General features: G+C 74.6%; 51 protein-coding genes, 1 tRNA gene and 1 pseudogene (1 of these 53 cut by a window edge). 18 read left to right on the top strand and 35 right to left on the bottom strand.

From position 1 onward, the window contains the following. The 3 genes in view from ACLQ2X_RS02280 to ACLQ2X_RS02270 are tightly spaced (each overlapping or abutting the next) and all read left to right on the top strand, a layout consistent with a single transcriptional unit that may run on beyond the window. A protein-coding gene (locus tag ACLQ2X_RS02280) for a DUF2975 domain-containing protein (protein WP_425679217.1) crosses the window boundary here: on the top strand, positions 1-394 show its 3' portion. It extends 86 nt beyond the left edge of the window; the window shows 394 of its 480 coding nt (coding positions 87-480); its start codon lies beyond the left edge, outside the window; it ends in the stop codon at positions 392-394. Further along, positions 394-612: a helix-turn-helix domain-containing protein gene (locus ACLQ2X_RS02275; protein WP_425679216.1), complete on the top strand. Its 219-nt coding sequence runs from the start codon at positions 394-396 to the stop codon at positions 610-612. The genes ACLQ2X_RS02280 and ACLQ2X_RS02275 overlap by 1 nt, the downstream gene beginning before the upstream one ends. Then, positions 609-773, top strand: coding sequence for a hypothetical protein (locus ACLQ2X_RS02270; protein WP_425679215.1), 165 nt, complete (start codon positions 609-611; stop codon positions 771-773). Before ACLQ2X_RS02275 ends, ACLQ2X_RS02270 begins: the two co-directional genes overlap by 4 nt. A gap of 32 nt (positions 774-805) precedes the next feature. Here the strand turns inward: ACLQ2X_RS02270 and ACLQ2X_RS02265 are convergent, their stop codons facing one another. From ACLQ2X_RS02265 to ACLQ2X_RS02255, 3 genes are all read right to left on the bottom strand, one after another. After that, entirely contained in the window at positions 806-2005 is a 1200-nt protein-coding gene (locus ACLQ2X_RS02265; RefSeq protein WP_425679214.1) for an RtcB family protein, read from the bottom strand. A gap of 30 nt (positions 2006-2035) precedes the next feature. After that, positions 2036-2108 (bottom strand) — tRNA-Glu (locus ACLQ2X_RS02260). 321 nt (positions 2109-2429) lie between these two features. Continuing rightward, entirely contained in the window at positions 2430-2822 is a 393-nt protein-coding gene (locus ACLQ2X_RS02255; protein ID WP_425679213.1) for a hypothetical protein, read from the bottom strand. A gap of 170 nt (positions 2823-2992) precedes the next feature. On the opposite strand from ACLQ2X_RS02255, the gene ACLQ2X_RS02250 reads away from it, so the two are divergent. After that, a complete protein-coding gene (locus tag ACLQ2X_RS02250) occupies positions 2993-3766 on the top strand; it encodes an alpha/beta hydrolase (protein WP_425679212.1) in 774 nt (257 codons plus the stop codon). Between the two features lie 10 nt (positions 3767-3776). Here ACLQ2X_RS02250 and ACLQ2X_RS02245 read toward each other — a convergent pair whose 3' ends face one another. The 3 genes from ACLQ2X_RS02245 to ACLQ2X_RS02235 form a co-directional block, all read right to left on the bottom strand. Further along, on the bottom strand, positions 3777-4283 hold the full coding sequence (locus ACLQ2X_RS02245) for a DinB family protein (RefSeq protein WP_425679211.1): 507 nt from the start codon (positions 4281-4283) through the stop codon (positions 3777-3779). 61 nt (positions 4284-4344) lie between these two features. Then, positions 4345-5211, bottom strand: a complete 867-nt coding sequence (locus ACLQ2X_RS02240; protein WP_425679210.1) for a M15 family metallopeptidase — start codon at positions 5209-5211, stop codon at positions 4345-4347. A 15-nt stretch (positions 5212-5226) separates the two neighbouring features. Then, on the bottom strand, positions 5227-6192 hold the full coding sequence (locus ACLQ2X_RS02235; protein ID WP_425679209.1) for an acetylxylan esterase: 966 nt from the start codon (positions 6190-6192) through the stop codon (positions 5227-5229). Between the two features lie 200 nt (positions 6193-6392). On the opposite strand from ACLQ2X_RS02235, the gene ACLQ2X_RS02230 reads away from it, so the two are divergent. Continuing rightward, positions 6393-7418 (top strand): LacI family DNA-binding transcriptional regulator, encoded by a 1026-nt coding sequence (locus ACLQ2X_RS02230; RefSeq protein WP_425679208.1) that lies wholly within the window; start codon positions 6393-6395, stop codon positions 7416-7418. A gap of 10 nt (positions 7419-7428) precedes the next feature. Here the strand turns inward: ACLQ2X_RS02230 and ACLQ2X_RS02225 are convergent, their stop codons facing one another. The 6 genes from ACLQ2X_RS02225 to ACLQ2X_RS02200 all read right to left on the bottom strand — a co-directional run bounded on the left by ACLQ2X_RS02225 (position 7429) and on the right by ACLQ2X_RS02200 (position 14519). Continuing rightward, positions 7429-8715, bottom strand: coding sequence for a D-alanyl-D-alanine carboxypeptidase family protein (locus ACLQ2X_RS02225; protein ID WP_425679207.1), 1287 nt, complete (start codon positions 8713-8715; stop codon positions 7429-7431). A 90-nt stretch (positions 8716-8805) separates the two neighbouring features. Continuing rightward, positions 8806-10092, bottom strand: coding sequence for a D-alanyl-D-alanine carboxypeptidase family protein (locus tag ACLQ2X_RS02220; protein ID WP_425679529.1), 1287 nt, complete (start codon positions 10090-10092; stop codon positions 8806-8808). Positions 10093-10259: 167 nt separating this feature from the next. After that, positions 10260-10676 carry a protein-tyrosine phosphatase family protein gene (locus tag ACLQ2X_RS02215; protein WP_425679206.1) on the bottom strand — a complete coding sequence of 139 codons (417 nt, stop codon included), beginning with the start codon at positions 10674-10676 and terminating at the stop codon, positions 10260-10262. A gap of 95 nt (positions 10677-10771) precedes the next feature. After that, a complete protein-coding gene (locus tag ACLQ2X_RS02210; protein ID WP_425679205.1) occupies positions 10772-11395 on the bottom strand; it encodes a hypothetical protein in 624 nt (207 codons plus the stop codon). A gap of 13 nt (positions 11396-11408) precedes the next feature. Next, on the bottom strand, positions 11409-13193 hold the full coding sequence (locus ACLQ2X_RS02205) for a DUF4012 domain-containing protein (RefSeq protein ID WP_425679204.1): 1785 nt from the start codon (positions 13191-13193) through the stop codon (positions 11409-11411). An 87-nt stretch (positions 13194-13280) separates the two neighbouring features. Continuing rightward, entirely contained in the window at positions 13281-14519 is a 1239-nt protein-coding gene (locus ACLQ2X_RS02200; protein ID WP_425679203.1) for a glycosyltransferase family 4 protein, read from the bottom strand. A 144-nt stretch (positions 14520-14663) separates the two neighbouring features. Here ACLQ2X_RS02200 and ACLQ2X_RS02195 point away from each other — a divergent pair, with 144 nt between their 5' ends. Beyond that, positions 14664-15218, top strand: coding sequence for a low molecular weight phosphatase family protein (locus ACLQ2X_RS02195; protein ID WP_425679528.1), 555 nt, complete (start codon positions 14664-14666; stop codon positions 15216-15218). On the opposite strand, the gene ACLQ2X_RS02190 is transcribed toward ACLQ2X_RS02195, so the two are convergent. Then, positions 15199-16650: a polysaccharide biosynthesis tyrosine autokinase gene (locus tag ACLQ2X_RS02190; protein WP_425679202.1), complete on the bottom strand. Its 1452-nt coding sequence runs from the start codon at positions 16648-16650 to the stop codon at positions 15199-15201. The two genes, ACLQ2X_RS02195 and ACLQ2X_RS02190, sit on opposite strands and share 20 nt — an antisense overlap. 184 nt (positions 16651-16834) lie before the next feature. Between ACLQ2X_RS02190 and ACLQ2X_RS02185 the strand changes: the two genes are divergently transcribed. After that, complete coding sequence (locus tag ACLQ2X_RS02185) at positions 16835-18682, top strand: polysaccharide biosynthesis protein (RefSeq protein ID WP_425679201.1); 1848 nt, start codon at positions 16835-16837, stop codon at positions 18680-18682. A gap of 112 nt (positions 18683-18794) precedes the next feature. After that, positions 18795-20096, top strand: a complete 1302-nt coding sequence (nhaA, locus tag ACLQ2X_RS02180) for a Na+/H+ antiporter NhaA (protein WP_425679200.1) — start codon at positions 18795-18797, stop codon at positions 20094-20096. Positions 20097-20115: 19 nt separating this feature from the next. On the opposite strand, the gene ACLQ2X_RS02175 is transcribed toward nhaA, so the two are convergent. The 7 genes from ACLQ2X_RS02175 to ACLQ2X_RS02145 form a co-directional block, all read right to left on the bottom strand. Next, the gene (locus ACLQ2X_RS02175) at positions 20116-20703 is read right to left on the bottom strand and encodes a TMEM165/GDT1 family protein (RefSeq protein ID WP_425679199.1); all 588 of its coding nucleotides are present in this window, start codon (positions 20701-20703) and stop codon (positions 20116-20118) included. A 211-nt stretch (positions 20704-20914) separates the two neighbouring features. Then, positions 20915-21880, bottom strand: a complete 966-nt coding sequence (gene egtD / locus ACLQ2X_RS02170; protein ID WP_425679198.1) for an L-histidine N(alpha)-methyltransferase — start codon at positions 21878-21880, stop codon at positions 20915-20917. A 38-nt stretch (positions 21881-21918) separates the two neighbouring features. After that, positions 21919-22665, bottom strand: coding sequence for an ergothioneine biosynthesis protein EgtC (gene egtC, locus ACLQ2X_RS02165; RefSeq protein ID WP_425679197.1), 747 nt, complete (start codon positions 22663-22665; stop codon positions 21919-21921). After that, positions 22665-24002 carry an ergothioneine biosynthesis protein EgtB gene (gene egtB / locus ACLQ2X_RS02160; protein ID WP_425679196.1) on the bottom strand — a complete coding sequence of 446 codons (1338 nt, stop codon included), beginning with the start codon at positions 24000-24002 and terminating at the stop codon, positions 22665-22667. The genes egtC and egtB overlap by 1 nt, the downstream gene beginning before the upstream one ends. Then, a complete protein-coding gene (egtA, locus tag ACLQ2X_RS02155) occupies positions 23999-25234 on the bottom strand; it encodes an ergothioneine biosynthesis glutamate--cysteine ligase EgtA (RefSeq protein WP_425679195.1) in 1236 nt (411 codons plus the stop codon). Before egtA ends, egtB begins: the two co-directional genes overlap by 4 nt. A 156-nt stretch (positions 25235-25390) precedes the next feature. Next, entirely contained in the window at positions 25391-26080 is a 690-nt protein-coding gene (locus ACLQ2X_RS02150; RefSeq protein ID WP_425679194.1) for a hypothetical protein, read from the bottom strand. A gap of 19 nt (positions 26081-26099) precedes the next feature. Beyond that, entirely contained in the window at positions 26100-26735 is a 636-nt protein-coding gene (locus ACLQ2X_RS02145; protein WP_425679193.1) for an RNA polymerase sigma factor, read from the bottom strand. Between the two features lie 503 nt (positions 26736-27238). Here ACLQ2X_RS02145 and ACLQ2X_RS02140 point away from each other — a divergent pair. Beyond that, positions 27239-28627, top strand: coding sequence for a protein kinase domain-containing protein (locus ACLQ2X_RS02140; RefSeq protein WP_425679192.1), 1389 nt, complete (start codon positions 27239-27241; stop codon positions 28625-28627). A gap of 32 nt (positions 28628-28659) precedes the next feature. Here the strand turns inward: ACLQ2X_RS02140 and ACLQ2X_RS02135 are convergent, their stop codons facing one another. After that, positions 28660-29355 (bottom strand): DUF305 domain-containing protein, encoded by a 696-nt coding sequence (locus ACLQ2X_RS02135; RefSeq protein WP_425679191.1) that lies wholly within the window; start codon positions 29353-29355, stop codon positions 28660-28662. Positions 29356-29494: 139 nt separating this feature from the next. Between ACLQ2X_RS02135 and ACLQ2X_RS02130 the strand changes: the two genes are divergently transcribed. Together ACLQ2X_RS02130 and ACLQ2X_RS02125 are read left to right on the top strand one after the other, a co-directional pair. Beyond that, complete coding sequence (locus ACLQ2X_RS02130) at positions 29495-30952, top strand: LVIVD repeat-containing protein (protein WP_425679190.1); 1458 nt, start codon at positions 29495-29497, stop codon at positions 30950-30952. 83 nt (positions 30953-31035) lie between these two features. Then, positions 31036-31650 (top strand): HD domain-containing protein, encoded by a 615-nt coding sequence (locus tag ACLQ2X_RS02125; protein ID WP_425679189.1) that lies wholly within the window; start codon positions 31036-31038, stop codon positions 31648-31650. 39 nt (positions 31651-31689) lie between these two features. Here the strand turns inward: ACLQ2X_RS02125 and ACLQ2X_RS02120 are convergent, their stop codons facing one another. Next, positions 31690-32682: a linear amide C-N hydrolase gene (locus ACLQ2X_RS02120; RefSeq protein ID WP_425679188.1), complete on the bottom strand. Its 993-nt coding sequence runs from the start codon at positions 32680-32682 to the stop codon at positions 31690-31692. Positions 32683-32730: 48 nt separating this feature from the next. Beyond that, positions 32731-32865 carry a DUF1203 domain-containing protein gene (locus ACLQ2X_RS02115; RefSeq protein WP_425679187.1) on the bottom strand — a complete coding sequence of 45 codons (135 nt, stop codon included), beginning with the start codon at positions 32863-32865 and terminating at the stop codon, positions 32731-32733. 276 nt (positions 32866-33141) lie between these two features. On the opposite strand from ACLQ2X_RS02115, the gene ACLQ2X_RS02110 reads away from it, so the two are divergent. Continuing rightward, positions 33142-34017 carry a transglutaminase domain-containing protein gene (locus tag ACLQ2X_RS02110; protein WP_425679186.1) on the top strand — a complete coding sequence of 292 codons (876 nt, stop codon included), beginning with the start codon at positions 33142-33144 and terminating at the stop codon, positions 34015-34017. Positions 34018-34023: 6 nt separating this feature from the next. Here ACLQ2X_RS02110 and ACLQ2X_RS02105 read toward each other — a convergent pair whose 3' ends face one another. From ACLQ2X_RS02105 to ACLQ2X_RS02085, 5 genes are all read right to left on the bottom strand, one after another. Further along, entirely contained in the window at positions 34024-35634 is a 1611-nt protein-coding gene (locus ACLQ2X_RS02105) for an asparagine synthetase B family protein (RefSeq protein ID WP_425679185.1), read from the bottom strand. A gap of 4 nt (positions 35635-35638) precedes the next feature. Continuing rightward, positions 35639-36589, bottom strand: coding sequence for a hypothetical protein (locus ACLQ2X_RS02100; RefSeq protein WP_425679184.1), 951 nt, complete (start codon positions 36587-36589; stop codon positions 35639-35641). Positions 36590-36691: 102 nt separating this feature from the next. Next, positions 36692-37486, bottom strand: coding sequence for an isocitrate lyase/PEP mutase family protein (locus ACLQ2X_RS02095; protein WP_425679183.1), 795 nt, complete (start codon positions 37484-37486; stop codon positions 36692-36694). Continuing rightward, positions 37483-38544, bottom strand: coding sequence for a cytochrome P450 (locus tag ACLQ2X_RS02090; RefSeq protein ID WP_425679182.1), 1062 nt, complete (start codon positions 38542-38544; stop codon positions 37483-37485). Before ACLQ2X_RS02090 ends, ACLQ2X_RS02095 begins: the two co-directional genes overlap by 4 nt. A gap of 127 nt (positions 38545-38671) precedes the next feature. Beyond that, positions 38672-39415 (bottom strand): ArsR/SmtB family transcription factor, encoded by a 744-nt coding sequence (locus tag ACLQ2X_RS02085; protein ID WP_425679181.1) that lies wholly within the window; start codon positions 39413-39415, stop codon positions 38672-38674. Between the two features lie 107 nt (positions 39416-39522). Here ACLQ2X_RS02085 and ACLQ2X_RS02080 point away from each other — a divergent pair, with 107 nt between their 5' ends. Continuing rightward, positions 39523-41718 carry a family 43 glycosylhydrolase gene (locus tag ACLQ2X_RS02080; RefSeq protein ID WP_425679180.1) on the top strand — a complete coding sequence of 732 codons (2196 nt, stop codon included), beginning with the start codon at positions 39523-39525 and terminating at the stop codon, positions 41716-41718. Between the two features lie 524 nt (positions 41719-42242). Here ACLQ2X_RS02080 and ACLQ2X_RS02075 read toward each other — a convergent pair. From ACLQ2X_RS02075 to ACLQ2X_RS02065, 3 genes are read right to left on the bottom strand one after another with little or no spacing between them, the layout of a single operon-like run. Beyond that, positions 42243-42776: a 2'-5' RNA ligase family protein gene (locus ACLQ2X_RS02075; protein WP_425679179.1), complete on the bottom strand. Its 534-nt coding sequence runs from the start codon at positions 42774-42776 to the stop codon at positions 42243-42245. Positions 42777-42820: 44 nt separating this feature from the next. Continuing rightward, entirely contained in the window at positions 42821-43426 is a 606-nt protein-coding gene (locus ACLQ2X_RS02070) for a response regulator (RefSeq protein WP_425679178.1), read from the bottom strand. Continuing rightward, the gene (locus ACLQ2X_RS02065) at positions 43423-44568 is read right to left on the bottom strand and encodes a sensor histidine kinase (protein ID WP_425679177.1); all 1146 of its coding nucleotides are present in this window, start codon (positions 44566-44568) and stop codon (positions 43423-43425) included. Before ACLQ2X_RS02065 ends, ACLQ2X_RS02070 begins: the two co-directional genes overlap by 4 nt. 132 nt (positions 44569-44700) lie before the next feature. Between ACLQ2X_RS02065 and ACLQ2X_RS02060 the strand changes: the two genes are divergently transcribed. Beyond that, positions 44701-45528, top strand: coding sequence for a hypothetical protein (locus ACLQ2X_RS02060; protein WP_425679176.1), 828 nt, complete (start codon positions 44701-44703; stop codon positions 45526-45528). A gap of 116 nt (positions 45529-45644) precedes the next feature. Further along, positions 45645-47396: a DEAD/DEAH box helicase gene (locus tag ACLQ2X_RS02055; RefSeq protein WP_425679175.1), complete on the top strand. Its 1752-nt coding sequence runs from the start codon at positions 45645-45647 to the stop codon at positions 47394-47396. Positions 47397-47447: 51 nt separating this feature from the next. Here the strand turns inward: ACLQ2X_RS02055 and ACLQ2X_RS02050 are convergent, their stop codons facing one another. Beyond that, positions 47448-47978 carry a hypothetical protein gene (locus ACLQ2X_RS02050; protein WP_425679174.1) on the bottom strand — a complete coding sequence of 177 codons (531 nt, stop codon included), beginning with the start codon at positions 47976-47978 and terminating at the stop codon, positions 47448-47450. 243 nt (positions 47979-48221) lie between these two features. After that, complete coding sequence (lon, locus tag ACLQ2X_RS02045; RefSeq protein ID WP_425679173.1) at positions 48222-50552, bottom strand: endopeptidase La; 2331 nt, start codon at positions 50550-50552, stop codon at positions 48222-48224. 233 nt (positions 50553-50785) lie between these two features. On the opposite strand from lon, the gene ACLQ2X_RS02040 reads away from it, so the two are divergent. After that, positions 50786-51133 carry a histone-like nucleoid-structuring protein Lsr2 gene (locus ACLQ2X_RS02040; RefSeq protein ID WP_425679527.1) on the top strand — a complete coding sequence of 116 codons (348 nt, stop codon included), beginning with the start codon at positions 50786-50788 and terminating at the stop codon, positions 51131-51133. A 228-nt stretch (positions 51134-51361) separates the two neighbouring features. On the opposite strand, the gene ACLQ2X_RS02035 is transcribed toward ACLQ2X_RS02040, so the two are convergent. Beyond that, positions 51362-52606 carry a hypothetical protein gene (locus tag ACLQ2X_RS02035; RefSeq protein WP_425679172.1) on the bottom strand — a complete coding sequence of 415 codons (1245 nt, stop codon included), beginning with the start codon at positions 52604-52606 and terminating at the stop codon, positions 51362-51364. A gap of 233 nt (positions 52607-52839) precedes the next feature. Beyond that, positions 52840-53703: a hypothetical protein gene (locus tag ACLQ2X_RS02030; RefSeq protein WP_425679171.1), complete on the bottom strand. Its 864-nt coding sequence runs from the start codon at positions 53701-53703 to the stop codon at positions 52840-52842. A gap of 126 nt (positions 53704-53829) precedes the next feature. Here ACLQ2X_RS02030 and ACLQ2X_RS02025 point away from each other — a divergent pair, with 126 nt between their 5' ends. After that, a complete protein-coding gene (locus ACLQ2X_RS02025) occupies positions 53830-54918 on the top strand; it encodes a DICT sensory domain-containing protein (protein ID WP_425679170.1) in 1089 nt (362 codons plus the stop codon). A 38-nt stretch (positions 54919-54956) separates the two neighbouring features. Then, a pseudogene (locus tag ACLQ2X_RS02020) lies at positions 54957-55670 on the top strand (helical backbone metal receptor); the annotation flags it as partial. Positions 55671-55756: the final 86 nt, after the last annotated feature.

The following is a 55756-nucleotide window of genomic DNA, read 5'->3' as shown; positions in this document are numbered from 1 at the left end:
GCTGCCCGGGCAGTTCGCGCACATGGCGCGGGAGAACCCGGACATGGCATACCTGCGCTGGCCGGCCACCGCGGTCACCGTCTTCTGGGTGCTGTGCGTCCAGGTGGTGATCGTCTGCACCTGGCAGCTGCTCACCCTGGTCAAACGCGACCGCATCTTCACCGAGGCGTCCCTGGGCTGGGTCGACGGGATCGTCTGGGCGATCACCGCCGCCTGGGTGGCGCTGGTAGGCGTGTTTCTCTACGTGGGCTTCAACGCCGACGACCCGGGGCTGCCACTGCTGCTGTTCCTGCTGGTCACCGGCGTCAGCGTGCTCGGCCTGCTGATGGTCGTGATGCGCGCGTTGCTGCGCCAGGCCACCACGCTGCGCACCGACATGGAAGCGGTGATCTGATGCCGATCGTGGTGCGCATCGACGTTGAGCTGGCCAAACGCAAGATGAGCGTCGGCGAGTTCGCCGAGCGCGTCGGGCTCACCCCGGCCAACGTCGCGGTCCTCAAGAACGGCCGCGCCAAGGCTGTCCGGTTCAGCACGCTGGAGGCCATCTGCCGGGTGCTCGACTGCCAACCCGGCGACCTGCTCGAATGGGTCCCCGACGAGGAGGAACGATGAGATACCTGCTCGCCGCCGGGGCGTTGCTCGCCGCCGTGCTCGGCGTCGCCGGCTTCGTGTACGGCGAGGCAGACGACTCCCCCGGCCTGCAACTGCTGTCCGCCCTGTTCGTCATCGGCGCGGTCGCGGTCGGCGTCCGCGTCGTGCGCCGTACCCGGTAGGGCCGGCGCCCCCTCGACGCCGGCCCCACCGCTCAGCCCTTCACGCAGACGACCTGTTTGAGGTGGGCGACCACCTCGACCAGGTCCTCCTGCTGGGCCATCACCTCGGTGATGTCCTTGTACGCGCCGGGGATCTCGTCCACCACCCCGGCGTCCTTGCGGCACTCCACCCCGGCGGTCTGCGCGGCCAGGTCCGCGGTGCTGTACGTCCGCTTCGCCTGCCCCCGCGACATCCGCCGCCCGGCCCCGTGCGACGCCGAGCAGTACGCGTCGGGGTTGCCCCTGCCGCGCACGATGTACGACCCGGTGCCCATCGAGCCGGGGATGATGCCCAGGTCCCCCTTGCCGGCCCGGATCGCGCCCTTGCGGGTCACCAGCACGTCCACCCCGTCGTAGCTCTCCTCCGCCACGTAGTTGTGGTGGCAGGAGATCGGCTCGTCGTAGCCGGCGTGCGGGAACGCGTCCCGCACCACCTGGCTCAGCAGCGCGAGCATGACCGCCCGGTTGCGGCGGGCGTACTCCTGCGCCCACCACAGGTCCCGCCGGTACGCCTCCATCTCGGGCGTGCCGGCGAGGAACACCGCGAGGTCCCGGTCCGGCAGGTCGGTGTTGTGCGGCAGCCCGCGCGCCACCGCCATGTGCCGCTCGGCCAGTTCCTTGCCGATGTTGCGGGAACCGGAGTGCAGCATCAGCCAGACCCGGCCGTCGTCCGGGCCGCCCTGCTCCAGGCAGACCTCGATGAAGTGGTTGCCGCCGCCGAGCGTGCCGAGCTGACGCTGCGCCCGGGTCTGGAGCTGCGCGACCTTCCGGTCCAGCGTGGCGAACCGCCGCCAGAAGTCGTCCCAGCCGGCCTGCTCCAGCCCGCGGACCCGGCGCGGGTCCACCGCGTCGTCGCGCATCGCGAAGCCGACCGGGATCGCCGCCTCGATCGCCGAACGCAGCGGCGCGAGGTCGTCGGGCAGGTCGGCGGCGGTCAGCGAGGTACGCACCGCGGACATGCCGCAGCCGATGTCCACGCCGACCGCAGCCGGCGACACGGCCTGCCGCATCGCGATCACCGAGCCGACGGTGGCGCCCTTGCCGAAGTGCACGTCCGGCATCACCGCGACGCCCTGTACCCAGGGCAGCGCGCCGATGTTGCGCAGTTGCCGGGCCGCCTGCGCCTCGATCGTGTACGGGTCGGTCCAGACCCGGACCGGCGCCCGGGTACCGGCCAGCGGGGTGAAACCCATCGTCGCCTCCTTGGTCGTGTCCGTCTGACGTAGGCCGTACGGGACTCGAACCCGTAGCCTCCCGGATGAGAGCCGGGTGAGCTGCCAGTTGCTCCAACGGCCCCTGACGGCGTGCCGCCGTCGGTAGGTCCACCCCGGACACGGAGAACCGCCCAGCTCCGGTGTCGGGGCGGGCGGTTCGCGCGGATCGTCACGCCGGCGCTAGACGCGCCACCACCCTGGTTGCCACTGACGTCGCCGGCCCGCACCCGGTTCGGGCAGCAGGGCACCGGCGCGCGGCGCTCGCCGCTCGGCGCCTGCGCGGTTCTGCTGCGACACGGTGGGCTCCCTGCTGGACAGATCGACGTTGCCCGGTCACGGTACGGCCGCCCCGGACGGGACGGCAACACGATATTCGTACGGTCGCCGAGGGGCGGCCGGGCTCCTAGCCGGCGTGTGCCACCGGGTGGCGTCTCATCTGCTCCATGAACGGGTAGCGGACGGTCAGCTCCGCCAGCGTGGTGCCGGTCCGCCAGGCGGCGGCGACCTGGGCGACCTGGAGCAGGTCGGTGGCGTCACCCCGGGCCTGGACCTCGCCGTCGATCCGCAGATCGATCATGAAGTAGCGGGCCTGGGCGCCGAGGCTGACGCAGACCACACCCCTGGGCGAGGTCAGCTCGGCGCTGGTGAACCGGCCGCGCCCCTGCTCGGGGGCGCACACCTCGCCGATGTCGAGCTGGTGTGCGGCGGCGGTCTGCCCGAGCGCGGGGGCCAGACCTCCGGGCTCGACCAGGTCCGGGTAGAGGCGCACACCCAGTGCGACCGACACGTCGCTCATGACGACTCCCACTTCCTTGTGACAGGGACCAGCAGGTGGTGACAGAGACCAGCGGCGCGCAGGTTACGAACACGTTTCCGGCACGCATGGCCATCCTGTCCCGCCGGGCCGGTGGCGGCAACAGGAACGGTTGATCCGGACGCCATCGGTGCCGGGTACGCTGCCCTCCCATGGCCCGCATCCGGTGTGACTTCTTCTCCGAGGCGCTCGGCATGGGCACCTCGATGACGGTGCTGCTGCCCGACCGGGGCGGGGACGGGATCGGGATGGCCGGTGCCGCCGGTGACGGCGAACCACCGGTGCTCTACCTGCTGCACGGCCTCACCGACGACGACACGGTCTGGACCCGGCGCACCTCGATCGAGCGCTATGCCGCGCCGCTCGGGTTGGCCGTGGTGATGCCGCAGGTGCAGCGCAGCTTCTACTGCGACGAGGCGCACGGCAACCGGTACTGGACGTTCCTCAGCGAGGAGCTGCCACAGGTGTGCCGGTCGCTGTTCCGCCTGTCGCACCGCCGGGAGGACACGTTCGTCGCAGGCCTGTCGATGGGCGGCTACGGCGCGATCAAGTGGGCGTTGCGCCACCCGGACCGCTTCGCCGCGGCGGCCAGCCTGTCCGGGGCGCTGGACGCGACCCGTCGGCGGCACCACCCCACCAGGCCGCTCGACCCGGCGGTGTGGCACACGGTCTGGGGTGACGGCCCGATCCCGGCCGACGACGACCCGATCGGGCTGCTGGAACGCGCCGCTGACGACCTGCCGGCCCTCTACCTGGCCTGCGGCACCGAGGACTTCCTGTACGAGGACACCGTCCGGTTCGTCGAGACGGCCCGGAGGCGCGACCTGCCGGTCACCGTCGACCTCGGTCCGGGCGACCACGACTGGCCCTACTGGGACGCGCGCATCCAGGACGTGCTGGCCTGGCTGCCGTTGCGCAGGCCCTGACCGCGGGACGTCAGACGCCCACGGTGCCGTCCACGGCCTCACGCAGCAGGTCGGCGTGGCCGTTGTGCCGGGCGTACTCGTGCAGCATGTGCAGCATCACCAGGCGCAGCGAGACGTCCTCGCCCCAGCGGGCCTGGTGGCCGGTGACGTCCAGCGACTCGGCCTCCCGCTCGATGCGCCGGGCGTGCTCGACCTCGCGTCGCCACGCCTCGAACGCCTCCGCGACATCAGCGTCGCGGGCGTCGTACGCCTCCTGGAAGTCGCCGGCCTCCGACCACACCAGCGGCACGTCCTCGGCGTCGATGACGCGGCGGAACCAGGTGCGTTCCACCTCCGCCATGTGCCGGACCAGGCCGAGCAGGGACAGCGTGGACGGCGGGGACGCCCTCCGGCGCAACTGTTCGTCGGTCAGCCCTTCGCACTTGAGGGCGAGCGTGGCGCGGTGGAAGTCGAGGAACGCGCGCAGCGACTCCCGCTCCCCGGCCAGCAGCGGCGGGCCGATCCGTTCGGTCTGCACAAGGGTTCCTTCCGGGTGTTGGTGGTTCCCGGGCAGCCTAGAGGATCATGACCCGGCCGCGTCACCGCAGTGACGAGCCGGCCACCGGGAAGTCGAACCAGGTGTCCGGGTACGGCTCGTCGACATACCGGTAGTGCCACCACTCCAGCCGATAGTTCTCGAAGCCCTGCGCGGACATCAGCTCCCGCAGCAGTTCCCGGTTGCGTCGCGCGGTGCCGCTGACCCGCGCGTCGGCGGTGTGGGCGCGCGGGTCGAAGCAGTCGAACCCGGCGCCCATGTCGATCGAGTCGTCGGCGAAGCGACGGCCGGCAGGCGCGGTGCAGGGCACCAGCGGCTGGCCCGGCGTGTACGCGGCCTGCGTGGGGCCGGACACCGGGACCAGGGTCAGGTCGACGGTGCTGCCCCGGCTGTGCGCGGTGGGCGCGCCGATGTAGCCGTCGGCGAACAGCCGGTCCTTCGGTACGCCGGGGTAGAACTCCCCCTTCATCCGCTGGTCGCCCGGGATCTTCGCCCAGGCGACGAAGTCGTCCGCCGCGCGCTGCGGGCGGTAGCAGTCGTACACCTTCAGGCTGTGCCCGCCGGCGAGCGCGGCGGTCTGCACCCGGTGCAGCGCGTCGGCCGCGCGGCGGGTGAGCAGGCAGCGCGGCTCGGCGTACCCGTCGATCGGCCGGCCGACGAAGTTGTGCGCGCCCGCGTAGCGGATGTCGGTGCGCACCGTCGGGTCGACGCTGGACAGGTCGACCACGTCCGCCGGCGCGCGCAGACCGGTGGGGTCGGGGGTGGGAATGGCCGACGGCGACGGGCCCGGCGCGGGCCGCTCGCAGGCCCCGACGGCGAGCGCGGCCGCCACCGCCAGGACCGCCGTCACGCGTCTGCCGGTGCCCACCCTGCCGTGTCTACCAGCCGCGACCGCCCGCCGGGGGCGCATCGTCGCAACCTGCGCTCAGCCGCCCAGCACGGTGTGCAGGAAGTCGACCGCGGCGGCGTCGTCGTCGATGCCGCCCGCCTCGTGCCCGTTGAACCGCCACACGGTCAGGTCCTTGTCGCCGCGGTAGTCGTGGTAGGCGGCGAAGACGGTGGACGGCGGCACGATGTCGTCCATCAGCGCCACCGAGAAGCGGGCCGGGGCGGTGGCCCGCCGGGCGAAGGCCACACCGTCGACGTAAGCGAGGGTGCGCAGCGCCTGTTCCTCCCGGTCCCGGTGCACGGCCAGGTAGTCGCGGATCTCCCGGAACGGCGCCGAGTCGGTGACCGTCACGGCGCGCGGGATGTCGCACAGGAACGGCACGTGCGCCACCGCCGCGCGTACCCGCGGGGCCAGCGCGGCGGCGGCCAGCGCGGCCGCGCCGCCCTGGCTGTGGCCGAGCACCGCGATCCGGTCCGGGTCGACACCCGGCAGGTCACCCACCGCGTCGACCGCGCGCACCGCGTCGGTGAGGAACCGGCGGTAGTAGTAGCGGCGCGGGTCCTCGATGCCCCGGGTGGCCATGCCCGGCGCCTGCGGCCCGGCGGCGGCGACGTCCGGGGTGTCGCCCCGGCTCCACCCCGAACCCTGCCCCCGGGTGTCCATCTGGAAATGGGCGAAGCCGGCGGCGGACCAGAGCAGATTGTCCAGCGGATGGCCGCGGCCACCGCCGTAGCCGACGTACTGCACGACGGTGGGCAGCGGCGCGGACACGTCCCGGGGCACCCGCAGCCACCCCCGCACCGGCTGGCCGGCGAACCCCGGGAAGGTCACGTCGAACACGTCCAGCCCGACGAGCGGTGTGGTCACCGGGATCGCCTCGACCGGGTCGCCGCAGGAGCGGGCCTCGGCCAGGGTGTCGGCCCAGAAGGCGTCGAAGTCCGGCGGTTCGCGCAGGTCACTGCGGTAGCGACGGAGTTCCGGCTCGGGCAGGTCGGTGAACACGCCTCGGTCACCTCGTCGGTCGTCGGTGGGGGCGACGGCGTGCCGTCGAAAGGCGGCGCACGGATTTCCGAAAGGTTTCCGCAACTCGTGCGAACGCTAGGCCCGGTCCAACCTGTCGTCAAGCCCGGGGCGTACGGCAAGATGTGCGTGGGGCGGCACGGTTTTCCGGTCGGTTCCGGCAGCCGGCGAAGGGAACACGGGTGAGCGGGGACGACGAGCGCAGGGTGACCATCACCGCGATCGCACGGGAGGCCGGTGTCTCGGTGCCCACCGTGTCGCGGGTGCTCAACGGGCGTTCGGACGTCGCACCGGGCACCCGGGAACGCGTCGAGGAACTGCTGCGCCACCACGGCTACCGGCGCCGGGGCAGCCGTACGGTCCGCCGGGCGGACCTGGTCGACCTGGTCTTCAACGACCTGGACAGCCCCTGGGCCGTGGAGATCATCCGGGGGGTGGAGGACGTGAGCCACGCCGCCGGGGTCGGCACCGTCGTCTCCGCCATCCATCGGGAGTCCAGCTCCACCCGGCAGTGGCTGCACAACCTGCGGGCCCGCGCCTCCGACGGGGTGATCGTGGTGACCTCGCACCTGACTCCCCCGGTGCAGGCTCAACTGCGCCGGCTCAACGTGCCGGTGGTGGTGGTCGACCCGGCCGCCGGGGTGGCCGGGACGGACGTGCCGGCGATCGGCGCCACCAACTGGACCGGCGGCCTCGCCGCCACCGAGCACCTGCTGAAACTCGGCCACCGGCGAATCGGTTTCGTCGCCGGCCCGCCGCACCTGCTGTGCAGCCGGGCCCGGCTGGACGGCTACCGGGCCGCGCTGGCCGCCGCCGGGGTGCCCGCCGACGACCGACTGGTCCGCCCCGGCGACTTCTACCACGCCTCCGGTTTCACCGCGGGCGGGGAACTGCTCGACCTCGACGACCCGCCCACGGCCGTCTTCGCCGCCAGCGACCAGATGGCCTTCGGCGTGTACGAGGCGATCCGCCGCCGTGGGCTTCGGGTCTGCGACGACGTGAGCGTGGTGGGCTTCGACGACCTGCCCGAGGCGCGGTGGGCCTCACCGCCGCTGACCACCGTCCGCCAGCCGCTCGTCGAGATGGGCCGGCTCGCCGCGCGTACCGTGCTGCGGCTGGCGCAGGGCGAGGAGATCGACTCGCCCCGGGTCGAGCTGGCCACCGAACTGGTGGTGCGGGACAGCACCGCCGCGCCCGTCGGCGGCTGACCGGGCCGGCTCAGTGCCCACCGGGGATCTTCGGCTCACGCAGCGCCGCCGCGGTCGACAGCGCGTGCCGACGGCGCCGGGCCAGCAACACCGATCCCCCGGCCACCAGCAGCGCGCCCACCGCCACCGTCACCCCGGCGCCGGGCCGTCCTCCGGGCGACGCCGCCCCGCCGCCCGGCCCGCCCGGACCGGCCAGGGCGGAGGCCGGGCCGGCCGTCGGTGACGCGCTCCGGTCCGCCTCGCCCGGTTCGACGAGCCGGCCGACCGAGGCGCCCCGGGGTTGACCGAACCCCCAGTCCAGCAACGCGGCGCCCTGCTGCCAGCCGCGCTGGCTGCGTACCTCCGCACCGAGCAGCGTGACCACCAGCCGCCGACCGTCACGCTCGGCCGCCCCCACGTACGTGTGCCGGGCGAGGTCGGTGAAGCCGGTCTTGCCGCCGAGCGCCCCCGGGTAGTGGTCCAGCAGCATGTTGTCGTTGACGATCGGGAACGCCTTCGCCCGCCGCGCCGGCTGGGCCGGCACCTGCGCGCCGCGGGTCGCCGCGTACCGCCGGAAGGCCGGGTCGGCGAAACACGCCCGGGCGATCAACGCCAGGTCGTACGCGCTGGTGAACTGCCCCGGACCGTCCAGGCCGGACGGGGTCACCGCGTGGGTCTGCCGGGCGCCGAGCCGGTGTGCCTCCTCGTTCATCGCCCGCACGCCGCCGGGCAGCCCGTCCGGTCCGCCGCCGAGGCGGGCCAGCGCGTTGGCCGCCTCGTTGCCGGAGCGCAGCAGCAGACCCAGCCAGATCGTCTCGATCCGGTAGCGTCCCCCCTCGACCAGCCCGACCGTGGAGCTACCCGGCTCGACCGCCAGGTCCCCGGCGGTCACGGTGACCTCCTGCCGCGCGTCCAGCCGGGGCAGCATGGTGGCGGCCAGCAGCAACTTCTGCACGCTCGCCGGGGCGGCGTACTCATGCGGCCCGCAGCCGCCGAGCACCGCGCCGCTGTTCAGGTCGGCGACCACCCACGAGGTCGCGGTCACCGGCGGGGGCGCGGTCGCCGCGGCCGGAACCGCCAGGCCGGTGGTGTCCAGCGCGGCCCCGCCGACCGCCCGCGCGGCCGGGTCGGGCGGGGGCGGCGGCTGCGCGGGCCGGATGCCCGCGGCCGGCACGTTCGGGCAGTGCGGCGCCCCGACCGGCAGGCGGCGGCCCGGCGCGCCGGCGGCGCGGCCTGCCGCCACGGCGGGTGTCACAGGCGTCGGCAGCGGCAGCAGGAGGGCGGCCGCCAGCGCCACGAAGGGTCCCCAGGTCCTCATGACCCGGACGCTAGCCACGCCGACCCGAACGGGTCGCCGGCTCCGGGATTCGGGTCCCGCCGGCCGGGTCGCCGGGTAGGGTGCGCCGGCTCAGGCCCGTCGACGACCCCGCGCCCGGCCACGCCGGGCGGTGAGCACCGCCGCCGTCGCGCCCACCGCGAGGGCGAGCACGCCGGCCAGTGGCACGATCACCCGCCAGTCGCCGTCGCCGATGCGGCGCACCGCCGTCCCGGCCGGCCCCCGCCACGGGGTCGAGGACGGGGTGGGTGGCGGTACGACGGCCGGCTCATCGCCCGGACCCGCCGTGTCGGGATCCGGCTCCCCCGGCTCGACGAGCCGCCCGACCGAGGCGTCGCGGGGCAGCGTGAACCCCCAGTCGAGCAGTTGGGCGCCCTGCTGCCAGCCGCGTACCGGACGGGCCTCGGCACCGAGCAGGGTCACCACCAGCCGCCGTCCGCCCCGCTGGGCGGCCCCGACGTAGCTGTGCCGGGCCAACTCGGTGAAGCCGGTCTTGCCGCCGAGCGCCCCCGGATAGCGGTAGATGAGCTGGTTCTCGTTCTGGATCTGGAAACCGCCCTTCTTCAACGCCGGCTGCGCCGGGATCTGGGCGCGTTCGGTGCGCGCGTACCGCTGGAAGGTGGCGTCGGCGAAGCAGGCCCGGGCGATCAGCGCCAGGTCGTACGCGCTGGTGAACTGTCCCGGTCCGTCCAGACCGGACGGGGTGACGGCGTGGGTCTGCCGGGCGCCCAGGCGGCCCGCGTACGCGTTCATCTCCGCGACCCCGGCCTGGGCGCTGCCCGCGCCGAGGCGCGCCAGCATGTTGGCCGCGTCGTTGCCGGACTGCAGCAGCAGGCCGAGCCAGAGCGTCTCCACCTGGTAGCGCCCGCCGACGAGCAGGCCGACGGCCGAGCTGCCCGGCTCGATGTCCAGGTCGGCAGCGGTGGCGACGGCCACCTGTTTCGGGTTGAGCCGGCCGAGCATGGTGGCGGCCAGCAGCAGCTTCTGGGTGCTCGCCGGGGTGGCCTGGACGTGCGCCCCGCACGCGCCGAGCACGGCGCCGCTGTCCAGGTCCGCGACGAGCCAGGTGGTGGCGGTGACCGCGGGCGGGGCGGGGACTCCCGGCGGCGTGACCAGTCCGCCGGTGGCCAGCGCCGCGCCGCCGACCACCTGCTGTCCTGGTCGCGGCGGCGGGGTGGGCCGCGGCGGGCGGCTGACCTTCGGGGCCGGCAACCGGGGGCAGGGCACCGTGGCCGCGGGAGCCGCCGGGGCGGCGAGGGCCGCGGGAGCCGCGGGAGCCGCGGGAGCCGCGGGAGCCGCGGGGACGGTGCGCGCCGCGAGGGCGGCGGAAGCGGCGGGGGCCGCCGGGGCGGGGCGCACCGGTGTGTGCGCACCGGTGAGGAGCAGGGTGACGGCGGAGGCGGCGGCCAGGACCCGGGCTGTCATGAGAAGGCACCCTACCGAGGACAGCGATCATGCCGTGGAGCCTCACCCGGTCGGTGACGGTGCGTCGAACCGGTCACGCCTGCCGGTGGCCGGTCGGGCGGTCACCGCACCCCGCGCAGCCAGCGACGCTGCCAGGGGGTCTCCACCGCCCGCGGGTGGTAGCGCGCGCGGACCCAGGTCACCGCCGGGCCGGGCGGCAGCCCGTCGAGCACCGCGAGCGCGGCGAGCGCGGTGCCGGTCCGTCCGACGCCGCCGTGGCAGGCCACCTCGACCCGCTCCCCCGCGTACGCGCGCCGCCGGGCCTCGCGCAGCGCGTCGAGGGCGTCGGCCCGGTCCAGCGGGATCCAGAAGTCGGGCCAGCGGACGTGCCGTGCCGGCCAGTCCGGTTCCGGCCCGGGGGCCAACAGCAGGGCGAAGTCGGCGGGCGGGCCCGGCACGGCGATCCGTCGGCCCCGCACCACGGCGCCACCGGGCAGGGTGAACAGGCCGGTGGGGTCGGTCCACGGTGTCGCGTCCACCGCCTCATTGTGCGCGACGCACGCGCGGGTGCCCGCCGGCCGAGGTCCGGCGGGCACCCGCGTTCCGGCCGGGACAGGTCCCGGCGCGTCCCGGTTCAGCCGAGGCGACGGCGACGCCAGGCCAACGAGCCCAGCAGCAGCACCGCACCGGCGGCGGCGAGACCGCCACCGAGCTTCAGCGGCGTACCGATGTTGTCACCGGTGACCGGCAGCCCGCCGTGGTGCGGCGGGCGGGTCGGCCGCACCGGCAGCACGATGCCGGTGGCGCTGGCGGTCCGGCCCGACGTCAGGCCGGTGGCCGTGAACGTGTAACGGCCGATCCGGGTCGGCCGGTAGGGGACGGTGAAGTTGCCGTTGGCGTCGGCCGTCACGGTGAACGTGGTCGGCGCGGGCTGCGGCTGGGCGCGGTTCGGCGTGTACGCGACCGGGACCATCGCCACCGTGTCGGCGTCGCCGCGCCGCGCCGTGTCCCCGGCGGGTGCGGCGGCGGGCAGGCCCGAGATGGCCACGTCGATGCGGACCGTCTCGTTCGGCGCGAAGTTCCGGCCCCGCAGGGTGAACGTCTCGCCGAGCCGGATCGCCGGCGGCGACACGGTCAGCGTCGCGACGTCGTTGGGCGGGTAGACCGGTGGCTGCGGCTGGGCCGCCCCGGCCGCGGTCGGCACGGCCACGACGGCCACGCCCACCGTGAGCGCCATGATGATGCGGGATAGCCGCATGGTGGATTCCCTCCTACTGTTCACAGTTGGGTGCGTTGACCACCTGGGTGGTCCATGGGGTGGCGGTGGGTGTGAGCACCAGCTCGGCCGTGCCTGCTCCGGTCCGGCCGGTCAGCACGGTGACGTCGAGCGTCCGGGTCTGCCCGGGGCCGGTCTCCACCTTCGCCACCGCCACCTGGCGGCGGCCGTCGAGCCCGCTGCCCATCGCGGTGTCCCGCCCGTCGAGCCGGCCGGTGAGGACCGCGCCGGCGGTGGGCGTGTGCACCGAGACGAAGGTGCGTGCTGTGTACTTGTCACCGGCCAGCGCGAGCCCGGTAACCGATCGGGTCAGCCCCGACCGGGGGGCGGTGGAGTGCACCCGGACCCGCAGCCGCAGCTCGCGGCGCCCGTCCGGCTGGCAGTCGCCGACCGTCAGGGTGGCCGTGAACCTGAGGTAGTAGCCGAGCTTCGCGCCGCTGCCGTCGTTGAGGAACACCCCGACCGTCGGCACCGTGTCCTTCTCCGGAAGGTGCCCGGCCAGCCGGGTACCGGCCAGCGCGCGCTGCTCCTCGGATCGGACACTCCAGAACAATATCCGACGTTCCCCTATTGACCGGCCGAAAACGGCCAAAAACGCTCGCGGGTCTGCGGGCTTGGTGAACAACGCCTCGAACACGCGCGCGGCGGCCCGGGCGAAGAACTCGTCCTGATCCTTCGCGCCCAGGTCCCGGTACGAGTCGCTGAGCAACGTCCGGACCGCGGTGTCGGCCGTCAGCACCGGGCCGCCGGGCACCGCCACCGGGCCGATGGCGCCGAGCAGGTACGACAGCACCACCGGGTCGACCGCGAGGACACCGTCCACTGTGGTGCCAGTGCGCCGGCGCACCATCTCCCGGTAGAGCGCGGCCGCGGCCGGGAAGTCCGGCGCCAGGTTCACGTCGGCGGGAAACATGCCCGGCAGGTCACCCCAGATCCGGCTCGCCTGCGGGTCGACCGGCAGCGGCGGGTCGAAGCTCGCCAGGCTCGACGAGCTGCCCTGGTCGAGCAGCCGGATGCGCCCGTCCTGCGCACGCAGCACCGCGTACGCGCCGAACATGCCGCCGGTGGCACGCAGCTCCGCCGGGTTCTGCGACACCAGCAGGTAGGTGCGGGGCCCGTCGCCGCCGAGCAGCGGCGGCAGCAGCCGGGCACCCCGGTCGGCGGCCGAGGTGAGGTGACCCAACCGGTCCAGCTCCGCCCGCAGCGCGGTGACCGCCTCGCGCACCTGCGTCACCAGCCGCTCGGTCGGCACCTGCGCGAGCCGGGCGGCGGTGCGCCGGACCGCCTCGTCGGCAGCGGTCACCTCGGCGGACACGGCACGCAAACGGCCCAGGTCGAGCCGGCCCTGCTTCGGCACCAGGGAGGCGAGGTCGACCCGCAGCAGGGTGGGGAAGGCGAGGCGGGCCAGGTCGTCCACCGCCACCGAGACCTCCCGGACGGCGGTCAGGTCGTCGCCGGCGTACGGCATCCGCCGACCGAGCCGCCAGGCCGGGCCCTCGGTGGCATCCCGGGCCGCGACGGCCTGCTCCTGCAACGCGGACAGGGTGCGCTGGGCGCGGGCCATGTCCCCGTCGAGCACCTGGACGCTGAGTTCCTCGGCGAGCCCGGCGGCGTTCACCAGGTGGGCGCGGGCCTGCCAACCCCGGAAGGCCACCCAGCCACCGGCGGTGAGCAGCACCGACACGACGACCAGCCCGGTCAGCAGAATCCGGCGGATCCGGGCCCGGCGGCGTCGCCGGGCGCCTCGCCGCCGGCCGGGCGGAGCCCCGCCTCCCGTCACGAATCCCCCTCGATGGTCGGTTGAGACCTTTGAGTGCTTTCTAGCAGGATGAAGCGCCTTTAGTGTCTGTTTCACCATTTGCGACGCTCACCGTGCCGCGGCGCGGCTCGCGCTCCCGGTCGCCCGCATCGCCGCCGCCTCGTGCAGCAGCGCCTCGATCCGGTCGACGCCGGCCCGCGAGGACATCTCCCGCAGGTAGACCTCCCGTCCGCGGCGACCCATGTCGACCCGGGCCGCCGCGGGAATGGCCGCGGCCAGCCAGAAGCGGTCGGCCAGCGCGGCCCAGTCGTCCGGCGGGCAGGACAGCCCGGCCCGGGACCGCTCGACCAGCTCCGCCGTGTCGCCGCCCGTGGAGGCCACCACCGGTGCGGCGCAGGAGAGCGCGGCCTGCAGCTTGCCCGGCACCGTGCCCCGCAGCTCCGGCAGGCCGCGCTGCACGACCAGCTGGTAGTCGGCGGCCGCGTAGAGCTGGGGCATGTCCGTCGGGACCCGCCGGTCGACGAACCGGACGTTCTCCGCGCCGAGGTCGGCGGCGAGCCCTCGCACCCGCCGCTCCTGCGGACCGGAACCCACCAGCACCAGGTCCATCCGGTCGCCCAGCGCAGCCGCCGCCCGGACCGCCGTCTCCAGGCCCTGCCGCGCACCGATCGTGCCGGCGTGCATCACCACGCACCGGCCGTCCCGGCGGACCAGCCGGCGCGCCGCAGGTCCCGGCTCGGCCGGCTGGAAGATCCGCTCGTCGGTCCAGTTGAGCACCGTGTGCACCCGCGCCGGGTCGACACCGGCGGCGACCACGAGGTCCCGCATGGAGGGAGCGCTGACCGCCACCACCGCCGCCTCCCGCCACAGGCGGCGGGCCGCGTCCCACCTGCCGGGTCCGCGGTCCGCCGCCGGCTGCCGGTCCCGCTCGGCCCACACGTCCTGCACGTGCAGCACGGTCGGCACCCGGCCGAGCACCCGCAGCAGCCCCGCCGCGGCGAAGGTGACCGCCGGATGCTGGTGGACGTAGAGCGCGTCGACGTCGCGGAAGTAGCCGCGGCCCGCGAGCCCGACGCTGCCGGCGAAGGAGAGCCAGCTCGCGGCACGCGCCCGCGCGGACGCGTCGCCGCCGGCGAACCGGGGCACCCGGCGCACGGTCAACCGCTCGCTGTGCGTCCGGTGCCCCCAGCGCTGCCGCCAGCCCGGATAGACGTGGCCGCCGGGATAGTCCGGGAAGCCGGTGAGCACCCGTACCTCGTGGCCACGGCCGGCCAGTTCCTCGGCCAGACTGCCGGGGACGAACGCCGGCTCCGGCGGGAAGTGGTACGACAGGATGCCGATCCTCATGGCCGCGCCCCTGGCGCGGCCTGCCGGACGCCCGGCGCCCGGCCCGCGTACGATGCCGGCAACCCCTCCGCCTCCGGCCGCGACCGCCGGGCAAACGCCGGCGCGGCACCACCCGCCGCGACCGCGTCGAGGAGAGGGGTGCGGATGGTCGACGAGGTGCTCTTCGTCTGCCACGCGAACATGTGCCGGTCGCCGATGGCGGAGTTCATCGCCCGCCGGCTGCTCGCCGGCCTGCCGCTGGCGGTGGCCAGCGCCGGCACCGACGCGATCGACGGCGCGGCCATGCATCCGTACGCCGTCGAGGTGGCCGCCGGAACCGGCGCGGACCCGGCGGCGTTCCGCACCCGCCGGCTGCGCCCGGAGCACCTGGGCGCGGCGACGCTGGTGCTGACCGCGACCCGGCGGCAGCGCTCGGCCTGCACCGCGCTCGCCCCGAACGCGTTGCCCCGCACGTTCACGCTGCGCCAGTTCGCCCGGCTGGCCGCCGCGGCCCGGCCGGCCGAGGCGGTGGCGGACACACCGCTGCGGGCCGCGGTGGTCGCCGCCGTCCGAGCCCGGGGGCGACTGCAACCCCCCGCCCCCGGCGCGGATGACCTGGGCGACCCGATCGGCGGCTCCCCCGCGGACTTCCGGCACTGCGCGCGGGAGATCGAGCGGTCGATCCGGCCCGTGCTGGCGCTCATCGGGACAGCCGGGTGAGTTCCTGCGTCCGGTCGCCCACGTCGGCCCGCGCGCCCCGGTGGGTGCCGACCCGGTCGGCCGGCACGGACGCACCGGCGGGCGGCACGACCACCCGGTACGCCTCGTACTGGTAGGCGTCCTCCTTGGCCACCCGGGCCATGTTGAGCACGCAGCCGAGCAGGCGCACCGAGACCGAGCTGAGCGCGTTCGCCGCCGCGGCCACCTGGCTGCGTGAGGTCCGCCCCTGCTGGGTGACCAGGAGCGCGCCGTCGGCCTGCACGGCCACCACCACGCCGTCGGTGACCGCCAGCAGCGGGGCGGTGTCGATGACCACGATGTCCGCCGAGTCGCGCAGCGCCACCAGCAGGTCCGCCATCGACTTGGAGCCGAGCAGCTCGCTCGGGTTGGGCGGGGTGGCGCCGCTGGGCAGCACCAACAGGGACTTCTCGCCCCAGGGCTGCACCACGTCACCGACCTGTACGTCGCCGACGAGCACGTCGGTGAGGCCGACGCCGTCGTCGAGCCCGAGATAGTCGGCGACCTTGGGGCGGCGCAGGTCGGCGTCGATGAGCAGGACCCGCCAGCCGGCCTCGGCCAGCGCGATCGCGGTGTTGCAGGCCATCGTGGTCTTGCCCTCGCCCTGCAACGCGCTGGTGACCGCGATGACGCGGGCGGGCTCGTGCACGTCCACGAACCGCAGGTTGGTGCGCAGCTTGCGCACCGCCTCGGCGCGGGGCGACCCGGCCGCCTCACCGACGATCAGCGGCGCCGACTTCGCGGAGGCGTCGAACGGGACCTCGCCGAGCAGCGGGCTGCCGGTCACCCGTTGCAGCGCGGCGCCGTCTCGCATCCGCACGTCGGCCAGCCCGCGCAGGACCGCCAGGCCGGCGCCGAGCAGCAGACCGATCAGCCCACCCAGGACGAGGTTGCGGGTCGGCTGCGGGGTGACCGGGTCGGCGGTGACGCGGGGCCCGCTGACCAGCTCGATCTTGATCGGGGGCGCGTTGCCGTCCGGCGGTGTCTCCACCTTCTGGACCAGCTCGGTGAACTTCGTCGCGAGCGTCTCGGTGGTCTTCAGCGCCCGGTTCTGGTCGGTGTCGGTGACGGTCGCCTCCAGCAGGACCGTGCCGGTCGTGGTGGCGGTGCTGATCCGGCCGCGCAACTGGTCGGCGGTGAGGCCGAGCGGCGTCTCGGCGACAACGCTCTGTGCCAGCCGGTCACTGGTGAGCAGGTCGCCGTAGGACTTGACCCGCTGTTGGAGGAAGAGGCTGCCCTGGTAGGCGTCGGTGACCCCCTGGCTGGGCGTGGTGACGAAGAACGTCACCGAGGCCTGGTAGCGGGGCACCGTCCGCACCGTCACCAGCGCGGCGCTGCCCAGGGCGAGCATCACCGCCACCAGCACGATCCACCAGTGGCGTCGGACCAGTCGCAGGTAGCCGAACAGGTTCATCACGCTCCCCCTCGCGACACGCCGGTCTGCCCATCCAACTGCACGAAAGCCCCCTAAAAGCACCAGTAGCTGTGCCAGGATCGAATCGCCTAAACAACACGTTACGTGACTCGATGAATGTAAACGACCGAACCGGGACAGACGGTCTAATCCTTTCAATCCGGATAGGACGCTGAAGCAGCCCATGGATCGTGCAGCCACCGCCGCCGTGCAGACCCACGGCCGGATCACCCACCGCGCCGCCACCCTTTCCCTGTTAACGCTGGACACGGCCGCGTGGTGCGGCGGATTTCTCGGCGCCGCGTGGACCCGCTTCGAGTTCGAGCTGACCGCCGGCACCAGCGGCCGTACCCTCGCCGTCGCGTTGGCCTGCGCCGCGCTCTACGCGGCGCTGACCCTGCTGCGCTCCCGGGTCTACGGCCGCTACCCGATCGGCAGCGCCGGCGACGCCCGCGGCCTGGCCGTCACGGTCGCGCTCGTGGCGACCGTCGCGGTCGTCGGCGTGCTGCCGTGGACGCACCGGCCGGTGCCGGCGAGCACGCCGCTGGTCGGCGGCGCCGTCGCGCTGGTGGCGATGGCCACCGCCCGCGGCCTGTGGCGGGTGTACGCCGACCGGCAGCGCCCGGAGACCCGGCACGCCGAACGGTGCCTGGTCTACGGGGTGGACGCGGCCAGCGAACGCCTCGTCCGCGCGCTGCTGCACGACCCGGCCGGCGGATACCGCCCGGTCGGCCTGCTCGACGACGCCCCGGACAGTCGCGGACTGCGCCTGGAAGGGCTGCGCGTGCTGGGCGGCCGGGAACAGGTCGGCACCGCCGTGCGGGCGACCCGGGCCACCACCGTGATCTTCTCGATGAGCGGCTCCGAGCCGTCGCTGCTGCGCGACGTGCGTACCCGCACGCTGGAGGCCGGCGCCGCGTTCAAGGTGCTGCCCCCGGTGCGCGAGCTGCTGGATCGGCCGGTGGCCGCCACCGACGTACGCGATCTGCAACCCACCGACCTGCTCGGCCGCGCCCACCGGGTCGCCGAGTTGAGCGTGGAACGCACCGGGCTGGCCGGACGCCGGGTGCTGGTCACCGGCGCGGGCGGCTCGATCGGCTCGGAACTGTGCCGGCAGATCGCCCGCTGCGAACCGGACGAGCTGATGATGCTCGACCGGGACGAGTCGGCGCTGCACGCGCTCCAGATGTCCCTGCACGGGCGTGCGCTGCTCGACGGGCCCGAGCTGATCCTGGCCGACATCCGCGACGCCGAGGGCATCGCCCGGGTGGTCGCCGACCGCCAGCCCGACGTGGTGTTCCACGCCGCCGCGCTCAAGCACCTCACCATGCTCCAGCGGCACCCCGGCGAAGCCCTCAAGACAAACATCCTGGGTACGCTGAACGTGCTCGAGGCCTGCCGGGACGTCGCCCAGTTCGTGAACATCTCCACCGACAAGGCGGCCAACCCGACAAGCGTCCTCGGCTACTCCAAGCGGATCACCGAGCGGCTCACCGCGTACCACGCCGAGCGGTCCGGCGGGGCCTACCTCAGCGTCCGGTTCGGCAACGTGCTGAGCAGCCGCGGCTCGGTGCTCACCGCGTTCCAGGCGCAGATCCGCGCCGGGGTCGCGATCACCGTCACCCACCCTGAGGTGACCCGCTACTTCATGACCGTGCAGGAGGCCGTGCACCTGGTGCTGCAGGCCGCGACGATCGGCCGGGGCGGCGAGGCGCTGGTGCTCGACATGGGCGAGCCGGTGCGCATCGCCGACGTGGCACGCCGGCTGGCCGCCGAGGCGGACCGCCCCGTGGAGATCGTCTTCACCGGGCTGCGGCCGGGCGAGAAGCTGCACGAGCACCTGTTCGGCACCGACGAGGTGGACACCCGGCCACTGCATCCGCTGATCTCCCACGTCCCGGTCCCCATGCTCGAACCGGACGAGGTACGCGCGCTGGACCCGTACGCCGACCCGGACGAGTTGACCAAGTGGCTGGCGGCGGTCTGCGAGCCGGCCGCCACCGCCCTGCCGGTGCTGCCCGGGCAACGCTGAGTCGCGGTCCGGTTCGCCGCCGGCGACGAGCAGACGTTAGGGTTGGCTCCGGTGTGCCGGGAAGTCTGGTCGGCGACAACTTCGTCGACCCCTGCTTCCGAACGGACACCGCATGCCCCGGCACGACCCGCACCGGCCCCGCCTGCTGTCCCGCCGATCCTGGCCCGAGGCCCGCTTCCTGGCCGACGTGCTGCGCACCGAGACCGTCGGCGGCGGCCTGCTGCTGTTCGGTGCGGTCGTCGCCCTGATCTGGGCCAACTCGCCGTGGCGGGCGGCGTACGCGGACCTGCGCGACTGGGTGCCGTGGCCGGGCGGCGCCGCGGTGCACCTCGACCTGAGCCTGGGCGCCTGGGCCGCCGACGGGCTGCTCGCGATCTTCTTCTTCGTGGTGGGCCTGGAACTCAAACGCGAGTTCGTCGCCGGGGACCTGCGCGATCCGCGCCGGGCCGCGTTGCCTGTGGTCGCCGCGATCGGCGGCATGGCCGCGCCGGCACTGATCTACGTCGCGGTGACGCTGGCCACCGGCGGCCCCGGCCTGCGCGGCTGGGCCATCCCCACGGCCACCGACATCGCGTTCGCGCTGGCCGTGCTGGCCGTGGTCAGCTCCCACCTGCCGCAGGGGTTGCGCGCGTTCCTGCTCACCCTCGCGGTGGTCGACGACCTGTTCGCCATCGTGATCATCGCGGTGTTCTACACCGCCGGGTTCCAACTGCTCCCACTGCTCGCCGCGCTGCTGCCCCTGGCCCTGTTCGGGACGCTCGTGCAACGTCGGCGCACCTGGTGGTGGGCGCTGATCCCGCTCGCGGTGGCCACCTGGGCCCTGGTGCACGGCTCCGGCGTGCACGCCACCGTGGCCGGCGTCCTGCTCGGCTTCACCGTGCCGGTACGCACCGGACGCGACGGGGCACCCGGGCTGGCCGAGCGGCTGGAGCACCGCTGGCGGCCGGTCTCCGCCGGCCTGGCCGTACCGGTCTTCGCGTTCTTCGCCGCCGGGGTGACGCTCGTCGGCGTGGACCTGGGCCGGGTGCTGACCAGCCCGGTGGTGCTCGCGATCGCCGCCGGCCTGGTGCTCGGCAAGGTCACCGGCGTGTTCGGGGCCACCTACCTGCTGGCCCGGTTCACCCGGGCCGAACTCGACGAGGAGATCACCTGGGCCGACCTGGCCGGACTGGCGCTGCTGGCCGGGGTCGGCTTCACCGTGTCGCTGCTCATCGGCGAACTGGCGTTCGGGGCGGGCAGCCCGCAGGAGGACGGGGTGAAGGTGGCGGTGCTGCTCGGCTCGCTCACCTCCGCCGTCCTCGCCTCGGTGGTGCTGATCCGCCGCAACCGGGTCTACCGGCGGATCAGCGAACGGGAGAGCCGGGACGCCGACGGCGACGGCATCCCGGACGTCTACCAGGAGGGCACCGCCTGACGCCCGGCCGCCCGGCCGCTCAGTTCAGCTCCGTCACCGCCTCGAAGATCAACCAGAGGCCGCAGATGGCGAACAGCACCGCCGCGCCGTAGCGGATCGCCCGCTCCGGCAGGTGCCGGCCGAGCATCCGACCGACCAGGATCGCCAACGCGTCCGCCGCCACCATGCCGAGCGTCGAGCCCAGCCAGGTGCCGAACCAGCCGTACTTGGTGGCCAGCGTGATGGTCGCCAGCATCGTCTTGTCGCCCAGTTCGGCCAGGAAGAACGCGACACCCACCGCCAGGATCGCCGACCGGTTGCTGCGCTCGGCCTTGCGCTTCTCCGCCTCGGTCAGCTTGTCGCCGCGCAACGTCCAGGCGCCGAAGCCGAGGAACGCCAGACCGGCGACCAGCGAGATCCAGCCGGTGGGCAGGGCCGCGTTCAGCCCGTAGCCGATGGCCACCGAGGCCAGGTGGACGATCGCGGTGGCGATGGTGATGCCGATGAGCACCGGCACCGTCCGGTACCGCGTGGCGAACGTCAACGCCATGAGCTGGGACTTGTCGCCCAGTTCGGCGACGAAGATGACGCCGAAGCTGACCACCAGCGCGACGAGGAAACCCTCCATGTGCACCTTCCCGATCAAGCCGGGAGGAGGAACGGGGGCGCCCTCGACCCGGCTGCGACAGCCTGAGTCGAAGGTCTCGCCCGCCCCGGGGACCGGGGCCGCGTGGCCGGGTGCGGAACGCACCAGTATGTCGACCACGACATTGGGGGCTACTCCCCTTCGCGCCGCCAGCCTAGCCGATCGCCGGCCGAACCGGTGACCGGGCCACCGCTCAGTCGGCGCGGGCCAGGCTCACCCCGAACAGCGCGTCCGGGTCGGTCCAGAACGCCTGCCGGGCGAAGCCCGCCGCCGCCAGCTCCGCGGCGATCCCCGCCGGCCGGAACTTCGCCGAGACCTCGGTGCGCAGGTCCTCACCGGCGGCGAACGTCACGTCCAGGCCCAGCACCCGCGCCCGCACCGGCCGCTCGGCCCGCAGCCGCATCTCGATCCACTCCCGCTCCGGGTCCCAGAGCGCCACGTGCCGGAACGCCTCGACGTCGAAGTCCGCGCCCAGCTCCCGATTGACGACCCGCAGCACGTTGCGGTTGAACTCGGCGGTCACGCCGGCCGCGTCGTCGTAGGCGGGCACGATCACCGCCGGGTCCTTGACCAGGTCGGTGCCGACCAGCAGCCAGTCGCCGGTCTCCAGCGCCGCGCGCGTCGCGGTGAGGAACTCGGCCCGCTCCACCGGCAGCAGATTGCCGATCGTGCCGCCGAGGAACGCCACCAGGCGCCGACCGCCGGTGGGCAGCCGGTCCAGGTGGCGGGTGAAGTCACCGACGATCCCCCGCACCCGCAGCCCCGGGTACGCGGCGGCGATCTGCGCGGTGGAGGAGCGCAGCGCGCTCACCGACACGTCCAGCGGGACGAACGTGCCCAGGTCGCCGTGCCGGGTGAACGCGTCCAACAGCAGCCGGGTCTTCTCCGACGAGCCGGACCCCAGCTCGATGAGCGTCTTCGCGCCGGTCATCGCGGCCACGTCGTGGGCGTGCGCGTCCAGCACCGCCCGTTCCGCCCGGGTCGGGTAGTACTCCGGCAGGCGGGTGATCTCCTCGAACAGCTCACTGCCCCGGGCGTCGTAGAACCACTTCGGCGGCAGCCACTTCGGCGACGCGGTCAGTCCGACCCGTACGTCCTCCCGCAGGCCCCGGTCCAGGTCCCGTTCCTCCAGGTGGATCTCCAGCGGCTCCGCGCTCATCAGGTGTCCTCTCGTTCCGGTCCGGGGGTAGGGATTCCTCAGGCGGCGGTCAGCTCGCGTACGTCCAGCCCGGCGGTGGTCGCCACCACCAGCCGCCCGTCCGGCACCGCCCGCCAGTCGGGGTCGTCGTCGAACGGCTCGGAGGCCAGCAGCACCGAACCCGGCCCGCGCCGCACCGACAGCGCGTGCCCGGCCACGCTCGCCACCACCGTCACCCCGTCGGTGAGCAGCAGGTTCAGCCGGGAACCGGGAGCCGCCCCGGCGACCGCCGCCACCGTGTCGGCCACCGCCTCGTGAGGCGCCGCGCCCGCGCGCAGCCGGTGCCGGACCAGCGCCCACAGCAGCGCCGAGTCCGACGGCACCTCCAACGTGAGCAGGTCGCGGATGGGCAGGCCGGCAGCCAACGGGACCAGGCTGTCCGGCCAGCCGCGCACCACGCCGTTGTGGCTGAACAGCCACCGCCCCTCGGCGAACGGCGCGGCGGCCGTCTCGTGCAGGGGCATCCCGACCGTGGCGGAGCGCACCGCGGCCAGCACCGCACGCACGGACGTGATTGCGGCCAGCTCCGGCAGCGTGGTGTCGCTCCACATCGGCTGGGCCCGCCGGTAGCGGACCGGGTCACCGCCGTCGGGATACCAGCCGACACCGAACCCGTCGGCGTTGACGGCACCGCCGCCGCGCATGTCCCGCGGCGCCCAGGACTGCCGCAGCAGCCCGTACGGCGGGTCGAACAGCAGGCTGCCCAACGGCACCGGTGGGCCGAGGTAGGCGAGATGGCGGCACATCAGGCCGGGCACTCCTCGGCGCCGGCGTCCCGGGCGCAGCGGAAGCCGCTGAAGATCTGCCGCCGGATCGGGTAGTCCCAGTTGCGGAACGTGCCCCGGCAGGCGGACCGGTCGGTGCCGAACGAGCCGCCGCGCAGCACCCGGTGGTCGTCACCGAAGAAGACCTCCGAGTATTCCCGGTAGGGGAACACGGTGAAGCCGGGATGACCCCGGAACGTTGACGAGGTCCACTCCCACACGTCCCCGATGAGCTGGTGGACACCCAGCGGCGACGCGCCCTGCGGGTACGCGCCCACCGGCGCCGGCCACAGGTGCCGCTGCCCCAGGTTGGCGTGCGCGTCGCCCGGGTCCGCGTCCCCCCACGGGTAACGGCGGGAGCGGCCGGCCGCCGGGTCCCAGCGGGCCGCCTTCTCCCACTCCGCCTCGGTGGGCAACCGCTTGCCGGCCCAGGCCGCGTACGCCTGCGCCTCGTACCAGCAGACGTGCACCACCGGCTCGTCGTCGCGGACCGGCGACCAGCGGCCGAACCTGCGGTACGCCCAGCCGTCGCCGTCGCGCCGCCAGTGCATGGGCGCGCTCAGGTCCGCCTCGTTCCGGTGCCGCCAACCGGCCTCGGACCACCAGCGGGGCTCGTCGTAGCCGCCGGCGGCGATGAACTCCCGGTACTGCCCGTTCGTCACCGGCGCGGCGTCGATGGCGTACGCGGGCAGGTCGACGGTGTGCGCCGGCCGTTCGTTGTCCAACGCCCACGGGTCGGTGGAGGTGCCCATGGTGAACGGGCCGGCCGGCACCAGCACCTCGCCGCCGACCCGGGCGCGGGGCTCCGGCGGGGGTGGCGCGTCCAGCACCGGGGCACCGGCGCGCAACTGGTGGGTGGCGAGCATGGTTTCGTCGTGCTGCTGCTCGTGCTGCACGATCATCGCGAACGCGAACCCGTCGGCGACCAGCGGACGCTCGGTGAACCGGATGCAGTCGAGCAGGTCGTACACCTTGTCCCGCACGGTCCGCACGTAGGCGCGGGCCTCGGCCGGCGGCAGCAGCGGCAGCGACGGCCGGTCCCGGCGCGGCTGCTTGAAGGCGTCGTAGAGGTCGTCGATGTCGTGGCGCACCGGCTCGCGGCCGCCGACGTCGCGGACCAGCCACAACTCCTCCTGGTTGCCGACGTGCGCCAGGTCCCAGACCAGCGGCGACATCAGCGTGGAGTGCTGCCGGGTGAGGTCGTCGTCGTCCACCGCGTCGGTCAGCAGGGCGGTACGGGCGCGGGCACGCGCCAGTTCCGCCGCGATCCGGTCGCGCAGTCGCTCGGCGTCCGCGTCCGGTCGCTCGGTGGTGGTCACCGGTGTCCCCCCTCCGCGGCGGCGCGGCGCCGCCGGATCGCTCGGTCGGTGTCGTCGTGGATCCCGGCCGGCAGGCCGAGCCGGGGCAGCGCCGCGAGGGCGAGGTCGAGCAGGGCCGCGGCGGCGGTCGCCAGTGGACGCTCGGCCAGCCCGTGGCGGGCGGCCGGGCCCCAGCGGTCGGCGACCGGGCCGGCCACGGCCAGCGCGTCGCGGGTGGTGCCCGGGTCGGCGAAGAGCGCGGCCAGCACCGCGAGCGGGACGGTCCACTCCCGGCCGGGCTGGGCGTCCAGGTAGCGCAGCTCCAGGTAGCCGCGTGGCCGTACCGGTGGGAACAGCGTGCTGAGGTGGTATTCCAGGTCGTCGCCGGTGGGCGGGCGGGGCAGCGCCCCGGCCAGCCAGTCGGCGAACGTGACGCCCGGCGGGGCTGTCCAGTCCGGGTCGTCGCCGCGCACGCACAGCAGCGGCGCGTTCAGGGCGTACCCGGTCCAGGCGGCCAGCGGGTCGTCGTCGGCACGCTGCGGGGACCACACCGGGCGGGTCCGGGCCGGGTCGATGCCGAACCAGGTGGCCATCCGGGCGGACGCCCAGCCGGTCCGCCGGCCGGCGTGCCGGTCTGCGGTGGCGAAGGCGGCCAGCAGCGGTGGGCCGACGGCGTGCGCGGCGGCCCAGCGGTCGGGCAGGTGTTCGGGTTCCCCGGCGTCCAGGCAGACCTGGAGCCCGGCCGTGCTGTACATCATCGCCCGGCCGGCCGGCCCACGCCTGTCGAAGACGCAGCGCATGGCCCGGTAGCGGGGGGTTTCCACGACGGGTCGCGGAAGTCGCCAGGGATCGATCCCGGTGCGGCCCAGCACCAGCCCGGCGGCGTCCAGGCGGGCCCGGAGTTCGGCCACGTCGGCCTCGGTGGCCAGGATGAGCGCGGCGACCGTCGGTCGCGGGGCCGCGGAGATCTCCACCTGCCCGCCGGGCTCCACGGTCACGGCGCCGCCGCGCCGGAGCTCGTCGGCCGGGCTGGTGGGGTCGAGGGTCACGGGGCTGTGCCGCCCCAGCGCCCGGCGCAGTCGCTCCCGATCCACCGGGCGGGCCGGGTCCGCGGCGTCGTGCACGGTCCATTCCAGTTCCACGCCGACAAGCGTGGGCGGCCCGGTCTTGAAACAGATGCGAGCGAGATGGCCCCGGGCCGCCTCCTCGTCACCGAGGACCACCGTGCGGTCCAGGTCCGGCGACATCACCATGCGGGCGCTCCTCCTTCGGCGGCGGGCGACGACGAGGTCGCGCGTCGCCCGGCGCGGGGGCACGGGACGCGCGTCTCACCATCCTCTGTCTAGCAGACGAGATCCGCCCGCCCAGCGGGACGAATTTTTGTCCGGAATCCGACGGCCGCAGGAGGCTCAGTCGTCCTCGTCCGCCGGCTCCGACGGCGCGGCCACCAGGTCCCGGCAGAATCGCTCCACCTGGTCGGGGCCGCCGGCGGCGGTCACCAGATCGGCGAAGCCCGGCGTGGTCAACGCCCTCTCCCGCTGCCGCTCGGACTTGGCCAGGTAGGCACGGCAGTGACCGGCGAGCGCGCGGTCGCCCGCCGGCGGCGGGTCGGAGGCCACCGGGGCGGTGGGGGTCGGTGACGGCGTCGCGGGCGACATCTCTCCGGTCGGTGCGGTGGACGCCGGCGAGGGGTCGGTGGTGATGGGGCCGGTGGCGGGTGGGACTTCCGTCGGGGCGGCGCCGGTCGGCCGGCTGGTGGCCGGCGGCGGCACCGGCTCGGTGGGCCGGTCGAGGCGAACCGCGGCGAACGCCACCCCGGCCACCGTGGTGGCGGCCAGGCCGGACAGGGCGGCGGCGACCCGCAGCCGCCGACGCGGACGGCGGCGGGCGACCGCGGGGGCGGGCGCGGCCCGGGCCGCCCGGAACGCGGCGAGGGCCTGCTCCTCGCCGGCGGTCGGCGTACCGGCCGGCGGGGCGGCCGCGGCGGCCGCCAGCAGCCGGGCCAGCGGGTCGGCATCAGCCGCGGGCGTCGCCGCGGCGTCGAGCAGGCGTTCGGACTCCGCCCGGTCGGCGGGCCGGCCGGACCGGCGAGCGTGCATGCCGTCGTCTCCCCTCACGTCAGCCCTCCGCCGGCTCGGCCTCGGGTGCGTGCGGCACCTGGCGGTCGGTACGGGGACGGGGCGCGACGGGATCACCGGACTCGTCCGACGCGTGCGGCGCCGCCGAGCGTTCCAGCATGGTCGCCAGCCGGCGCAGGCCGCGGTGCGCCGCGGTGCGCACCGCCCCGGCCCGCCGGCCGAGGACCCGCCCGGCGGTCTCCGCGTCGAGGCCGATGACCGCGCGCAGCATCACGGCCTCCGCCTCGGCCGGCGGCAGCGTACGGATCAGCGCCAGCGCGCTCTCGGTGGCGATGGCCTCGCCCGCCCGGTCGGCGGTGTCGACGTCGGCGGCCAGTTCGCTGAGCGCCTGGACCGGCACCGGGATCGAGGGTCGCCGTCGTTGCCGGCGCAGGTGGTCCATGGCCCGGTTCCGGGCGATCGTGACGGCCCAGGCGCGGAACTCGCCGCCGCTGAACGAGGGCAGGTCGCGGGAGATCTGCAGCCACGCCTCCGAGGCGACGTCCTCGGCGTCGGCGCCGACAAGTGCGGTCAGATAGCGCAGCAGGGCCGGCTGCAGGGTGCGGTAGAGGAAGCGGAACGCCTCCTCGTCGCCGGCCTGCGCCGCGACGACCGTCTCGTTCAGGTCGGCGGTCACCGGCGCCGCCGGGGGGCCACCGTCGCGGGCCGGACGGGTAGGGGAGCCAGTGGCCACACCGCCATCCGCACTCGCCCCCCGTGAGCTGATCGGGCGCCCGCGAGCACGCGATGCGCCATGAACCCGGCCGTACGGTACGCGGCTGGCGGACATACCGTACCGGCGCAGGGGGACCGCCCGCAGTCGGGCCGATCGGGGGGCCGGCAAGGGTCGGACGGACCGGAAAACAGAGAGAAATGTCTACCCGCGCCGGCGGCGTGTCGATGTAACGCGGGTCACCCGCCGGCCGCCGCGACGGGCCGGTGCGGGAGGGATGGCGTCCCGGGAAGTGGACACCCGGGGCCTGGGGATCACTTTCTGGCCGCTCGTGCCGGAGCCGTCACGGTGAGCCTACCGGCAGCGCCGGTGCCGACCGTGCGGGTGAGCCGGCCGGAACCGCTCGGCCGCCGACGCGGACGACTTCGCCGGAAATACTTCGCGCCCACTGTGGGTACGGTATGGGGGTGCTGTCCTCAGACGTCGTACTCAGCGGTCGGTACCGCCTGGATGACCGTGTCGCCACCGGCGGCATGGGCGACGTCTGGCGTGCCAAGGACCTGGTGCTCGGCCGGTCGGTCGCGGTGAAGGTGCTGCTGCCCGCGCTGGTCTCCGATCCCGACTTCATCGCCCGCTTCCGCGCCGAGGCGCGGATCATGGCCTCGCTGCGTCATCCCGGCGTGGTCCAGGTCTTCGACTGCGGCGAGGACGAGCTGCCCGGCGGTGGTCGGGCCGACTACCTGGTGATGGAGTTCGTCGCCGGGGAGCCGCTGTCGCGACGGATCGAATCCGCCGGTCGCCTCGAGGTCGCCGAGACCATGTCGATCGTGGCCCAGGTGGCGCAGGCGCTGCACGCCGCGCACGGACGGGGCATCGTCCACCGCGACGTCAAGCCGAGCAACCTGCTCGTGCAGGACGACGGGACGGTGGTCCTGGTCGACTTCGGCGTGGCCCGCTCGACCAACGTCACCAGCATCACCAGCACGAACGCGGTGCCCGGCACCGCCCTCTACATGGCGCCGGAACAGGCCGCCGGCCGTCCCGTCTCGGGGGCCACCGACGTGTACGCGCTCGGCGCGGTCGCCTACTGCTGCCTCACCGGCGGTCCGCCGTTCACCGGCGACAACCCGCTCCAGGTGGCCGTGCGCCACCTCGACGACGAGCCGCCGGAGCTGCCCGCGGAGATCCCGCCGGCGGTTCGCGAACTGGTGGCCAGGGCGCTGGCGAAGGACCCGGCCGACCGCTACCCGAGCGCCGCGGCGATGGCGGACGCAGCCCGGGCCGCGCGTACCGACTCGCCCACCACGCCGGTGGCGCTGCGCGGCGCGGTCGGCGGTGCACGCGCCTCGAACGATCAGCCACCGGCCCGCCCGGGTGCGGCGGTGGCGACGCCACGGCGACCGGGGCGGCGGGGGACGCTCATCGGCGCGCTCGGCGCGGTGCTGGTGGCGATGACCGCCCTCGGCGCGCTGGTGGCCGCCGCCAACGACACGGGCGAGCCGGCCACGGAGATCGACTCCACTGCGCCCTCGGTGGCGCCCAGCAACCCGGTGGCGGACCCGGCGATCACCGTGGAGCCGACATCGGACGACAACTTCACCTACCGGCCGGTCGGCCCCGGCGACCGGCCGTCGGCCTCGGTCGCGGCAACACCGAGCACCTCGCCCAGCGCCTCGGCCCAGCCGAGCCCGTCCGACGAGCCGAGCGCCGCCCCGACCGCGCCCGCCGGCACCCCCACCACCGCACCGCCGGTGTCGGAGACCACCACCCCGCCGGTGGCCGACCCGACCACGACCGCTCCGGTCGGCGGCGGAGACGACGGTAACGGCGGCGGCGGCAACGGCGGACAGCCCTGACCCACGGCCCCGACCGTGCCGGGCGTGGAATGTCAGGGAACGAGCAGGGTCCGCATGCGGTTGATCTCGACGGTCTGCTCGACGGCCACCGCGTTGGCGAACTCCTGCATGGCCTGGTCGACACCGACCTTGAGCAGGTCGGTGGACATGACCACCGCCCCGGTGTGGTGATCGGTCATCATCTGCACGAAGAGCCGGTCGAACTCCGCGCCCCGGGCGTCCGCGAGGCGCCGCATCGCCTCGGACGTCTGCATGCCGCGCATGCTGCCGTGATCGTGCCCCGGGACGTCCGCGGGCAGGCCGCGGTTGCTGAGCCAGGCGCGCAGCACGCCGACCTCCGGCGCCTGGCCGGCACGGATGCGGTCGGCCACCGCGCGTACCCGCCGGTCGGCGGCCCGGTCGGGGGCGAGCGCCGACATGGCCAACGCCTGCTCGTGGTGCGGGATCATCATCCGCACGTACCAGACGTCGAGGCTGTTCCACCGGGGCGCGGCGTCACGCGCCGGCACGGCCGGGCCGGTGACGGCCGGCTCCCCCGGACGCCCGGGAGCCAGCACCGGCGGCGCCGGGGCGACCTGGCCGGTGCCCGGCGTCGCCGCGACGGAGGGGCTGGCCACGGCCGCTGTCGGAGCGGCGTCCTCCCGCCCGGTCAACGCCAGGGCACCGAGCACGGCGAACACCACAAGCGCTGTGACGGCGGACCACACACGCGCCTGCCGGCCGGTCATACGGCGCTCCCTCCGGTCAAGGTGACAGCGATCCTAACCATAGACGAATCTCCCCTCATGTGACCTGGGTCACATTGATGACCGTCTCAAATCGGTAGGGTGTGACGAATCATCATCCCCTTTCGAAGGGTGTTCCCCGGTGATCAGCATCCGCACGTCCCGCACCCGCACGGTCAGCGTCGCCGCCGCCGGTCTGCTGCTCACCGGCATCATCGCCGCGCCGCCGAGCAGCGCACAGGAGGTCGCGCAGGCCGCCCCCCAGGCCGCGCCGGCCACCGTGGACAATGCCGTCCCCGGTGTCGACGAGATCTCCAGCAGCCCCAACCTGCGCCAGGTGGCGAACCTGCCGAAGCAGGCCCCGTTCGACACGTTGGCCGCCCTCGGCACCGACATCGCCTTTCAGGGTCGGTACGCGTTCGCCGGCAACTACGACGGGTTCGTCATCTACGACGTGGCCCGGCCGAGTCGCCCGACGATCGTGTCGCAGGTGCTCTGCCCCGGCTCGCAGAACGACATCTCGGTGTACGGCAACCTGCTATTCCTGTCCACCGACACCTCCCGCAACGACGACTCCTGCGCCAGCACCACCCAGTCGGCGTCGGTGAAGGAGTCGTGGGAGGGCATCAAGATCTTCGACATCCGCGACAAGCGCAACCCGCGCTACATCAAGTCGGTCGAGACGGCGTGCGGCTCGCACACCCACACACTGGTGCCGGGCAAGGACAAGCGCAACGTCTACCTGTACGTCTCCTCGTACAGCCCGCGCGCGGAGTTCCCGGACTGCCAACCCCCGCACGACTCCATCTCCATCGTCAAGGTGCCGGTGAAGAACCCCACCACCGCCTCGGTGGTCGCCACGCCGAACCTGTTCCCGGACGGCGGCTACCCGGGCATCCCGGGGCAGTCGTCGGCCACCACCGGGTGCCACGACATCACCGCCTACCCGGCGAAGGACCTGGCCGCGGGCGCGTGCATGGGTGACGGCGTCCTGCTGAACATCGCCGACCGGGAGGCGCCGCGGGTGATCGAACGGGTCACCGACGCCGAGAACTTCGCGTTCTGGCACTCCGCCACGTTCAACAACTCCGGCACCAAGGTCGTCTTCACCGACGAGCTGGGCGGCGGCAGCGGTGCGACGTGCAACGAGCAGGTCGGGCCGAACCGCGGCGCGGACGCCATCTACGACATCACCGGCCGCGGCGACGCCCGCAAGCTGGAGTTCCGCAGCTACTTCAAGATCCCCCGGGTCAACGCCGACACGGAGAACTGCGTGGCCCACAACGGCTCGCTGATCCCCGTGCCCGGCCGCGACATCATGGTGCAGGCCTGGTACCAGGGCGGCATCTCGGTGTGGGACTTCACCGACTCCCGCGCCCCCGAGGAGATCGCCTACTGGGAGCGCGGGCCGCTGGACGCCAACCAGTTGCGCACCGCCGGTTCCTGGTCGGCCTACTGGTACAACGGCCACATCTACTCCAGTGACATCCAGAAGGGACTGGACGTGCTGGAGCTGCGTGACCCGCGTACCTGGCTCGCCCAGTTCCACCGGGTGCCCGAGCTGAACGTGCAGACCCAGGCGGGCTACCTGAGCTGGTGATCCGCTGACCGTCACCGGGCCCGGTGTCCCCCGCGGGGGCGCCGGGCCCGTGGCGATTCCGGGGACAGGAGCGGACACCCACCATGACTGTCGACCACCGGACGGCGGTGCCGAGCGACGCGCAGATCCGCGCGTTGCACGAACGGTTCGCGCCGAGCCGCCAGGCGATGCGGCTCGTCTGGACCCACTGCCGGATCGTCTGCGACCTCGCTGAACAGTTGCTCGACCGCAGCGGCGGGGGTCTGGACGTCGCCCTCGTCCGGGCAGGCAGCCTGCTGCACGATGTCGGGGTCTACCGCCTCTACGACGCCCACGGGCGGATCGACCAGGAGAACTACGTCCGGCACGGCGTGCTCGGCCACGCGCTGCTGCGGCAGGCAGGGCTGCCCGAGTCGATCGCCCGGTTCTGCTCCCGGCACACCGGGGTCGGCATCACCCGCCAGGACGTACGCCGGCAGAGCCTGCCGATCCCGGTCGCCGACTACACGGCGGGCACCGCCGAGGAGCACCTCGTGATGTACGCCGACAAGTTCCACAGCAAGACGACGCCGCCCACGTTCGTCTCCGCCGCCGCCTACTCGGTGACCGTGCGGCGCTTCGGCGTGGACAAGGTCGACCGCTTCGCGGCCCTGGTCGAGCGGTTCGGCGAGCCGGACCTGCCCGCGCTCGCCCGCCGCCACCGCCAGCCGATCACCTGACGAGGTGCCGCTGCCCCGGTCGGGTGCCCCCGGTCGTGGTCAGCTCATCGGCAGGCGGTAGTCCCGGACGCCACCGCCCGCGGTGACCAGACGCACCTCGCCGCCGCGCAACCCGTACGTCACCGACCAGCGGGTGTGCGACTGGCGTACCTCGTCGAGCAGTCGCAGCGCACCGGCGGCGTCGAGCACCCCGCCGGTGCGGTCCAACTCCTTGGCCAGCACCCCGTAGCGGCGGTCCTGGCGCAACTGCCGGTCCGGCACACCGACCGCGGGCACGTTCGTCAGCGCCTGCCACGGGCCGCGCCGCCGGTCCACCGTCAGCTTGCCGTCGACGAACTCCACCACGGCGGACGCGCCGGTCGCGTCGGCGAGCAGGTAGTGCAGCGGCGGCCCGCCGTCGAAGTCCAGGTTGTACCGCTGGAACACGGCGACCGCCTCGTCCACCGTGGCGGCCGAGTCCAGCACCAGGCGCATGATGCGCACCGAACCCACCTTGGGACGCCCGGGCACCGGCTCGGCGCGCGCCCCGTCGTCGGCGGCCAGCCCCACCGCGAGGCCCCGCTCGTTCATCCCGTCGAACGGCAGCAGCGGCGCGTCCAGCAGCCGCCGGTCCCCCGCCGGGTCCGCGCCGACGCCCAGGTAGGAGACGTCCACCAGGGAGATCGAGGCGTACCCGTCCGGCGGGTCGGTGCGCAGCACCAGCGCCGGGTTCGGCTCCCAGTCGAAGTTGCGGGCGAACAGCGGGCGGGCGCGGTCGGCCAGCGCGGCGAACAGTGAGCAGCCGAACGGGCTCGGCGGCGTCGCCCCGGCCACCCCGGCGGTCGGGTCGTAGTCGCCGTGGTAGGTCATCTCGTACAGCGGCAGGTCGTCGACCTTGCGCAGGCTGCCGAGCGTCCGCTCGACCTGCCCCGCGTCCTGCCGGGAGGCGGTCGGCGACCCAGCCGCGGCCGGCGGGTCGGACCGGCGGCTCTCCCCGCAGGCCGTGCCGAGCAGGAGCAGCGCGAGCCCGCCGGCGATGAGAGTCCTCCGCATGGCAGCGACGCTAGAAGAGGCACCGGCGAATGTCCATCGGGGAACTGGTCAGCCGGGCCCGACAGCGAACATCCAGCAGCCGTGGACCACGTTGCGGCTGTGCAGGAGATCCACCGCCGCGTCGGCGAACAGCTCCGTGATCACCGTCTCCGGAGCGCCACCGTCGTGTCGCCGTCCGCCCACGATGCGACCGCGGCGGACGGGCGTCGCGCAGGCAGCAGCGCAGCAGCTCGCCACCGACGGCGCCGTGGTGCTCGGGCGGCTGCCCGCCGGCGTCGCGGCCGGTACGCCGCAGGTCGGTGAGCGTCCCGGCGGGCAGCGGCCGGATCAGGAACGCAATGGGTGTGGTCGTCACGGTGCCAGCCTGACCCGGGTCGGGCGGCGGCGCTGGCGGCGATCGGACCTGGAATCTCGGCAGCGGGCTGGCCGTGCCGCACGGCCGGCGCGGACTATGGCCGGATGGACATCGACGCGTACCGCACCCACTCCCCGTACAGCGATCCCCGCCGGCACGCGGCACTGCTGGACGCGGTTCCCGCCGACCTGGACACCATCGCGGCGACCGCCCGCAACGTGATCATCCACTACCGGGCCGGTGGCGTCGCGCTGCCCGAGGACCGCAGCGCCGAGGTGAACCTGCGCTGGCTGGACCGGATCCTCGACACCGACCAGTCCCGGTTCCCGAAGCCGCTGACCGAGCCGCGTCCGCCGGCGGAACGGGTCGCCGGCTGCTGCCGGGACCACACGCTGTTCACGGTCGCCGCGCTGCGCCGGCACGGCGTGCCGGCGCGCAGCCGGGTCGGTTTCGCGAGCTACTTCGTGCCCGGCTGGCACCACGACCACGTGCTGGCGGAGTGGTGGGACGGCCGGCGCTGGGTCTGGTCCGACCCGGAGCTGGACCCGGCCGGCGACCGGCCGTTCGACGGCTACGACATCGACCCGGAGGCGGGGCACTTCGACTCGGCGGCCCGGGTGTGGCTGGCGTACCGGGCGGGGCGGATCGATCCTGACCGCTACGGGGTGGACCCTTCGCTGCCGATCCGGGGCGACTGGCTCGTCCACGACTACGTGCTGCTGGAGCTCGCCCACCGGCACAGGGACGAGGTGCTGCTCTGGGACAGGTTCGGTGCGATGACCGACGACCTGGCCGACGCCGACCTCACGCTCGTCGACGAGGTCGCCACGCTGCTGCTCGCCGCCGACCGCGGCGACACCGCCGCCGAGCGGGAACTGGCCCGCCGGTACGCCTCGGACGCCCGGCTGCGTCCCGGCGAAACGGTCGACAGCCTCGATCCGGTCACCGGCCGGAGCGCCGAGGTGGACCTGCGTCGCTGACCGTGCTCACCCAGGCAGGGGCGCCTCGTCGCCGCGGGTGCGGCGCGGGTTGACCACTCGCCGGACCACCGGCGCGGCGTTCCACCGGGCCGCGCCGATCAGGTCCCGGGCGTGCTCCAGCATGGTGTAGTCCGGCCGGGCCATGCCCTCGGCGATGGCCCGGCCGAGGTCGTTGCCGCACCTGGTGAGCACGCTGTCGAAGTCCCGCCGGACCGGTTCGAGCAGGTCGTAGCCGAAGGAGCGGTGCAGCCGGGCGAACAGCGGCTTGTAGAGCCGGGTCCGCTCGTGCAGCCCCGACGAGTACGACATCGGGTTCTTCGGCCGCTGCCGGACGTACTCGGGCAGCAGGTCGGCGAAGGCCCGCCGGACGATCCACTTCTCCTGCCCGTCGCGCAGCTTCAGGTCCAGCGGCAGCCGCATGGCCAGTTCGACGACACTGAGGTCGAGGAACGGCACCCGCGCCTCCACGCCGTGGGCCATGCTGGCCCGGTCCACCCGTTGCAGCTCGGTCCGGCACAGATTGCGGATCCTGTGCAGGAACAGCCGGCGGGAGCGCTGCGGCCCGACCTGGTGGTACATCGGGTAGCCGCCGAACAGCTCGTCCGAGCCGTCGCCGGTGAGCACCACCTTCACGCCCAGCTCGCGCAGCCGCCGGAAGATCGGCACCGAGACCACCGCGTTGATGATGTCGCCGTACTCGGTCAACTCGGAGATCCGGATCGCCTCGCGCACATCGGCCAGCCGGATGTCGCGGGGGCGCAGCGCGATCACCTCGTGCGGCACGCCGAGGTCGGCGGCGAGTCGACGGGCGTACGCCACGTCCGGACTGTCCGGCACGCCGATGGTCACCGCCACGCAGTCCGGGTGCAGTTCCCGGGCGTGCAGCAGCGCCAGCGAGCTGTCCAGCCCGCCGGAGAGCACCACCCCGACGGTGAGGTCGGTGTCCAGCCGGGTCCGCATGGCGTCGGTGAGCGCCACCCGGACCAGCAGGGCGGCCTCCTCCGGGTCGTCGATCACCGGCAGGCCGTCGCCGAGGGTGAGCAGGTCGACATGCGGGCGCAGCCGCACCGGCCGGTCCGGCTCGACCCAGCCGTGGTGCCCGGGTGGCACCTCGCCGATCGGCGCGCCGTGCCCGACCAGCGCCTTGACCTCGGAGGCGAGGTGCAGGCAGCCCGGCACGCCGGCCCAGTACAGCGGTTTGACGCCGAGCGGGTCCCGGGCCAGGTAGGCCCGGCCGCCGTCGCGGTCGACCACCACGAACGCGTACTCCCCGCGCAGCCGGCGCACCGCGTCGCCGCCCCACTGCCGGAACGCGGCGAGCACGACCTCGGTGTCCCCGGTGGTGCGGAACGGGTGGCCGAGCCGGGTCAGCTCGACGCGCAGTTCGTGGTGGTTGAAGATCTCGCCGTTGAAGCAGAGCAGGTACCGCTCGTCCGGCGACATCCACGGCTGGGTGGACCGTTCCCGGTCCACGATCCGCAGCCGTCGTACGCCGGCGAGCAGGCCCTTCTCCTGGCGGGTGCCGGTCACCTCACCGCGCGCCGCGAGGGCGGCGAGCATCCGCCGGAAGGTGGCCGGGTCGGCCTCCGGGCCGATGCTCAGCGCGATCCCGCACACCGGGTCACACCCCCATCTCGACCTCGTACGCCCGCCGGAACCGGCCGCGGGCGGCCGGCGCGAGGCACAGGTGCCACGCCTGCCCCTCGTCGACCACGTTGATCTCGCCGGCTTCCTGGCGGGCCAGGAGCAGCCCGGCCAGCGCGCCCCGGGCGCCGAAGCGCCCGTACCAGTCCAGCTCGACGTCGGCCGCCCAACCCAGGCAGTGCCCGCTGGGCACCATCGCCGCGTACCCGAGGCGGCGCAGCCGGTGCTGGTGCTCGGCGCTGCGGGCGAGGCTGGTGACCCAGAGCGGCGGGGTGGCGGGCGGGGTGACGGCGGCGAACTCCCGGGCCAGGTCGTTGAGGTACGCGATCATCTCCCGGCGGGCACGGCGGAACAGCAGGCCGGCGGTGTGCGGGGCGGCGCCGGGACGCAACCGCCGCTGGACCGCGCGCATCCCCCGACCCAGCACGGTGGCGGGTTGTTCCTGGTAGCAGAACTCGACCAGCCCGCGGCGGCGCAACCATTCCAGGTCGACAAGTTCGGTGCTGGTGCGGACCTGGTCGTCGGTGAGGAAGCTTTGGCTGTCCCGCCACCACAGCACGTCGATGCGGGACAGCAGGTAGATGCGGACCAGCGCGGTGAGGTCCTGCGCGGAGCTGCGCGCGCTGGGCTGGTAGCGGGCCATCTCCAGCAGCAGCGTCTCCCGGGCGCCGATCAGCCCCTGCGGGGTGGCGTCGAGGACGGCGGCGATGGCCGGTTCGCGCAGCCGCTGGTCGAGCAGCACCTGCCGGGCCGCGGTCGACGGCGCGTCGGCCAGCGCGCCCACCTCGACCAGCAGGTCCGCCACCGCCGCCCGGTACGCGGGCAGGTCCGGCGCGGCGCCGAGCCGCCGGCTGGTGGCCGGGACCCGGCGGGCCGGGGCGATGGGCGCGGCGGGTTGGCGACCGGGGCTGCGGCTTGGCACTCGCATGGTCTCCGCCCTCTCTCGATGAAGACGCGGTGTGATTGACCCTGCGCACACGGTAATTACCTGCGAGGTGTGAACCCTCCCATCTCCGCCGAGAATGCCCGATCAGGTGGCGAACCGCCGTGCCAGCCCCTGCACCTCGTCATATCCGGGAGCCGGGGGCAGGCCCCCGTCCCGCCCGGCGCCGATCGCGTCGACCAGGTGCAGCGCCGTCCCGAGGGCCGCCCGGAACAGCAGCGAGCCGGTGCTCACCCGGGCCGCTCCGAGCCGGCCCAACGCGGCCGGGTCGGGGCCGCCGGGCCGGTAGAGCACGTTCAGCGGCAGCCCCACCTCCGCCGCCAGCGTCGCCACCAGGTCGTCGGGCGCGCCGGGAACGAAGAGCCCGTCCGCACCCGCCTGCCGGAACAGCGCGGCCCGTCGCCGCGCCTCGTCCAGCGGCGAGGGCACACCCAGCCACCAGGCGTCGGTGCGCGCGTTGACGAAGACGCCCGGCGCCGCCGCGCGTACCGCCGAGATCTTGGCGGCGACCTGCGCCGGCGGCGCGAGACCGCCGTCGCGACGGCCGTCCTCCAGGTTCACCCCGACCACGCCGAACGCGGCGAGGTCGCTCACGAAACCGGCCACGGCCGCCGGGTCGTCGCCGAAGCCGTCCTCCACGTCGACGGTGAGCAGCGCCGGCAGGTAGCGCAGACGACGCGCCAGGTCCAGGGTCTCGGCGCGGGTCGCCCCGGCCCCGTCCGGCCGGCCGGCGGCTGCGGCCACCCCCAGGCTCGTCGTGCCCACCGCCGGGTGACCCCGGGCGGCGAGCGCGGCGGCGGAGGCGTGGTCCCAGGCGTTCGGCAGGAACAGCGGGTCTCCGGGCCGGTGCAACGCACGGAACGCGCGGTACCGGTCGGTCATCGCACGACCACCTCGAGGCGCGCCGGCACGCGCAGCGTCGGATGCCGCTCGTCCCGCACGGGCGTGCCGGACGGGCGGCAGCGGCGGCGCAGCACGTCGACCACGCCGACGGCCAGGGCGAGAGCGTGCCGCAGTCCCGGGCAGCCGCGCGGGCCGGCGCCGAAGGTCAGCGCCCCGCCCACCCGGTCGGCCCGGAACCGGCCCGGAGACGTAAAGACGGCCGGGTCGCGGTTGGCGGCGTCGAACCGCAGCAGCAGCGGTTCACCCGCGCGCACGGTCCGGCCGCCCAGACCCAGCGGGTCGGCGGCGACCCGGCGGGTGGCCCGTACCGGGGGGTCCAGGCGCAGCACCTCGGCGAGCAACGCGGCCGTGGCGAGACCGTCCGGCGCGGTGAGCCCGTGCCGCACCGCCCCGCCGATCAGCCCGGCGGTGGCGTCGGCGGCCTGCACCAGCAGGCCGAGCCGGTTCGCGGCCACCTCGGGCGGCGCCGGCGGCGACATGGCCAGCAGCGCGGCCACCGCCGCGTCGGCCCGCCGGACGGCCGCCGGCTGCGCACCCGGGTGGTAGGCGGCGGCCACCGCGGCCACCTCCGCGACGGCCGCCGCCGGGTCGGCCAGGTCGAGCCGCTCCGCCAGCACCACGAGCGGGACACGCCGGGCGATCTCGGCCATCACGTCGACCTCCCGGTCACGGCGCGGCCCGACGACATGGCGGTCGAGGGTCTGCCCGGTCAGCCGGGCGGCGGCGCGGCACAGGTCGGGTGGGGCGAGTGTGTCGAGTGCGGCCACCCCGATCGCCCGGCGCGCGGCATGCCGGTCCGGCGCACTGAACCGGCTCACCGTGGCGCGCAGCCACGCCAACCCGCCGCCCGTCCCGCCCGGTCGGGACCCGGCCGGACCGGACGGGTCCGGCGCCGGGGTGGGTGGCACCACGCAGCGGGGATCGGTGAGGGCGGCGACGACGTCCGCGTGCCGGGTGACGACCCAGCCGTCGTCACCGAGGGTCGGCGGCCCGCACGGCGGGGTGTCCGGAGCGGCCGTGATCGTCGGTAGGTCCATCGCCCGACCGTAGGGCGCGAACAGTTCGGTCCGGACCGAACGATCCGCCCGCCCCGTCACGGAGACGGCGGCGTCCCGCCGCCCCGGCCGGGCGGGACCTGGAACGGCCGGGTGCGGGGTGGGCGGGTCAGGCGCGGGCGGGGCCGGTGTCGCGGGACGCCGGTGGGGCCAGCTCGGCCGGGTCGAGCGCCAGCACCTCGGCCAGGGCGTCCCGGCCGGGCGAGGTGAGCCGCACCGCCCGCCCGCCGCCCCGCGCCGTCCAACCGAGGTCGAGGAAACGCCCGCACAGCGCCGCGCCGAGCGCCCCGGCCAGGTGCGGACGCCGTTCCGTCCAGTCCAGACAGTCGCGCACAAGCGGTCGCCGGCCGGCGCGCAGCGGCTCGACCGGGACGCCCAGGTCGGCCAGCCAGGACACCCCGGTGGGGGTCAGCGCCAGGCCGCCGGAGCGGTCCAGCACGCCGCGCGCGAGCAGCGCGTCGTGCAGCAGCACGCCGAGCCGCCCGGCCAGGTGGTCGTAGCAGGTGCGGGCGTACGCGAGCGCGGCACCTGTCGACGCGGCGCGCAACGTGCGCGGCGGGGTGGCCGGCGCCGGTGCCCGCCCGGCCAGGTCCTCGACGAGTTGGGCGACCGCCGGGTCGGCGAGACGGACGTAGCGGTGGCGCCCCTGGCGCTCCTCGGCCAGCAGGCCGCCGCGCACCAGGCGGGTGAGGTGGTCGCTGGCGGTGGACGCCGCGACTCCGGCGGTGCGGGCCAGTTCCCCGGCGGTCCAGGCCCGGCCGTCGAGCAGTGCGAGGCAGAAGCCGGCCCGGGTGGGGTCGGCGAGCAGCGCGGCGAATCCGGCAAGCGTGCGGCCGTCGGCGTGGGCGGTCATCGGCCCATGCTGGCACGGGCCGGGCGGACAATGCTTTACATCGTTGTGTCCAACGTTGCAGAAACGGTGCACCGCAGCTACCTCCATCCACCGTAGAGGCAGGCCAGATGCGACACCTCCGCCGCGGCGGCGCGCTCACCGCCGTACTCGTGCTCCTGCTCGCCGGCGCGGCGCCCGCGTCGGCCACCGGGGGCGACCGCTACCGCAACCCGGTCTCGGCCGGATTCGCCGACACCTTCGCCGACCCGGTCGTGGTCCGCGGCGACGACGGAGCCTGGTACGCCTTCGGCACCTCCGACCCGCTGCGCGAGGGCGAGGGGCGCAGCCACCGGGTGCCGATCGCCCGCTCCGCCGACCTGGTCGACTGGACGTACGCCGGCGACGCGTTCGCCCCGGACCAGCGGCCCGCCTACGCCGCACCCGGAGCGGCGTTCTGGGCGCCCGACGTGCGCCGCGTGGCCGGCAGGTGGGTGATGTACGTGACCGTCACCGACACCACCGTCTCCGACGACACGTTCGACACGGCGGTCGGCGTGGCCACCGCGCCGAGCCCGGCCGGCCCGTGGACGTTCGCCGACACGCCTGCGGTCGCGCCCCGGCCCGGCGCGGGCGGCGGTTACCTGTGGACGATCGACCCGAGCCAGCTCACCGGCGCCGACGGCCGCCACTGGCTCTACTACGGCAGCTACTACGGCGGCGTCTCGGTCACCGAGCTGTCCCCGGACGGCCTGCGCGCGGTCGGCACGCCGACACCCGTCGCGATCGACAACAAGTTCGAGGGCGGGTACGCGCTGCGCCGCGACGGCTGGTACTACCTGTTCGCCTCCACCGCGAACTGCTGCGCCGGCCCGGCCACCGGCTACTCGGTGCAGGTCGGCCGGTCCCGTGACCCGCGCGGCCCGTTCGTCGACCGCGACGGCCAGCGCCTCGACGTCTCCCGCGCCGGCGGCACCCCGGTCCTCACCCAGAACGGCAACCGCTGGATCGGCACCGGGCACAACGCCGTCCTCACCGACCTGTCCGGGCAGGACTGGATCGCCTACCACGGCATCGACCGCGCCGACCCGTACCTGGACGAGCCGTTCGGTGTCAACGAGCGGCCGATGCTGCTGGACCGCCTCGACTGGATCGACGGGTGGCCCACCGTCAACGCGGGCGCCGGCCCCTCGGACGCCGACCGGCCCGCGCCGGTGACCACGGGCCGCATCGACGCCCGCTTCGCCACGGCCGACCTGCGCGGCTGGCGGGTCGGGCCGGGCCGGTGGCAGGCCGCCGCCGGGGTGCTGACCGGCAGCGGCACGCTCACCTCACGGGCCCGCCTCGGTGGCGACCTGCGCGCGGAGACCGACCTGCGGCTGACCGGAGCGACCACCGCCGGGCTGCGGCTGCGCGGCGTGGACGTCCGCGTCGGGGGCGGCCGGCTGACCGCCGGCGCCGCCGCCACGTCGCTGCCCGCCGGTCTGGACCTGCGCGACCGGCACAACCTCGCGATCGAGGTACGCGACCGGCGGCTCGTCGCCACGCTCAGCCCGTCCCGCCTCGGCGACCCGGTCGCCCAGGTGTTCCTGTGGCTCCCCCGCCCGACGACCGGTGCGGTGTCCGTGCGCGCCGAGGGCGGCCCGGCCGAGTTCGACAACGTCAGCGCCACCCGGCTTTACCGGCCGGTGCGGCACACCGTCGCCGACCCCCGCGTCGGCCCGGTGCTGCGCGGCTTCTCCGACGAGTTCACCGGCGGGCTCGACCCGGCCTGGCGGTGGGTACGCCAGGACCCGGCCGCCACCGTGGTCGGCGGCGCGCTGCGCTGGCCGGTGCAGAACGCCGACCTGTCCGGCACCGGCAACACCGCCTCGGTGCTGCTGCGCGACGCACCCGCCGGCACCTACGTCGTCGAGACGAAGGTGACGCTGGAGCTGGGCGAGGACAGCGTGCGCAACTACCAGCAGGCGGGGCTGGTCGCGTACGTCGACGACGACAGGTTCGCCCGGCTGACCCAGGTGGCGATCTGGAACACCCGGCAGGTCGAGTACGGCTACGAGCTGCCCTTCGCCGGCCAGCCCGTGTACGGCGGCAGCATCGTCGGCACCCCGGGCACCACCACGTGGCTGCGCCTGGCGCACCGGGTCGACCCGGTGAACGGCGAACACGAGTTCCGGGCCGGGTCCAGCCGGGACGGGAAGCGCTGGACGTGGGGTGCGGTGTGGACGTTCCCCGCGGACACGACACCGCGGATCGGGTTGGTGGCGCACGGCGGGGCGACTCCGGCGGTGCCGGCGGAGTTCGACTACCTGCGCGTCCACCGCTGACGGTCGGGTGCACTCACGGGCATCGGCCCTGTCTCGGTGGAGGCGGGGCCGATGTCACCCGCAGCCCGCCGGGGCGGCGGCACGACGCCTCACCCGACCGGAGTATCAGGTCTGGCCGCCGACGCGGATCCACGGATGCGATGCTGGCACCCGAGATCTGGACCTGCCCGTCCAGCTGGCCCAACGGCTGGCCACCGACCCGAAAGCGAGGTTCGCCGCGCAGTCGCCGGACATCCGAACCTACCGGTCCACGCACGTCGCCCTGCTCGCGGATCCGAACGAGTCGGTAGCGCACCAACCGCTGCGGCACGGGCGCTGCCAGCTACCGCGATGACCACAGCGGGGAAGGCGAGGAACATGCCGACCAGATGGGCGGCCACCGCCCATGGGTCGAGGCTGGTTCCGTCCATCCCCTCGTGGTCGATGACCACACAGCCCGCACGGCGGCAGCATAGTCACCGCATCAATTCGCGGTCGTCGCTATGCCCGGGACCTCACCAGCGGCTGCGCACCGGCACCGCCGCTCAGCCGCCGGAACGCGGGTGGGCGGCGGTCAGCTCGCTGACCGTGCCGGCGTCGCCGTCGTAGCTGCGCGCCGCCACGAACGACCCGGTCGGCCGGCCCGTCCCGGTGACCGCACGGGCGCGGCGCCGGTCCGCGTCGCCGAACCGCAACGCCAGGCTCAGGTGCGGAACCCACCGGCCGGGCAGATGCCACGGGTGCGCGCCGGAGGCCTCGGCGAGCACGTCCCACACCGCGCCGTGCAGCGCGACGAGTTGCGGTGTCGGGTGCACCAGCCAGACCAGCGGGGCGCTGCCGTCGAGCACCGCCACCCGGTCCAGCCGCACCGGCAGCGGCAGCGCGGCGTCGCAGAGGTCGGCCAGGCGCTGCTCGGCCCCGGGCGGGAACCCGTCGACGGAGGCGAGCGTCAGGTGCGGCCGGTTCGTCGGATGCGTGTGACGGGCCAGGCTGGGCAGCCCGGCGGCGGCGAGCCGATCCCAGGCGGCCCGCACCGCCGCGTCCAGCTCCGCTGAGCAGAGCAGTTCGACCGTCCGCACGTGATCAGGCTAGTCGCTGGCGGCGGCCCACGACGCCCGGTACGTCAGAGCCAGCCGGCTTCCCGGGCCCGGCGTACCGCCTCGGCCCGGTCGGCGGCACCGAGCTTCTGCACGCAGGCGCTGAGGTGGTTACGCACGGTTCCGGCGGCCAGGTGGGTCCGGCGGGCGATCACCGCGACGGGGGTGCCGAGTTCGGCCAGCCGCAGCGTCTCCAGCTCGCGCGGCGTCAGCGGGCACTCGGGCAGGGTCAGCGCGTCGGCCGCGAGCGCCGGGTCGACGTAGCGTGCGCCGGAGTGCACCCGGCGGATCACGTCGGCCAGCGCCCCGCCGGGGGCACCCTTGGCGAGGAAGCCGCGCACCCCGGCGGCCAGCGCCGGCCGCAGCTGGGCGGGGCGGCCGTGACCGGTGAGGATCACCGGGGCGCAGCCCGGCAGCGCGCGGGTCAGTTCGGCGGCGAACTCGACCCCGCCGGGTGGCGGCATCTCCAGGTCGAGCACGGTGACGTCCGGGCGGTGCGCCCGCGCCGCGGCCAGGGCGGCACGCCCGTCCGCGGCGTGCGCCACCACCTCGATGTCCGGTTCCAGGTCGAGCAGCGCGGCGAGCGCGAGCCGGATCAGTTCCTCGTCGTCGGCCAGCAGCACCCGGATCACGACGCCACCGGCACGGTCGCCACCAGGCTGAACACGCCGTCGGCGGCGTCCGCCCGGAGCCGGCCACCAGCCGGGGCGAGCCGGTCGGCCAGGCCGCGCAGGCCGCCGCTGAGCCGGTCCGGGCCGTCGTCGTCACGGACACCATCGTTGCGTACGGTAAGCGTCACCGCGCCGTCCTCCCGGGTGATCTCGATCCGGCACCAGCCGGCGCGGCTGTGCCGCAGCACGTTCGTCCCGGCCTCGCGCAGCACGGCAGCCAGGTCGGCGGCGATCGGCTGGGGCACCTCGCCGGCCGGCGGGACCACGGTGGTACGCACGCCGCTGGAGCGCAGCACCTCCCCGACCGCCGCCGCCTGCTCGGCCAGGTCGACGGCACGGTAGCCGTGGACCGCCGCGCGGACCCGGGTCAGCGCCGTACCGGCGAGCCGGCGGGCCTCGGCCGCCTCCCGGGCCGCCCGCGCCGCGTCGACGGGCGCCAGTCGCTCCGCCAGCTCCGCCTTGAGCGCGATCACGGTCAGGTCGTGGCCGAGCAGGTCGTGCACGTCCCGGGCGAAGCGCAGCCGTTCCTCCGCCCCGGCGAGCCGGGTCTGCGCGGCCTGCCCCTGCCGCGCCTCGACCAGCAGGTCCCAGAACCAGACCTGGATCCAGGTGAGCGCGGCGACGCCGGCGCCTACCGCGCCGGTGACCAGCAGCGCGCGGGGCAGCGGCCCACCGGTCAGCGCGGTGACGGTCGCGCACGCCGCCAGCACGCCGGTCACCGCGACCGCCCCTACGGCGGGGCGGAACAGCAGCGGCGTCATGCCGACCAGGGACGCGCCGAGCCAGGCCCAGGTGGGCCAGGAGCCCGCGGCCACCGGGCCGAGCAGGGGCAGGCTGAGCAGCGCGGCCACCGCCAGGGCGACGTGCCGACGACGGCGGGCCGGCGCGGGGAGCCACGGCGTGACCGCCGCGTGCAGCACCCCGAACTGCGCGACCGTGAACAGCAGCAGGCCGATCACGCCGAGCGTCACCCGCACCGGGTCGGGCTCGCGGGCCAGGCCGACGGCCGGCAGCAGCACGGTGGTCCACACGTTCGTGGCCAGCGACAGCAGGGTGACACGCCGGGCGCGGCGCAGCCGGTGGTCCGCCGAGTCGACAGTCATGCCCGCCGATCCTAGGGCGTGCACCGGTCGGCCCACCCCTGCGCGATGTCACGGTCGGACCGTGCGATCCGCACGGTTTCCCGGTGACGGACACACCTGGTCCCGTGCGCGGCGCACGGGCAGGGTCGGGGCATGACGGAGATGACGGTGGGCGTACCCCGGCGGTGGGCCGGGTGGTCGCGGGCCCGGCACCTGGCCGGGATGGTCGTGGCGATGGTGGCCGGCATGGTGCTGCTCGCGCCGCTGTGGCAGGTGGGCGGCGATCTGCTGGGCGGCGCGGTCGTGCTGGCGCGCCCGGACGTGGGCGCGCTGGTGATGGCGACGAACATGGCGCTGGGGATGGCCGGGTGGATGTGGTACCGGGGTGACGGGTGGGCCGCCACCGGTGAAATGTCGGCGGCCATGTACGTGCCGTTCCTGTTGCTCCTCCCGCCCTGGTGGGCGGGGTGGGTCGGGGACGACGCGCTGCTGCTCGGCGGCCACCTGCTGATGGTGCCGGCGATGCTGGTGGTGGCCCTGCGCCACCGGCACACCGCCGCCGCGCCGTCGCGCCGGCACCCGCTGGCCACGGCCGTGGCGCGGGGGTGGCCGGCGGGGCTGGCGCTGCTCATGACGGTGGACATGTTCTTCGCGCCGACCGCGTTCGCCTGGTGGTCGCTGCTGGTCCTGCCGGCCGGCTACCTGTTGATCGGCACCTGGCGGCGGCGGTGGGGCGACCGGCGCGCGCTGGCGACGCAGCTCGCCGGGGCGGCGGTGTGGGGCGGCCTGGCGGTCGTGGCGATGGCGGCGTCCGTCGAGGTCGCCGGCGTGCTGGTCGGCGTGGGTTGGCTCGGGCACGCCGCCTGGGACGCCTGGCACCACCGCACCGGAGCGGTGGTGCCGCGCGGGTACGCGCTGTGGTGCGCGGTGTTCGACATCGGGGTCGGCCTCACCACGTTGCTGGCCGTCCTGTCCCGGTGATCCGGTCGGGACACGGGGCTCGACCGGATCACCCGGACGGGACGGCACGGGTGGCGCGGCGAACGTTTGGGCCGGTCGCCGCGACCACCGTGGGGCGGTGATGAAAAGCTTGTCGCATGAGCGCCGCACCGACCCCGACCGACCCTGCCCTTCCCGCCGACGCCGAGGAGGCCGCCTTCGCGGACCTCGGGTTGCGCGCCGAGTTGCTGGGCGCGCTGGCCGCGCTGGGCTACGAGGAACCGACCCCGATCCAGCGGGAGGCGATTCCGCCGCTGCTGGCCGGCGCGGACCTGCTCGGGCAGGCGGCGACCGGCACCGGGAAGACCGCCGCGTTCGCGCTGCCGCTGTTGCAGCGGATGCCGGTGGGCCGGTCCGACGGCGACCCGGTGTCGCTGGTGCTGGTGCCGACCCGGGAACTGGCGGTGCAGGTCTCCGAGGCGTTCCACCGTTACGGCAAGGACCTGGGCGCCCGGGTGCTGCCGATCTACGGCGGCCAGCCGATCGTGCGTCAGCTGCGCGCGCTCGACCACGGGGTGGACGTGGTGGTGGCGACGCCGGGACGGGCACTGGACCACATCGCCCGGGGCACCCTGCGGCTGGGCTCGCTGACCACGGTGGTGTTGGACGAGGCCGACGAGATGCTCGACATGGGGTTCGCCGAGGACATCGAGGCGATCCTGGAGCACGCCCCCGCCGGCCGGCAGACGGTGCTCTTCTCGGCCACCATGCCGGCCCGCATCGACGGCCTGGCCCGCCAGCACCTCACCGACCCGGTTCGGATCCGGATCGAACGGGAGCGGCAGGTGGCCGGGGCGGCGCCCCGGGTGCGGCAGAGCGCCTACCTGGTGGCGCGGGCACACAAGCCGGCCGCGCTGGGCCGGGTGCTGGACGTGGAGTCGCCCACCGCGGCGATCGTGTTCTGCCGCAGCCGGGAGGAGGTGGACCGGCTCACCGAGACGATGAACGGGCGCGGCTACCGGGCCGAGGCGCTGCACGGCGGGATGAGCCAGGAGCAGCGGGACCGGGTGATGGGCCGGCTGCGCGGCGGCACGGCGGACCTGCTGGTCGCGACCGACGTGGCGGCCCGGGGCCTGGACGTCGAGCAGCTCACCCACGTGGTCAACTACGACGTACCGTCGGCGCCGGAGTCGTACGTGCACCGGATCGGCCGGGTGGGCCGGGCCGGGCGGGAGGGCGTGGCGATCACGCTGGCCGAGCCCCGCGAGCACCGGATGCTCAAGACCATCGAGCGGGTCACCGGTCAGCGGATCTCGGTCGACAAGATCCCCACGGTGGCGGACCTGCGGACCCGCCGGCTGGAGCTGACCCAGGCGGCGTTGCGGGAGTCACTGCTGGAGGACGACCTGGAGCCGTTCCGGGCGATCGTCGAGTCGCTCACCGACGAGTTCGACCTGATGGAGGTCGCGCTCGCCGCGGTGAAGCTGGCGCACGAGGCCACGCTGCCGGGCACCACCGACGAGGACGAGGAGATCCCGCAGGTCGCGGTCCGCGCGGCGCGGGAGACCCGACCCGGGTCCGACAGCCGGGATCGCCGCAGCGGCCCTCGGGCCCGCGGCGGCCACACCACCCAGGTCTTCATCGGGCTGGGCCGGCGAGCCGGGGTGCGACCGCAGGACCTGGTCGGGGCGATCACCGGGGAGACGCGGGTGAACGGGCGGGACATCGGCTCGATCGAGATCGCCGACCGGTTCTCCCTGGTCGAGGTGCCGGTGGCGGTGGCCGAGGAGGTTATCCGGGGACTGCGCGGCAGCACGATCAAGGGCCGCAAGGCGACGGTACGGCGCGACCGTGACGGCGACAGCGACGAGGGACGCCGCCCGGAGGGCCGGGACCGGCACGACCATTGACCGGGCCCGCGACCGGGCCGGGGGTCGCCCCGGCCCGGTGCGGCACGGCGGTTACGTGCAGTTTCGGATGGACCAGACCGGGTCCCAGTTCTGGGTGCCGGTGCCCGTGCCGGTGAAGGAGTTCACGACGCCGCCGCTCTGGTTGTAGAAGGAGACGGTGGGGCCGCCGGTCTGGGCGTTGACGTAGAAGCCGGCGCCCTGCCAGTAGGACAGCGTGTAACGGTTGCACGCGTACAGGTCGAAGATCTTCCAGCTGGACGTGGTCGGGTCCCAGACGAACGTGCACAGGTTCCCGCCGGCGCAGGTGGCCGGCTTTCCGGCGGCGACGTGCCGCACCTGTCGGGCGGCCGGCGAGATCGTCGGCGTCACCGCCTGAAGCCGGGCCGACCGGGCGGCGGCCGCCGGCGCCGCCGGGAGGACGAGGACGTGGCCCCGCCCGGACACGCCGCCCGGTTCGGCGGCCGCTGGCGCGGCCAGGGTCAGGACGCCGACGAGGGCTACGGCCCCGAGCAGCGCCACCCGACGGGCGAGGCGGGTGGCCGCCGAGCGATTCGCCCGGCGGTGGAAGGTCGTGGTGGACACGGGGGACCCCTTTCCTCGAACCGGTCCCGTCGGCGGCCCGCGGCGGGTCGAATTCACAGCGGAACCGATATCCGCAGCGTAAGGCTGCTGAAGCCGAGGGAAGTGGCCCCCTTTTGACAATTTCAGAAAGCGCACGTAACCATTTGTTCGGCGAATTGTCCTCGCCTTTCCCACGACATGGCATCGACCCCGCCCCCTGGTGAGGCGGCGGGGTCGATCCGTGCGGGCAGCGGTGTCGTGCGATCAGGCCGCGGCGAGGGCCGGGCCGTCCAGCGACTCGACCTCGGCCGGGCGCAACGCCAGCGCGAGCACGTCCGCCACGTCGGACAGGGCGTGCACGGTCAGCGCGTCCCGGACCTCCGCCGGCAGGTCGTCCAGGTCCGGCTCGTTGCGCTTCGGGATGATCACCTCGGTGAGCCCGGCCCGGTGGGCGGCGAGCAGCTTCTGCTTCACGCCGCCGATGGGCAGCACCCGGCCCGACAGCGTCACCTCGCCGGTCATCCCGAACTCGGGCCGCACCGGACGGCCGGTCACCAGGGAGGCCAACGCGGTCACCATGGTGATGCCGGCGCTCGGGCCGTCCTTGGGCACCGCGCCCGCGGGGACGTGCAGGTGGATCCGCCGCCCGGCAAGCGCGTTCGGGTCCAGGCCGTACCGCCGGCCGTTGGCCCGCAGGTACGACCAGGCGATGTGCGCGGACTCCTTCATCACGTCGCCGAGCTGGCCGGTGAGGGTCAGCCCCGGCTCGCCGGCCATGCCGGTGGCCTCGATGAAGAGCACGTCGCCGCCGGCGCCGGTGACGGCCAAGCCGGTGGCCACGCCGGGTACGGCGGTGCGTTCGGCCGACTCCGGGGTGAACCTCGGCCGACCCAGGTAGCGGGTCAGCTCGGCGGCGTCGACGTGCACCGGCGCCGGGTCGGACGCCAGCGCGACCGCGACCTTGCGCAGGATCCTGCCCAGGGCCCGTTCCATCTGCCGCACCCCGGCCTCCCGGGTGTGCTCGCCGGCGATGCGCGCCAACGCGTCGTCGGTGACGGTGGCCTCCTCGGCGGTCAGCCCGGCCCGCTGGAGCTGCCGGGGCAGCAGGTGGTCCCGGGCGATGGCCACCTTCTCGTCCTCGGTGTAGCCGTCCAGGGTGACCAGTTCCATCCGGTCCAGCAGCGGACCGGGGATCGACTCCACCACGTTTGCGGTGGCCAGGAACAGCACGTCGGACAGGTCGAGGTCGACCTCCAGGTAGTGGTCGCGGAACGTGTGGTTCTGCGCCGGGTCGAGCACCTCCAGCAGGGCCGCCGCCGGGTCGCCGGCATAACCGACGGCCAGCTTGTCGACCTCGTCGAGGAGCACGACCGGGTTCATCGAGCCGGCCTCGCGCAGCGCCCGCACGATCCGGCCGGGCAGCGCGCCCACGTAGGTGCGGCGGTGGCCCCGGATCTCCGCCTCGTCGCGGATGCCACCGAGGGAGACCCGGACGAAGGTGCGCCCGAGCGCCCGGGCGACCGACTCGCCGAGGCTGGTCTTGCCGACCCCGGGCGGGCCGGCCAGGGCGAGCACCGCGCCGGAGCCGCGACCGCCGACCACGCCGAGGTTGCGTTCCGCCCGCCGGTTGCGCACCGCGAGGTACTCCAAGATGCGGTCCTTCACGTCGGCCAGGCCGGCGTGGTCGGCGTCGAGCACCGCACGCGCCGCGGCCAGGTCCGTGTTGTCCTGGGTACGCGTGTTCCACGGCATCTCCAGGACGGTGTCCAGCCAGGTGCGGATCCAGCCGGCCTCGGGTGAGGCGTCGCTGGCCCGTTCCAGCTTGCCGACCTCGCGCAGGGCGGCCTCGCGGACCTTCTCCGGCAGGTCGGCGGCGTCGACGCGGGAGCGGTAGTCGGCGGAGCCGTCCGGCTCGTCCTCGCCGAGTTCCTTGCGGATGGCGGCGAGTTGCTGGCGGAGCAGGAACTCGCGCTGGGACTTCTCCAGCCCTTCCCGCACGTCGCTGGTGATCCGCTCGGTGACCTCCTGTTCGGCCAGGTGTTCGGTCACCCAGCCGACGAGCAGTTCCAGCCGGGCGGTGACGTCCGGCGCGGTGAGCAGTTCGGTCTTCTGCACCAGGCTGAGCCAGGGCGCGTAGCCGGCGGAGTCCGCCAGTTCGGAGAGATCGGTCATCCGTTCCATCGCGTCGATGACCTGCCAGGCGCCGCGCTGCTGGAGCACCGAGGTCATCAGCGCGCGGTACTCGCGGGCCAGTTCCCGGGCCCGGCCGGCGGGGGCGGGTTCGTCGAGCGGGGTCGCCTCGACCCAGAGGGCGGCGCCGGGGCCGGGCACGCCGGAGCCGATCCGGGCGCGGGTGAGACCGCGGATCACCGCCGCCGGTTCGCCACTGGGCAGCCGGCCCACCTGCTCGATCGTCGCGACGACGCCGACGGGGCCGTACTCGCCGTCGAGGCGGGGCACGGCCAGCAGTTCCTTGTCGCCGGTGGCACGGGCGGCGTCGACTGCGGCCTGGGTGGTCGGGTCGAGGGTCACCGGGATGACCATCCCGGGCAGCAGGACGGCGTCGGTCAGGGGAAGTACCGGGAGAGTAGCCATCGAACACCTACCATCGGTTGCTTGAGCGTGTCTGGCTCAAGTAACAAGCCGTGTCCCTTGTTCCGGCTTGTGACCCACACCACTGTGGACCGGGGTCCGTCACCCCCCGGACGCAATAGGTCGCCGTTTACCGCACGACCCGCCGAATGGAAACGGGGCGGGTATTGTTGCGGAATTACCGCACGGTAGGTCAAACTCTTACCACACCCCGCCCGACACAGGGAGCAATGGCGATGGCAAGGAAAGTAATCACCGTTCTGACCGACGACCTGGACGGCGGAAAGGCCGACCGGACCGTCGAGTTCAGCCTGGACGGCGTGGCGTACACGATCGATGTCTCCGACGAGAACGCCGGCGTCCTGCGCAAGGCCCTCGACCCCTATATCAGCGCTGGCAGGCGGATCGGGCGCGGCGCGATCGACACCGGCCGCGCGGCACGTGGCGCCGCCCGGCCGAGCACCTCCGGAATGGACCGGGAGCAGAACCGCGCCATCCGCGAATGGGCCGCCAAGAACGGCTTCGAGATTTCCGAGCGCGGACGCATCCCGGTCTCGGTCGTCGAGGCGTACAAGAACCGCTGAGCGTCGGCGTCTTCACCGTCGGGCACGCCGGGGTCACGCTGAGAAATCGGCGGGGCCCCGCCAGCTTTTGCCCGGCTGATGTTTTTGCCGGCGGATGAGCCGCGAAACGAGATTTTCTCCGGGAGCGGTCCCACTCCGACGTCGTCACTCCGGCCCGAACGCGTCGCGGGCGCCCCGGGCCACCCCCGCCCCCGGCCCCCCCCCCCCCCCCCCGCGACGCGCACCCGCTCAGTTGACCCGGATGCGCACCACGTCGATGGCCGGCGTCTGATTGGCCCGCTCCATCATCGGGATGCGGTGGGAGCCGTCACCGGCCCACACGGCGCACTGCGCCAGACCCGGTTGGGCCAGACCCGGGATCTGGATCAGCACGTCGTCCGGCTCGGAGCCACCCCGGCCGTCCTCGGTGGCGACGAAGAACGCCGGCACGTCCTGCGGGCTCGGCGGCTGCCGGGTGCTGCCGAGCATCCGGCACGCCGTGTGGAAGTGCCCGCGCACCAGGCCCTCACCGTTGAGCAGCGAGCTCTCCAGGTAGTAGCCGCCCTGGCCGGCGGCCAGGAAACGGTCCCGCACCAGGTTCCTCGTGGTGACCCGCAGCGTGAACGGCTGGTTGCGCCGTACCTGGTTCGGGAACTGGCTGATCAACAACGACGGGTTGTTCGCCGCGGCGCCGACCTCGCCGAACGCGGTGCTCACGCACCGGTTTCCGTTCTGGAACCCGTCGTGCGCCTGCAACCGGCTGTCGGAGCAGTCCTTGGCCAACACGTTCAGGCCGGTGCCGCCACCGGGGCTGCCGCTGCCCGGGTCAGCGCTGGGGCTGCCGCTGCCGGGATTGCCGGGGCTGCCGCTGGCGCCGGGCTGGGGATTGTCGGCGATGGCGCACCGGGCGAGCTGGTCCAGGCCCGGCGGGCGCTGGCCCACCCGCCCGATCGCGGTGGCGATCCGGTTGAGCGTCGCGGTCCGCTTGTCCGCCAACGGCGTGAGGACCGCGTTGTTGACGACGTCACCGCCGCGGCGGCCCTCCGCCGCGAGCCGCCGGTTCGCCTCGGCGATCTGGGTGTCCAGCAGCGCCAGGTTGCGGTCCACCTCGGCACGGGCCCGGTCCGGCACCTGCGGCAGCCGGCCGCGCACGTCTGGGCAGACCACGGCCGGCGCCCCGGCGCCCGCGCCACCGCCGCGGGTCTGCCGGCACTCGGCCACCGACATCTGACCGTCACCCCAGTGGTTGCGCACCCAGCGGCCGTCCTGCCAGGTCCGCGTGGCGCTGCCCGTACCGCCCGGAGCGGTCGCCCCGGAAGCCGGGGCCACACACGACGCCGAGGCGGCGCGGGTGGCCGTCCGGCGGTCCTCGGCGGACGAGATCTGGGTGACGGCCACGACACCGCCGAAAACCGCGAGCGTGCCGACCACGGCCAGCACCCGCTTGCTCCGCGCGTTACCGGATGACCGGCGCGCCCGTGTGGACCTGCGCATCGAATTGCTCTCCTTCTCGATCCGGTAGCTGACTGGTGACCTCGGCCGGACCGACGAGTCTCGGTGGGATCACTGCGACACCCGGTCGCGCGTCAATGGCCGACGGTGCCCTTCCGCACCGTCTCCGCGCCCGCCCGGGCGCGACGGGAAAGATCTGCGTCCGTTCCCGTTGAGGTACGGAGCGCCGACGGCGAAGGTTCAACCGAGGATCGAAAAAGGGCGGCGTGGACGGATCAGTCGACGCAGAGGTGGTCGAAGGCGAAGCCACCGTCGAGCGCGTCCCGACGCGCGGCCAGGCCGCGTACCCGCTCCCGCAACCCGTCGCGGTCCACGAGCGACGACACGGCGGCGTCGAGGTCGCGCAGCCGCTCCCCCAACGCCAGCACGGCCAGGTCCTCGGCGAGCCGGCCCGGTTCCACCCCGCAGGCGAAACCGTGGCACGCCAGACGCACCCGCTCCAGCAGGTGCCGCCCGGGTCGCACCTCGACCCAGGCCCAGCCCTCCGCCGGACCGTCGACCCACCGCACGTGCAGGCCACGCACGATCGGGTCGACCAGCCGCCCCGACACGTACGCCTGCACCGCCTCGGCGCGGGCCAGCGCACCGAGGTCGTTGACCGGGCCGCGCCGCCCGTCCGGCAACCGGCCGACGATGTCCCGGAAGGCGACCGTGTCGCCGCCGTCCGGGCCGGTGCCCGCCGCGTAGGCCCGGGCGTCGACGACGTACGCGACGAACCGGCGGACCTGTTCGACCCCGCCGAGCGTCGGCGACTCGACCCGCAACAGCGGCAGCCCGACCAAGGCGCACACCGCGTCGGTCAGGCGTCGCTCGCGGCGCGCCGGCGAACCGCCGGGGGCGGGCGGGTCGAACCGCACCGCGAAGCGCGGCAGGCCGGTATCGGCGTCGCAGACCACCAGGTCCAGCACGGCGCGGGCGGCCGTTCCCCACTGACTGCCGGTGACCCCCGGCGGACGACCCCGGACCAGCCCACCGAGTCGCCGGGCGGCGTGCCCGACGTGCCCGGCACGGATCAGAAGCGGCGTGCCGGGCGGGATCGGGCGCAGCCAGGTGGCGGTCACGCTGCCGGTGCTCGTCATCTCGCCCTGATCCGTCCCTCTCGGCGTCGACGACCGAGTGTAGGACGTCGATCATGGCCGCCCAGCTGGCGGTACCGGTACGGGTCGGCCGGTGCGCCGCCGGGCCGGCCCCTCTAGGCTCGGCGCGTGCACAGCCCACGGACCCCGCAACGGTTCACCAAACGCAGCCTCGTGGCCGTCTCGCACGCCATCGAACGGGCCGCGCTCGCCGAGGCCGAGGACGGGCCGCTGATCGTGCTCGCCCTGTTCCAACGGCAGCCGTACTTCAGCCGGGAGAGCACCGTGTACCGGCGCATCGCCGCTCGGGCCTCGGCGACGGTGGTCGGCATGGTCGGTGGCCCACCGCCGGACCTGCCCGACCGGGTGCACGGGGTGGCGCTCGACGAGGTGGAGGACCTGGCCCGGGAGTGGACCGTGGTGGTGCTGAGCCCGCGCTTCGGCGCCACCCTGGTGGCCCGGGACCGCCGCGAGGTCACGCCGGCCCCGACGCTGGAGGCCGGCCGGCTGTTCGACGGCCACTGGGGTTTCCGCCGCGACGAGGCGCTGCACGAGGCGATCCGGCTGCGGCGACTGCTCGCCGAACGGCTGCCCGCCCCCGCCCGGCTCGCCCTGGACGAGGCGATCGCCCGGGTGCGGGACATCCCCTCCGGGCCGGGCGAGCCGCGCGTCGAGGCGGCGCTGCGGCTGCTGGCCCGGCGCGGCGACCGGCACACCCGGCCGGCGGAGCCGACCGAGGCGGTGCTGGACGAGACCGGCCTGCGCCGGTGGACCGACACCGACGGGGTGACCGCCTCCGGCGCCCTGCCAGTGGCGCTTGTCGGCCTGCGCGTCGACGAGCCCGCCGGCTCGCCGGAACGGTTCGGCCGGCGCAGCGTCGCCCGGGAGGGGCACGCCGTGCTCGCCACGGTCACCGGCGTGCTGCGCCCGGTCGACCGTGCGCCGCGCGTCGCCGAGAACGAGTTCCAGCTCCTGCTGCCCGGGATGGACGAGCCGGCCGCGTTGGACGTGGTGCGCCGGCTGCACGAGGCGATCGGCGCGCTGACCCAGGCGTACCCGTTCGTCGCGTACACCGTGCACGCGGCGGTGGGGGTGACCACCCGGCGGCCGCTGCCCACGGCGGACCTGCGCGCCGCGGTGGACTGGGCGGTACGGCAGGGACTTCCGGTGGCGGGCCTGCCGCCGGAGTCGGCAGACGCGGTGGCCGGGGTCGGCTGATCCGCGGACACGGTCCCGGTACGAGGGGAGGAACCGCCGTGCGGGTGGTGTCGCTGGTGCCGTCGCTGACCGAGGCGGTCGCGGCCACCCGCCCGGAGGTGCTGGTCGGCGCGACCGACTGGTGCACCCACCCGGCCGGGCTGGACGTCACCCGGGTCGGCGGAACGAAGTACCCGGACCTGGAGCGCGTGTTGTCGCTCCGGCCGGATCTGGTGCTGCTCAACGAGGAGGAGAACCGGCTCTCCGACGCGCAGGCGCTGCGGGCGGCCGGGGTGGCGGTCCGGGTCACCTTCCCGCGTACCGTGTCGCAGGCCCTCGACCAGCTCGGCGAGCTGGCCGCCGCGCTCGGTGCGCCGGCCGAGCCGCCGTGGTTGCGGGCGGCCCGCCGGGCCTGGGCCGACCTGCCCACGCCGGCCCGCGTCCGCACCGCGGTGATCCCGGTGTGGCGGCGCCCGTGGGTGGTGCTGGGCCGGGACACGTTCGCCGGGGACGTGCTGGCCCGGCTGGGAGTGGTCAACTGCTGGGCCGGGGACCGGGAGCGCTACCCCCGGCCGACGCTCGACGAGCTGCGCGCCCGGGCGCCGGATCTGGTGGTGCTGCCGGACGAGCCGTACCGGTTCACCGCCGACGACGGGCCGGAGGCGTTCCCGGGCGTGCCGGCGGCGCTCGTCTGCGGCCGGCACCTCACCTGGTACGGCCCGTCGCTGGCCGAGGCGCCGGCGCTGCTCGCCGCCCAGCTCGCCGATCCGGTCGTGGGGGCCCCCGCGTGTCCGCGGGGCCGCCGCACCGCGCCGGGACGCAGCCCCGGGGGGGGTGGACCGGGGGGCCCTCCCCGCAC

Source organism: Micromonospora sp. DT31, from assembly GCF_049841795.1.
In the GTDB taxonomy this organism is placed as follows: Bacteria; Actinomycetota; Actinomycetes; order Mycobacteriales; family Micromonosporaceae; genus Micromonospora.
Note: the sequence above shows the minus strand (reverse complement) of the source record. Positions and strands in the feature narration are given on the sequence as shown.

Bases quoted from the DNA above. Each gene is read 5' to 3' on its own strand.
- ACLQ2X_RS02275 (WP_425679216.1), top strand. From the start codon at position 394: ATGCCGATCGTGGTGCGCATCGACGTTGAGCTGGCCAAACGCAAGATG.
- ACLQ2X_RS02270 (WP_425679215.1), top strand. From the start codon at position 609: ATGAGATACCTGCTCGCCGCCGGGGCGTTGCTCGCCGCCGTGCTCGGC.
- ACLQ2X_RS02265 (WP_425679214.1), bottom strand. From the start codon at position 2,005: ATGGGTTTCACCCCGCTGGCCGGTACCCGGGCGCCGGTCCGGGTCTGG.
- ACLQ2X_RS02255 (WP_425679213.1), bottom strand. From the start codon at position 2,822: ATGAGCGACGTGTCGGTCGCACTGGGTGTGCGCCTCTACCCGGACCTG.
- ACLQ2X_RS02250 (WP_425679212.1), top strand. From the start codon at position 2,993: ATGGCCCGCATCCGGTGTGACTTCTTCTCCGAGGCGCTCGGCATGGGC.
- ACLQ2X_RS02240 (WP_425679210.1), bottom strand. From the start codon at position 5,211: ATGCGCCCCCGGCGGGCGGTCGCGGCTGGTAGACACGGCAGGGTGGGC.
- ACLQ2X_RS02225 (WP_425679207.1), bottom strand. From the start codon at position 8,715: ATGAGGACCTGGGGACCCTTCGTGGCGCTGGCGGCCGCCCTCCTGCTG.
- ACLQ2X_RS02210 (WP_425679205.1), bottom strand. From the start codon at position 11,395: ATGCGGCTATCCCGCATCATCATGGCGCTCACGGTGGGCGTGGCCGTC.
- ACLQ2X_RS02200 (WP_425679203.1), bottom strand. From the start codon at position 14,519: ATGAGGATCGGCATCCTGTCGTACCACTTCCCGCCGGAGCCGGCGTTC.
- ACLQ2X_RS02195 (WP_425679528.1), top strand. From the start codon at position 14,664: ATGGTCGACGAGGTGCTCTTCGTCTGCCACGCGAACATGTGCCGGTCG.
- ACLQ2X_RS02190 (WP_425679202.1), bottom strand. From the start codon at position 16,650: ATGAACCTGTTCGGCTACCTGCGACTGGTCCGACGCCACTGGTGGATC.
- ACLQ2X_RS02185 (WP_425679201.1), top strand. From the start codon at position 16,835: ATGGATCGTGCAGCCACCGCCGCCGTGCAGACCCACGGCCGGATCACC.
- nhaA (WP_425679200.1), top strand. From the start codon at position 18,795: ATGCCCCGGCACGACCCGCACCGGCCCCGCCTGCTGTCCCGCCGATCC.
- ACLQ2X_RS02175 (WP_425679199.1), bottom strand. From the start codon at position 20,703: ATGGAGGGTTTCCTCGTCGCGCTGGTGGTCAGCTTCGGCGTCATCTTC.
- egtD (WP_425679198.1), bottom strand. From the start codon at position 21,880: ATGAGCGCGGAGCCGCTGGAGATCCACCTGGAGGAACGGGACCTGGAC.
- egtC (WP_425679197.1), bottom strand. From the start codon at position 22,665: ATGTGCCGCCATCTCGCCTACCTCGGCCCACCGGTGCCGTTGGGCAGC.
- egtA (WP_425679195.1), bottom strand. From the start codon at position 25,234: ATGGTGATGTCGCCGGACCTGGACCGCACGGTGGTCCTCGGTGACGAG.
- ACLQ2X_RS02150 (WP_425679194.1), bottom strand. From the start codon at position 26,080: ATGCACGCTCGCCGGTCCGGCCGGCCCGCCGACCGGGCGGAGTCCGAA.
- ACLQ2X_RS02135 (WP_425679191.1), bottom strand. From the start codon at position 29,355: ATGACCGGCCGGCAGGCGCGTGTGTGGTCCGCCGTCACAGCGCTTGTG.
- ACLQ2X_RS02125 (WP_425679189.1), top strand. From the start codon at position 31,036: ATGACTGTCGACCACCGGACGGCGGTGCCGAGCGACGCGCAGATCCGC.
- ACLQ2X_RS02120 (WP_425679188.1), bottom strand. From the start codon at position 32,682: ATGCGGAGGACTCTCATCGCCGGCGGGCTCGCGCTGCTCCTGCTCGGC.
- ACLQ2X_RS02110 (WP_425679186.1), top strand. From the start codon at position 33,142: ATGGACATCGACGCGTACCGCACCCACTCCCCGTACAGCGATCCCCGC.
- ACLQ2X_RS02100 (WP_425679184.1), bottom strand. From the start codon at position 36,589: ATGCGAGTGCCAAGCCGCAGCCCCGGTCGCCAACCCGCCGCGCCCATC.
- ACLQ2X_RS02095 (WP_425679183.1), bottom strand. From the start codon at position 37,486: ATGACCGACCGGTACCGCGCGTTCCGTGCGTTGCACCGGCCCGGAGAC.
- ACLQ2X_RS02090 (WP_425679182.1), bottom strand. From the start codon at position 38,544: ATGGACCTACCGACGATCACGGCCGCTCCGGACACCCCGCCGTGCGGG.
- ACLQ2X_RS02085 (WP_425679181.1), bottom strand. From the start codon at position 39,415: ATGACCGCCCACGCCGACGGCCGCACGCTTGCCGGATTCGCCGCGCTG.
- ACLQ2X_RS02080 (WP_425679180.1), top strand. From the start codon at position 39,523: ATGCGACACCTCCGCCGCGGCGGCGCGCTCACCGCCGTACTCGTGCTC.
- ACLQ2X_RS02065 (WP_425679177.1), bottom strand. From the start codon at position 44,568: ATGACTGTCGACTCGGCGGACCACCGGCTGCGCCGCGCCCGGCGTGTC.
- ACLQ2X_RS02060 (WP_425679176.1), top strand. From the start codon at position 44,701: ATGACGGAGATGACGGTGGGCGTACCCCGGCGGTGGGCCGGGTGGTCG.
- ACLQ2X_RS02055 (WP_425679175.1), top strand. From the start codon at position 45,645: ATGAGCGCCGCACCGACCCCGACCGACCCTGCCCTTCCCGCCGACGCC.
- lon (WP_425679173.1), bottom strand. From the start codon at position 50,552: ATGGCTACTCTCCCGGTACTTCCCCTGACCGACGCCGTCCTGCTGCCC.
- ACLQ2X_RS02040 (WP_425679527.1), top strand. From the start codon at position 50,786: ATGGCAAGGAAAGTAATCACCGTTCTGACCGACGACCTGGACGGCGGA.
- ACLQ2X_RS02035 (WP_425679172.1), bottom strand. From the start codon at position 52,606: ATGCGCAGGTCCACACGGGCGCGCCGGTCATCCGGTAACGCGCGGAGC.
- ACLQ2X_RS02030 (WP_425679171.1), bottom strand. From the start codon at position 53,703: ATGACGAGCACCGGCAGCGTGACCGCCACCTGGCTGCGCCCGATCCCG.